Origin of the sequence: Amycolatopsis sp. lyj-108, assembly GCF_046549005.1 — a bacterium.
GTDB lineage: Bacteria > Actinomycetota > Actinomycetes > Mycobacteriales > Pseudonocardiaceae > Amycolatopsis.
In genome coordinates, this window is the sequence record NZ_JAJPWQ010000010.1 from 284,123 (window position 1) to 338,547 (window position 54,425).

The window sequence follows — 54,425 nt, forward strand, 5'->3', positions numbered from 1 at the left end:
GGCGGCGTCAGCCAGCGCGCGGCGTGTGCGCAGCTTCTTGCGTTCGCGCAGCGGGAGCGTGGGGTCGATCGGAGTGGTCATCGCTGGTCAGCGTAGCCGAACGCACCTCAGAATCAAACAACACTGGAGAACAATTGCAACTGAGTGTACTTTTGCGCTGAGTAGCTGGAGGTGTGCGGATGACGACCTCGGCCCCGGTCGAGTACGCGGTGGGGAACCGCCCGGCGTTGGTGGTGTTGCTGTTCGGGTCGACGTTGGGGGTGATGGCCGGATCGACGGTGGTGCCGGTGCTGGAGGTGATCCGCAGCGATCTCGGGGTGAGTGGCACGGCCGCCGGGTTGATCATCACGGCGCACGGGCTGGCGATCGCGGTGTCCAGCCCGCTGGTGGGCTGGCTGATCGACCGGCTCGGTGTCCGTCCGGTGCTGGCCGGCGGGCTGGTTCTCTACGGGCTCGCGGGTGGTGCGGGGTTGTTCATCACCTCGTATCCGGTGCTGATCGCGAGCCGTCTGGTGTTCGGTGTCGGGGCGGCGACGGTGTTCAGCGGCACGACGGTCGCGCTGCTGGCGCTCTATCGCGGGCCGTTGCGGGATCGGGTGATGGGCTGGCGCTCGACCACCACGAGCCTGGGCGGGCTGGTCTGGCCGTTGCTGGCGGGCGCCGTCGGCGGAGTCTCCTGGCACGCCGCGTTCGCGGTCTATCTGGTCGGTGTCCCGTTGGGTGTCGCGACCCTGCTGGCGTTGCCGAACTCCCGCCCGCAGGCGTCGGAGCGCACGGCGACCGGAGGTGTCCTCGCCCTGCTGCGCGCACGCCCGGCATTGCTGGGGCTGTACGGACTCATGATCACGACCGCGTTGTTGATGTATGCGCTGGCGGTGTTCCTGCCGCAGCGGCTGGCCCAGGTCGGTGTCACCGAACCGTTCCTGGTCTCGTTGTTCACCGTGGGTTCGGCGGTGGCGATGAGCGTGGTCGGGTTGCTGTATGCGCGGGTACGGGCGCGGCTGGGTTACGACGTCTTGTTGCGGGTGTCGGCGGCGTTGTGGATAGGCACGTTCGTCGTACTCGGCGTAACGGATGTGCCCGCGGTGATCGCGGTGGCGCCGGTGTTGTTCGGGCTGGGGAACGGGCTGGCGTTTCCCGCGTTGACCGTGCTGGTCGGTGAGGCCGCGCCGCCGGAGTTGCGGGGACAGACGGTGGCGTTGTCGGCCACTGGGTCGTTCGCCGGGCAGTTCTTCTCCCCGTTGTTGCTGGGGCCGCTGATCGGGGCGACCACGATCACCACCGGGTTTCTCGCCGCGGCAGGCCTCGCCGGCATCGTGCTGCTCATCTTGTTGGCCACCAAGGTTTCGGCATCCGTGACTATTCGAAGGAGTGCTGATGACGGTTCGACCGCTCGCCCATGACATCCCCGGTGATGAGGAGGACATCCGCGCGATCACCGCGGTCTTCACCGAGCTGGAGGCCGCGTTCGCTGAACACGACGCGGCGAAGTTCGATGCCCGGTTCGCCGAAGACGTCATCTTCACCGCGGTGAACGGCGTGCGGTTCACCGGCTGGGACGACATCCACGCCTATCACCAGGAGCGGCTGGAACACCACGCCGAAGGCATCCGCACCTGGTACGAGATCGACCGCATCACCTTCCCCGCGCCGGGCGCCGCCCTCGTTTTCGTCCGGCAACCGGTGCGTACCGAGCACGGCACGCGCAGCAACATCGGCACTTGGGTACTGTCCAAAAAGGATGGACAGTGGTGGGTCGCGGCCATCCAGAACACCGCGGTCGCCGCGTAACGAGTTCGGAAGGCGGATGCCGTGCCGGGACGTGCAGTCACGTCCCGGCACGGCATCTGCTTTATCGTTCCGCGGCTTCGGTCAGATCCCAGCCATAAGGGCGGGTGATGACTTCCAGGCCATGGCCGGCGGGATCCAGGAAGTACACGCCACGCCCGCCGTGGTTGTGGTTGATCTGTCCGGGCTGCGTGCCCTGGGGGTCGGCCGAGTAGCCGATCTCGGCTTGCTTGATCCGCTCCAGGATGCCGTCGAAGTCCTCTTCTGGTACCAGAAACGCGTAATGCTGCAGCTTGACGTCCTCGGGCGGGATGGTCGCGAAGTCCAGCCGGACGCCGTTGCTCAGTTCGATGGGGAGGAACGGTCCCCAGGCCGTCCCGATTTCCAAGTCCAGGATATGTGCCAGGAATTCGGCGGATTTCCGGCGATCCAGTGCGGGAACGATAGTGTGATTCAGTTCGACTTGTGCTGACACAGTGCGATGCCTCCAACGGGCATGTCACCGGCACCTCCGCGCCTCACCCAGCCGGTGACCGACGTGCGATGCCGTGCCGACGATCTTAAAGGCGATTCTCTGTTGCTGTCACGCTTGTCGAGTCTGGGGGTATCGGTGGCGGGGTGCGCACGAGTGCTCCGGCGACGGTGACCGCGAGGGGGAGTGCGGTCATGGCGTAGAGGATGGGGCGATAGGTGGTGGCGTGGTCGCGGCCGAGGGCGAGCAGGAGGGGGCCGAAGGCGGAGGCGCCGACGGTGACCGAGTGCACCACGCCGCGGATGGCGCCGAGATGTCGTAAACCGAAGCAGCGGGGGAAAGCGACGGCTTCGAGGGTCCGGATGCCGTTGCCGCAGGCGCCGAGGGCGAGACCGTAGAGCACGGCGGTGAAGCCTGGACTGAGCCAGCCGGCTCCGGCGGTGGCGACGGCGAGGGTGCCCATGGTGGTGATGATCAGGACGCGGTCGGAGCATCGGTCGGCGAGCCAGCCGAGGCCGAAGGTGGCGATCAGGCCGGCGATGGTCTGGGGCAGGAAGGTCGCGGCGGCTTCGGTGGCGGTGAGGCCGCGTTCACCGAGCAGGGATTGCTGGTGGAAGTTCAGCCCGGTGGTGACCAGCGCGCAGACGCCGATTCCGGCGGTGACGACCCAGAACAGGCCGGTCCGCATCGCCTGGCTCAGCGTCCAGTCCACCGGCGGCAGCGCGCTCCCAGGAGAAGCCTCGATCGCCTCGTCGCCGGTCGGAGGTGTGGGAGGGCGGCGCGGCAGCAGGAAGAGGGCGGCGGGGATGACCAGGATCCACACGGCCAGGCCCTCGGCGACCCAGACGTAACGCCAGCCCCAGTCCGAGATCAGCCGTTCGAGCAGCATCGGCGCCAGGGAGATCCCGGCGGTGCCGACCGCGGAGGCGACACCGATCGCGAAGCCTCGGCGGCGGTGCACGTAGATGGCCACGGTGGTGGTGGCGACCAGATTGAGCGCACCTTGGCCGCCGACCCGGATTCCGATGAACGCGGCGGTCAGTCCGGTGATCTCGGAGGCGGCTGCCGCGCCGATGAGAATCGCGCCGAAGCAGACCGCGATCGTGGCCATGATCCGGCGGGGCCCGTATCGGTCGATCAGGCGTCCGAGGAAGGGCATGACGAACGCGCCGGACAGTGACCCGATCAGGTAGGCGGTGGAGACCGCGGATCGGGACACGCCGAGGTCGGTGATGATCGGGTCGACGAACACCGACACCGCCGCGGTCTGCCCGGGTGCGGTCAGAGCGAGCGCGACCGAGGCGGCGGCGATGACCCGGGGCACATGCGCTCGCCCCGGAACGGTGGAAGTCACGGCGGGAGCTGGGCCGGTGGGCACGAGTGGTCCTTTCCTGGTGTCGTGGCGGCCGGGCGCGGGCAGGGTGCGCCGCCCGAGCCCGGGGCCCGGGCACTGACCGCGCCGTGGCGGTGGGTGCTCCGGCCGGGTTCGGTGGCTACTCGGTCGGTTGTGCCGGCTGATCGGCGTGTGCGGTAGGGGGATGCCCTGGTTCGCATCCAGGCCGTCCGGCACGGCGCGTCGATCGCCACGACACCGGGTACAGCGCGGCCTTCAGTCGCCCGCGGTCCCTGGGCGCATGACCGTGCCCAGCACGATGATCACGGTAGCGCGGCGGGCGGTCGACTGGTGCGGGCGCCGTGATGGATGTCTCGCCGACGATTCGAGTGAGGTTCCGCTCGCCGGGAGCGGTGTCTGTCCACTGCCGCAATACTGTTACGTGAGGGTACTGTCGGAGGCGTCATTGCCGGGCTGTCGCGTGCCTTATCGTGGATGACTCGGTCGAAGGAAGGATTCGGTGTGGGCGAGCAGATGCAGATCGGCGAGGTGGCCGAGCGCACCGGGCTGTCGCTGCGCACGATCCGGTACTACGAGGAAGTCGGGCTGGTCGTCCCCAGCGCGCGCAGCCAGGGCGGGTTCCGGCTCTACACCGAGCCGGACATCGACCGGCTGCAGCTGATCAAGCGCATGAAGCCACTGGGGTTCCAGCTGGAGGAGATGCGCGATTTGCTCGCGATCCTCGACCCCACGCCGGACAGCCCGGACATCGACGACCCGGCGGCCCGGCTGGCGGAGTTCAGCGAGACTGCCGAGAAAGCGTGCGAGGACCTGCGGGCGAAACTGGCCATCGCCGAGGAGTTCGCCGCGCTGCTGCGGTCCCACAGCACCGCTGGCCGTCCCCAGCGCAAACGCCCTGCCGCCGCTGCGGGAAAGCCCCAGCGCTGAGCGCGGTCCGCCCTCGCTGCTCAACCGCCTTCGGCCACCAGGGACTCCAGTGCCAGTTCGGGATTTCCTCGCAGCATGACCCGCATGGCGAGTTCGTCGGCGAACAGGGCCAGGTCGGTGCCGTCGAGGCGGGTGAGGACCTCGCTGTTGCGCCCCTTGTCCACGACGAGACGCTGGCTGGGGTCGGCGAGGCGCCGGGCCACCTGGTAGGGCAGGTGTTCCAGCCGGATCGGTGAGGTGAATTCGGCGTCCATGCGGTGGGCGGCGACCTCGAACTGCATCGGTCCGACGGCGGCGAACACCGGTGCCGCGTCACCGCGCAGGTCTGAGCGCAGCACCTGGACCACGCCTTCCGCGCCGAGTTGCTCGACACCCTTGCGGAACTGTTTGGCGCGGCCGATATCGGTGGGGCGGGCGACGGCGAAGTGGGCGGGGGCGAAGCTGGGCAGGCCGGGGAACCGCACGGCGGGTTTGCCGGAGTGCAGCGTGTCGCCGACCCGTAGCGCGGTGGCGTTGACCAGTCCGATGACGTCTCCGGGATAGGCGGTGTCCACTGTGGAGCGTTGCTGGCCGAACACCTGCTGCACGTATTTGGTGGCGAAGGGCTTGCCCGTGGTGGCGTTGGTGACGACCATTCCGCGGTCGAACACCCCGGAGCACACGCGGGCGAAGGCCACCTGGTCGCGGTGCGCGGGGTCCATTCCGGTCTGGACCTTGAACACGAACGCCGAGAACGGTGCGTCCAGGGCGCGGGTCCGGCTGGCGGTGTCCGTGCGCGGGGTGGGCCGGGGCGCGAGTTCGACCAGGAGGTCCAGCAGGTGGCGGACGCCGAAGTTGCGCACGGCCGCACCGAACAGCACCGGGGTCGCGGTGGCGTCGAAGAAGCGCGCCACGTCGAACTCGCCGCCGGCGGCGCGCAGCAGCTCCGCCTCCTCCTGTGCCTGCGTCCACTCGGTCTCGAGATCTGTCGCCGCTTGCGGCGCGCTGAGTCGCTCCTCTGGCGCGAGAGTCGTCCCGCCAGCGGTGGGCTGGTAGCGGACGAACTCCCCGCTCGGAATGTCGAGGACGCCACGGAGGTGCCCGGCGACGCCCACCGGCCAGGTCAGCGGCATGGGTTGCAGCCCGATCCGGTCGGTCAGTTCGTCACACAGCTGCAAGGCTTCGCGGCCGGGCCGGTCCCACTTGTTGATGAAGGTGATCACCGGGATCCCGCGATAGCGGCAGACGTCGAACAGTTTCAGCGTCTGCGGCTCCAGGCCCTTGGCGGCGTCGAGCAGCATGACGGCGGAGTCGACGGCCGAGAGGACCCGGTAGGTGTCTTCGGAGAAGTCCGCGTGCCCTGGGGTGTCCAGCAGGTTGATCACCGTGTCGCCGTAGACGAACTGCAGCGCGGCGGAGGTGATGGAAATCCCGCGCGCGCGTTCCATCTCCATCCAGTCCGACGTCACCCCGCGCCGACCGGCCTTGCCGTGCACCGCGCCTGCCTCCGAGATCACCTGGGCGTGCAGTGCCAGCGCCTCGGTCAGCGTCGACTTGCCGGCGTCGGGGTGGCTGATGACGGCGAACGTCCGGCGACGGCTCGCCTCGCCGATCACCTCGCGCCGCTCGGTCTGGACTGCGTTGCCTGCCGTCACACTCGACTCCTCCGGGTCGCGATCGTGAGCGTCGTCCGACACCCCTTAATCTACCCTCACGTTAGAGTATTGTAGGTTGAGTCTGCTCATGACGGGAGCACCTGCCGGCGGGGTGGTACCTCACCCCGCCGGCTTGTTCCGTCAGAGGGCTGGACCTTGTTCCACGGGTCCGAGAAATTGGTGGACCCGAGCGTCCTGGAACACGCAGGTGTACTCGCCGCCAGGGAATACTTGCTCGTGGCCGTCGATTGTCCCGCTGACCGCCTGCTCCGCGCGGATCGCCAGTGGCTCGATCCCTTCCTGGAGGGTTTCACCGTACGGTGTCGTGACAAGCAATCCCGCAGGGCTCGGGCGTAGAACGACGTCTGTGGCCCGAGTCCACTCGCCGGTGGTGGTTCGGAGGCTGAGGTCGCCCTTGAGTGTCCAGTTTCGGGCGCAGTGGTCGTACCAGTCATAGGAGGTCGAGATGGCCGCGGCCGGGGTTGATCGCAGTGCGAAAGTCTCCGTGATGGCGATCGCCGCTGCTGTGGCCGGTGTGAGCACGCCGCACCGCCAGAAGGCGGCGCACCGCCGAGCGGCGGCGAACAGGGAGGCATGTCCGGCGACCACGAAACGGATGTCTCCGGCGACGGGGATCCGGCCGAAGTCCGGCACTGACGGCAGGTCGAGCAGTGCCCCTTGGGTTTGGGTCACGGCCGCGCGCACGGCGTCGCGAACCTGACGGCTCTCACGATCCGGACCCCGGACGACAGCGACACGTCCGGAACCGATACCGGCTGGCCAAGCCGTACGGTCAGGATCGGTCTTCAGGAGAAGCGATATGGCGCGCGTGATGGCCTGAAGGTGGAGGTGGCGGTTGCGTCCGGCATCGGACCAGGCGCCGTGCAGCCGGATCGTCATCGGGGACCCTCTCCGTTCCGCGTGGACGATTCAGCGGCTCGTGTACTCGCCATCGCTGTTTCTCTCGTGTTCACGGGTCTCCTGTCGGTGACGTGCGGAGACCGGGCCGCTGGGGAATCCGCGTCCGGTCGGGGTGCGGCCACGAGCCATCGCCAGCGTTGAAGCGAACGCTGGTGGACGACCAGCCGGGTCAGCGGCCTCCGGATCGGCAGCATGACCAGAAGTGCCACGCCCACGCCGAGTGCCAGTCCTGCCACCACATCGTGTGGGTAGTGGACGCCGACGATCACCCGCGATGCCGCCGCGAGCAACGCCGTCGGAACGACCCAGAACGATGCCGAGTGACACGCGAGCACGACCGCGGCACCGGCGGCGCCCGCGATCACCGAGTGGTTACTGGGAAACGACCAATCACCCTGCGCAGGACAGGCGACGATCGTCGCCGGTGACACGGAACGGCAGGGGCGTTCCTCCTGCAGTGCGGCTTTGATGGCCTCGCTCACCGCATACGCCATGGCGGTGGCGACCGGGCCCAGCAGAATCAGGGACAGCGTTCTCGCGTCACCCTGCCGCGCGCGCCACCACGACCACACCATTCTCGCGGCGAACGCGATGAGCACGACGTCGGTTCCGATCGCGATGAAGAGCCGGGCCCAGGCGGGCATCGCCATGGCGAACCCGGTGACCTCGCGGTACCACCAGACGCTCATCGACGGTATCTCAACTGTGGGATTCGACGTGCTCAACCGTGTCCTCATGGGTAGCGCCGGTCACGAGCGCGGCCCGGCGTTCACGCAAGGTCGCGAGAAACTCGCACGCGGCATCGAACTTGGCGCGCAGATCGGCGCAGCGATGATCGGTGAGAACACTGAAATCGCGCAGCAACGTGAGCCGCTGCTCCTCCGCCCGTTCGGACCCGGCCGTAGCCGGTGGCAGCAGGGCGATGAGGTCCCGCATCTCGTCGAGGTCGAAGCCGAGCACCCGCATCTGCCGGATGAGCCGCAGCCGATCCACATCGGCCGCCGTGTAGAGCCGGAACCCGCCCTGGCTCCGCGTGTCGGGGGTGACGAGACCGACCTGCTCGTAATGCCGGATCGTCCGCAGGGACAAGCCCGTGCGCTCGGCGACCTCGCCGATCTGCATGTGATCGCTCACGCCGAACCTCCTTCCCTGCCCGCGATCGGCCGCAGCGCGAGACTCGGCGCTGGTGGCGGCCGGTACATCGCGCCAGGGGGATGAACGCGACCGCGGCCACCGTCGGGGCAGTGCCCGCCGAAGTACCGGCCGCCCCACGACTCTACCCTAACGTCAGGGTAGTGTGTGCAGTGTGACCGACCTTCGCGAGAAACACGCAGCTCAAGTGACCAGGATCGAAATCATCGACGCCGTGGACGGCGCCTTCGCCGAGTCGTCGGCGGCGAAACAGGACATCATCGCCGCTGCGGTCACGTCCGGGAGCCGCGACGAGGTGCTGACGCTGCTCGACCGGCTCCCGATGCGCACCTTCGGCCACGTTCGTGACCTGTGGGATCACCTGCCGGATGTGCCGCTTGGTGACTGAGCGGAGCTATGGCGCAGGCAGCACGACCGAACCCTACCGTAACGTGAGAGTATGAATTCTGTGGATCACCCTCCGGTCACCCCGCTTCCCAGCCTGTCCGACGATGCCTTGCGCATCGTCGCGTTCGGCGGCCTCGGCGAGATCGGCCGGAACATGACCGTGTTCGACCACCGGGGAGCGCTGCTCGTCGTCGACTGCGGGGTCCTCTTTCCCGAGGAACATCAGCCCGGGGTGGACGTGATCCTGCCCGACTGGTCCGCGATCAGGGACCGGCTCTCGGACATCGAGGCGATCGTGCTGACGCACGGGCACGAAGACCACATCGGCGCCGTGCCGTACCTGCTGCGGGAGCGACCCGACATTCCCGTGATCGGTTCCCGGCTCACCCTGAGTCTCCTGTCCGCCAAGCTGGCGGAGCATCGCATCACCCCCACGACACTCGAAGTCAGGGAAGGGGATCGGCTCGACCGTGGCCCGTTCGCGCTGGAGTTCCTGGCTGTCAATCACTCCATCCCGGACGGTCTCGCGGTAGCCGTGCGGACGACGGCGGGCTTGGTGCTGCACACCGGCGACTTCAAAATGGATCAGTTTCCCTTGGACAAACGCATCACCGACCTGCGTGGGTTCGCCCGTCTCGGGGAGGAGGGCGTCGATCTGTTCATCGTGGACTCCACCAATGCCGACGTGCCCGGTTTCACCACCTCCGAACAAGAGCTGGCGCCTGCCATCGACGCCGTGTTCCGCACCGCGCCGCGCCGCGTCATCGTGTCCAGTTTCGCCAGCCACGTGCATCGCATCCAGCAAATCCTCGACGCGGCCCATGCGCACGGCCGGAAAGCGGCCTTCGTCGGCAGATCCATGGTCCGCAACATGGGTGTCGCCCGCGAACTGGGTTATCTCACCGCCCCCGACGGCCTGATCATCGACGCCGGCGCGCTGGACCGTCTTCCGGACGTCGAACAGACCCTGATCTGCACCGGATCACAAGGGGAGCCGATGGCCGCACTCGCGCGGATGGCCAGCGGCCGGCACACCATCGACGTCGGCGACGGCGACACCGTGCTGCTGGCGAGTTCGCTGATACCCGGCAACGAGAACGCCGTCTACCGCATCATCAACGGCTTGACGCGGCGAGGCGCGAACGTCGTGCACAAGGGCACCGCCAAAGTGCACGTGTCCGGTCACGCCAGCGCCGGGGAACTGGTCTACTGCTACAACATCGTGCGTCCTGCCAACGTCCTGCCGGTCCACGGCGAAGCACGGCACCTCAAGGCGAACGCGGATCTGGCCCGCAGTACCGGAATCGCCCGTGACCGGGTGCTCGTCGCGAGCAACGGCGACGTCATCGATCTGCGTGATGGCCGCGCCACGGCCGTCGGTGCGGTCGAGGTTCGCGAGGTCTATGTCGACGGCGACACGGTCGGCGTCCTGACCGAAGACTCCCTGGCCGAACGGCGTACTCTCGGCCAGGACGGTGTGCTGACCGTCATCACCCTCATCGACCGCGACACCGGCCTGCTCGCTGAGGAACCGGACTACATCGCCCGCGGCTTCGCGCACGACGAGTCCGCATTCGAGTCTCTCGCGCCGGTCCTCGAAAAGACCCTCGCCGGAGCGGCTGAGCGGAACGTCACCGCCAACGCCGAACTCGAACGACGAATCGTGCGCGCCACCGAAGGCTGGACACGCAAGACGCTGCGCCGTCAGCCGGTCGTCATCCCCGTCATCATCGACGCCTAACCCGCGACCAGTCCTCGAGCGTCGGCTCGGCTCATCAGTACTCGAACCTCTCCGATCCCTTGGAGTTCGGTGTGATCACCGCGACCAACCTCGAACTGCGTGCGGGCCCACGCATCCTGCTCTCCGCTGCCACACTGCGCGTCCAGCCGGGCGATCGCATCGGGCTGGTCGGGCGCAACGGTGCCGGGAAGACCACCACCCTGCGCGTGCTGGCCGGTGAGGCCCTGCCCTACACCGGGCAGGTCCACGCCGCGACCGAGCCGGGGTATCTGCCCCAGGACCCCCGCGAAGGCGACCTGTCGACGACCGCGCGAGACCGGGTGCTCTCGGCGCGCGGGCTCGACGAACTGCTCACCGGAATGACGAAAGCCCAGGCCGCCATGGCGGAACTGACCGACGAGCGCGAACGGGACAGCGCCGTGCGCGCGTACGGGCGGTTGGAAGAGCGCTTCTCCGCGCTCGGCGGCTACGCGGCCGAAAGCGACGCCGCCCGCATTTGCGCCAACCTGGGCCTCGACGACCGTGTTCTGGGTCAGGCGCTGGACACCCTCTCGGGAGGGCAGCGCCGCCGTGTGGAACTGGCTCGTATCCTGTTCGCCGCCTCGGAGTCCGGCGCCGGAGGGTCCTCGGGCACCACACTGCTGCTGGACGAGCCCACCAACCACCTCGACGCCGACTCCCTGTCGTGGCTGCGAGGCTTCCTGCGCAGCCACACCGGCGGCCTGGTCGTGATCAGCCACGATGTGGAGTTGCTGGCCGACGTGGTGAACAAAGTGTGGTTCCTCGACGCCGTGCGCGGCGAGGTCGACGTGTACAACATGGACTGGAAACGCTATCTCTCCGCCCGCGCCGGTGACGAGGCGCGCCGACGCCGGGAACGGGCCAACGCGGAGAAGAAAGCCTCGGCACTGCACCAGCAAGCCGCGAAGCTCGGCGCGAAAGCCACCAAGGCCGTCGCGGCGAAGAACATGGTGCGGCGTGCGGACAGGATGCTCGCCGGGCTCGACGAGACCCGCCGCTCCGACAAGGTCGCCAAGATCGCGTTCCCCGAACCCGCGCCGTGCGGCAGGACTCCGCTCACCGCGAGGGGGTTGTCGAAGTCCTATGGCTCCTTGGAAATCTTCACCGGCGTCGACCTCGCCATCGACCGAGGCTCGCGGGTGGTGGTGCTCGGGCTCAACGGCGCAGGAAAGACCACCCTGCTGCGCCTGCTCAGCGGACGGGAAAATCCCGATAGCGGCGAGGTCGTCGCCGGCCACGGACTACGCATCGGCTACTACGCCCAGGAACACGAAACCCTCGACCCCGACGCCACGGTGTGGCAGAACGTGCGCCACGCGGCCCCGGAAGCCTCAGCACCGGAACTGCGCAGTCTGCTCGGCGCGTTCCTGCTGACCGGCGGACAACTGGACCAGCCCGCCGGAACCCTCTCCGGCGGGGAAAAGACCCGCCTCGCGCTGGCAGGGCTGGTCTGCGGTGCCACGAATGTGCTGCTGCTCGACGAACCCACCAACAACCTCGACCCGGCCAGTCGCCAGCAAGTCCTCGACGCGTTACGCCGCTATCCGGGCGCTGTGGTGCTCGTCACCCACGACCCCGGCGCCGTCGAAGCCCTCACGCCCGAGCGAGTCATCCTGCTCCCCGACGGCACCGAGGACCACTGGTCGGACGACTACCTCGACCTCGTCCAGCTCGCCTGACCGGCCCGGCACCGAAAATCGAGCGCAGACTCTTCCATGACGTGAGGGTAGAGTTATCGCATGCTGAACAGTGACAGCTCACCCCGGCCGGTGGCCGGCGCGGACACCGTGAAAAGGGCATGGCAGGGGAGCCCGGCGAAGTTCCTCTCCGTGCAGGCGTACAACGCGGCTTTCCCGGAGCGGTCGATTCCGACCGATCCGGCTGGGTTCAACGGCCTTCGGTGCTATCACGCCGCGATGGCTGGCGTGCAGGACGACGTGGACCAATCCGGGTACTCGCTGACGGTGGACTTCCTTCCGGGAGGCGCGCCGCTGCCCGGCGGGGCGGATCGTCTCGGCATGGTCGTGGCCACCCGCTGGGGCAGCGGACCTGTGTTCGTGCTGGCCGAGAACGTGTCCCTGCGTGCGGCGTGGCGAGCCATCATCGACGCATGGCCGACACAGCTGTCCGGTGTGCGGTCCGCGCTGGCATCGCTGGGATGAGCCTTGTCGTGCTGGTTACTGGCCGGGCGTGTCGGCACCGGTCGATGCGAGGTAGACGGTGGCGGTCGCTTCGTTGTCCTGCAACGGATTGTCGAAGGTGACGATGTCGGCTCGCACCTGTGTAAAGGCGGATTCCATGGCGGTGAGGAATTCTTCGTCGGGCGGGTCGTTGGACCAGAGCCCGAACACGCCACCGGGGTGCAGCCAGCGGGCGAGACGACGCAGCCCCGCCGGTTCGTAGAACTCCTGGTGGCTCGGGTGCAGGACGTGGCGGGGAGAGTGGTCGATGTCGAGGAGGATGGCGTGGAACCGCCGTCCCGGTGTGCTCGGATCGAGTCCGCCCGGCGACCGCAGCAGCGCGAAGAAGTCGCCGTGCACGAAGGTGCATCGAGGGTCCGAGGTCAGCGCGGGGTCGGTCGGGATAAGGCCGTTGCGGTGCCACTCGACCACTGGGTCGAGCGCCTCCACCACTGAGAGGGATCGCACCCGCGAGTCGGTGAGCGCGGTTTGCGCGGTGTAGCCGAGCCCGAGGCCGCCGACGGCCACGTCGAGGTCCGGGCCGTCCACGTCGGCCAGTGCCCGGTGCGCGAGTTCCTCCTCGGCGACGGTGAACAGGTTCGACATCAGGAACTCGTCGCCGAGTTTGATCTCCAGCACGTCCCGGTCCGTGGTGGGATCCCAGCGCCGCCGCAGGACGAGTTCTCCCATCAGGGTCGGGCGCCAATCAAGTTCCTGGAAACGCCTGCTCATCGTGATCCCTTGTACTCGGCGAAGTTCGCTCAGTGTGGTGGTCGTAGCCGTACTTCGCCGGGTCAACCCACTCGTGCCTCGGCTGGGTCGAAACGATTCTTGGCGAAGGCCAAGAAGTGCGAGAGCGACCCGGCATGGGTCAGGTGCAGCTCGTGCATGGCCCTGGTGCAGGCGATGTAGAGCATGCTCTTGTCCATGTCGCTCGCGAAGTTCTCCTCGTCCACGTGCGGGACGATCACGGTGTCGAACTCCAGGCCCTTGGAGATGTGCGCCGAGGTGATGACGACGCCGGCGGCGAAGGCCGTGCTGTCGTAATCAAGGAAAGTCAGCTCGACACCGGCGTCGGACAAGGCATGGTGGAGCGTCTGTGCCTGCGCGACGGTCTTGCAGATGATGCCAAGGGACCGTTGATCGCTGTGCCGGTGCCGCTCGATGAGGGCAAGGATCCGCGCTGTCTCGTCTCGCGGGCCAGAGCAGGCGATGACCTGGGGCGGCAGTCCGTGACGTTCGATCGGGATGAGCTTGTCGTTGCGGGAAATGTGCTGGGCGAAGTCGGTGATCTCGCTCGTGGAGCGGTAGCTCTTGCACAACTCCAGGCAGTCGGCGTCCGGGAAGATGTCGCGGATCGTCGACAAAGTCGAGGAGCTGAACGGGTTGACCGACTGGTTGGAGTCGCCCAGGATCGTCATCTTGCAGGAGAACAGCTCGCGCAGCACGGCGTACTGGATCGGTGTGTAGTCCTGCATCTCGTCGACCAGCAGGTGGCGGATGTGGCCGTAGCTCTCCTGCCGCGCGGTTCTGATCATGGTGTAGATCAACGGGAACACGTCCGCGTACTCGATCTTCTTCCGGCCGAGCGGCCGGAACAGGCCGCGGCGCGCGGGATCGGTGTAGAACGCCTTGTACATCGCGAACGGGTCTTTGTAGGGGAACATCGCGCGGACCTGCCTGCGGAGTTTGGCGGTGTCGGCGGCCGACCACTTGCCGCCCTTGTCCACGACCTGGTTCTTGAGCAGGTGAATGGCCGTGTTGGCCACGTGATCGAGCCGGGTGAACACCGGAAGCGCCCGGGACTCGTCGAAGGCGTCCGCGACCCAATCCGCGGAGAGCCGGGTGCTCTTGTGCTCGATGTCCGCGGGCACGAAGTCGTTCTCCGCTTGCTCGGCGAGCCAGTTCTCGAGGCAGGTGACGAACTCCGGTGTCGCCTTGTAGCGCATCCGCTCGGCCGCCGCTGCGTCGGTGTGGTCGAGCAAGCTGACCACTTGCTCGCTGAATGTCTCGTAGCCGGTGACCTTGGCGAGTAACTTGCCGGCGATCTTGTCGAAGTCGATCTCCGCGACCTGCTCCTCACCCAGTTCGGGCAGCACGTCCGCGATGTAGTCACCGAAGACCTTGTTCGGCGAGAGGATCATGACGTTGTCTGAGGACAGGGTGTCTTTGAAACGGTAGAGCAGGAACGCCACCCGGTGCAGCGCGATCGACGTCTTCCCCGACCCCGCCACGCCCTGCAGGATGAGGACCTGCGCCGTCTCGTTGCGGATTACCGCGTTCTGTTCACGCTGGATGGTCGCGACGATGTTCTTCATCTTGTCGTCGGCGGACTGGCTCAGCTCCCGCTGCAGGACGTCGTCGCCGATGTTGAGCGCGCTGTCGAACATGTACTCCAGACGCCCGCCCTGGATCTTGTACTGGCGCTTGCCGGTGATGTTCCCGTGCACGATGCCCCTGGGGGCCTCGAAGTGCGCTTCGCCGGACTCGAAGTCGTAGTAGAGACTCGACACCGGCGCCCGCCAGTCGTGGATCACGATCTCCTGGGTCTCGGGATCCGAGAGATTGTGCACGCCGATGTAATAGTCCCTCGCGTGTTTGTCGCCGTCCGTGCGGAAGTCGACGCGCCCGAAATAGGGAGACTCCAGAAGCCGTTCGATGCGTTTCCGGAGCATCACCGCGTGCTCGCCCAGGACGACGGCCATGTTCACGTCGGTGCGGAGCCCGGCCTTCTCGGCGCTGTCCATGTCACGCCAGTTCTCCCACATGTATTCTTTCTGCTCCTGGATGGAGCCGGCGGACTTGTCGATCGAACCGACGAGACGCTCCAGTTCGGCCGTCAGCAGCCGTACCGTCTCGGCCAGGTGTGCACGCTCGTGCTGTTCGTCGCGTGTTTGCACGTCCGTCAAAGCCACCTCCGGTTCGGACTCCTCGCTAGAGTCTACTGTCACGTTAGAGTAGAGTAGCGGGCATGGACGTGGTGATGGCCGGTACGCGGACAGAGGCCGTCACTCAGCAACTGGATGCCTGTCAGGAAGGGCTGCTGCTCGCCTTCCGCTGCCTGTTCCGTTCCGCTGATCCCGCGCCGCCCTGTCCGAGTCCGCTCGCGCTGGGGGCAGGCGACGTGGTCGTCGTGGTGAGCGGTAGCGACCGAGGTAGCCCCCAGACCCGCAACGCGGTACTCGACAGCGCGGCAAACGCCGGCGTCACCGTGATCGACGACTCTCCCGGGAGCCTGCCGGTGAACAGGCGGGCAGGTCGGGTAAGTCTGGTCATCGCCACACACCATTCCGTCGCCTCGGCAGCGCAACATCGTGCGATGTCATGCCACGCGCCGGTCCTGCTACCGGATAGCCGGTGCACCGCTCCGGGTCCCCTGCGGCTGTGGCTGCGACCCGTGCCGACCCTGGTGCTCACCGGCCCGGATCGTCAGCTGCAGATCATCCTGCGCGACCTCCACCTTCGCGGTGTGCTCCCCGCGGTCCCGGACGAGGAGCATCCGGCACTCATCGAGGTGTTCGCCCGCCCCTCGGAAAACGGGCTGCTGCTCGGCGTCACCGGTGGCATCGGCGCGGCGGTCAGCTTCTGTTCCGGACCGCGAACGGTGCGCATACCGGCCCCGGCCACGGCGACCGTTGACGGTGTCACCCAGACCGTGATGCCAGGGACTTACCGCATCGCTCTGGCCCAGCCACCTCTGTACCGGCTCCACGCCGAGCCGGTGCCCCGACCCGAGACCGGACGAATCAGATGACGATCGCCATGAACCCCATCACCCGCGACCGGGCGCGCGGACTGCTCCTCGGTCTCGCGCTCGGAGACGCTCTCGGCGCTCCTTTCGAGGGCAGGGCCCTCGTCAGCGCCGATGACCTGCTGGCCGAAGAACGCGCGCCCAGCCGGCTCGTCCACACCGACGACACCGCGCTCGCCCTCGTGCTGGCCGGCCACCTCGCCGATCACCGTGACACCACCCTGCTCGACGAGGACGTGCTCGCCCGGGAGTTCGCTGAGGCGTGGCGCGCCGAACCATGGCGCGGCTACGGCGAAGGCACCCCGAGGGTGTTCGGCCTGATCACCGCGGGCGTCCCCTGGGCCGACGCCACCCGCGCCTTCTATCAGGGGCAGGGATCGTTCGGTAACGGCGCCGCGATGCGTGTCGCACCGGTCGCCCTGGTCGCGACCAGCCTGCATCACGCCGCCGAACTCGCCCGCCGCACCGCGGCGGTCACCCACGCCCACAAACACGGACAACACGGCGCCGCCTGCCAAGCCGCCGCGACCTACCTGGCGCTGCGCAGCGACCCGGCGCGGCCGCTAGCGGTGCCCGCGTTCCTGCACGACCTGAGCCGGGTGGTGCGCTCGGCCCCGTGGCACGAGAAGTTCGACCGCGTCGCCGAACTCGTCCGTCACCGCCCCGACCCCGAGCACGCCGGACGGGCACTCGGCAACGACGCCTCGGCGCTGGGCTCGGTCCCGACGGCCCTGTTGGCTTTCCTCACCTATCCCGACCGGGCGGATGAGGCCATCCGCTACGGCGTGCGCGCCGGTGGTGACACCGACACCATCGCCGCCATGGCCGGTGCGCTCGCCGGCGCGCGAACCGGAGCCGGTTCGCTGCCCGAGAAATGGCTGCGGCGACTGGACATCTCCGGGCGGCTGTGGTCACTGGCCGACCACCTCACCTGAGCGGTTCACCCCGGGCCGGTGAGGTGCACGTAGCGCTGCGGTTGTGCGACGAACGTGTACCTGCCGGCTGGGAAGGTCTGTGCGTGGCCGTCGATCGCTCCCTCGGTCGGCAGGTCGAGACGCAGCGTCACGGAGGTACTCCCCAAGCGGGCGTGCCTGTGGTCGTCGTCCCGCACCTGGTCCAACACGATCCCGTCGTCGGCGGGCTCGACGGCGAGCGCCGTCACCGGCGTCACGGGTCCGGTCGAGGTGCGATACGTCAGCGAACCCCGGATCTCCCAGCGCGACGCGCAATGGTCCGACAGGCCGTCCGCGGTCGTGACGGCCACCGCCGGACAAGACCGGGCCGCGAGATCGGACGGATGTGTCACGACGGCGGCGGGATCGACGACCCGGCACGCCCAGGCTGCCGCGCACCGATGTGCCGCGCCCCGCATCCTGTGATTCGCCGGAACGACGACGGTGATGTCACCGTCAGCGGGAATGGCGCCGAACGCCGGAACCGCCGGCAGGTCAAGCAGCCCCCAGCCGTGCTCCGCCGCCGCGGACGTGACCGCGGTACGGATCGCGCGGCTGCCGCGGTCGAAACCGCCGATCAACGCGATCCGCGTGGCCGAGGGGCGGCCGTCGGCCACCATATGTGTCAACGCCGTGCGGATCGCCTGGCCGCGATTACGCGCCTGCTGACGCCCGTGGGAGGTGTCCGGCCAGATGGCGTAGCGACGGCTCGTCATTCGGTGCCGCCGTCGAAGGACAGACCCGGCAGTTCGGCTAGCACGTCCATCAAGGACTCGAACCGTCGATTCGGCAGATGGTCCAGGGCGGCGAACACCGCGGGTGACGCCTGGCTGGCCAGTGCCGCCTCGCGCAGGTCCGATATCCCCGGCCGATCGGCGAGGAACGCGTTTTCCACATGGAAGCAGAACTGCGGCAACGTCAGCGATGCCGATGCCTCCACCACACCGTCCGTACTCACTTTCACGGCTCCCGTCGGATATGTCGCGCAAAGCGGCCAGCGGCGACCCACGTTCAGACTCTACACTCACGTTAGGGAAGAGTTAGAGATACCCGTGGACATGGTCGGCGCAGACGTGATCCCGCACTCATTTGGCGGCAGGCGCTCCGCGCTTTGGTGATCTCTCGTCTAACGTTAGGTGAGAGTTGCCGACGACGGCGGCGATGTTGCCGCCGGGCCGCCGGGGTCACCGAAGCCCCCGACTCCCTTATCCGAGCCGAGGAGCTTCCTTTGCCTGTCGAGCAGGTGCTGTGACCGACCCGAGCTAGTCCGCGCTCGTCGAGCAATCCCTCGGGCCGATGCCGGCGCTTACGTGCATCGCCCGCCACTGTCCTTCCAGCACGCCATGGTGGCGTGAGGTTGTTACGCGCCCGCGTGGCGCCCGAGCATGTCAGGTTGTTCGTCTGTGTCGAATCCATTGTCAATGGCGTCCGCGCGCCTGCGCACTCGTCCGTCCTGGTTGACGCCCAAGGTCGCACGTACCGAGATCCTTGCCGGTCTGGTGGTCGCGCTCGCGCTGATCCCGGAGGCGATCTCCTTCTCCATCATCGCCGGGGTGGATCCCAGCGTCGGGCTGTTCGCGTCGTTCACCATGGCGGTGGTGATCTCGGTCGTGGGCGGTCGTTCGGCGATGATCTCCGCCGCGACCGGCGCGATGGCACTCGTGGTCGCCCCCCTGGCGCTTGAGCACGGGCTGAGCTACCTGATCGCCGCGGTGATCCTGGGTGGCTTGATCCAGATCGTGCTCGGTTCGCTGGGCGTGGCGCGGTTGATGCGGTTCGTTCCGCGCAGCGTCATGGTCGGGTTCGTCAACGCGCTGGCGATCCTGATCTTCATGGCGCAGGTGCCCGAGCTGATCGACGTACCGTGGCCGGTGTACCCGCTGTTCGCGGGCGGGCTGGCGCTCATGGTGTTCTTTCCGAAACTCACCAAGGCGATTCCCGCCCCGCTGGTGTCCATTGTGGCGCTGACAGCGTTGACGATCGCCGCGGGGATCGCGATCCCGAAGGTCGGCGACAAGGGGTCGCTGCCGTCCTCGCTGCCGGTGCCGGGCCTCCCGGGTGTGCCGTTCACCTTCGACACCCTCGCTCTGATCGCCCCATACGCGTTCGCGTTCGCCTTGGTGGGGTTGATGGAGTCGTTGATGACCGCGAAGCTGGTCGACGACATCACCGACACCCATTCCAACAAGACCCGTGAGGCGATCGGCCAGGGCGTCGCGAATGTCGTCACCGGCTTCTTCGGCGGTATGGGTGGTTGCGCGATGATCGGCCAGACCATGATCAACGTGAAGACCGCCGGCGCCCGGACCAGGCTGTCGACGTTCCTGGCCGGCGTGTTCTTGATGGTGCTGTGCATCGCTTTCGGGCCGTTGGTCTCGCAGATCCCGATGGCCGCGCTGGTGGCGGTGATGGTGCTGGTGGCCTTCAGTACCTTCGACTGGCACAGCGTCGCGCCCGCCACGCTGAAGCGGATGCCCACGGGTGAGATCGCCGTCATGGTCGTCACCGTGGCCGTTGTCGTGATCACCCACAACCTCGCGATCGGCGTGATCGTCGGATGCATCACCGCGATGGTGATCTTCGCGCGGCGGGTCGCGCACCTGGTCGAGGTCACCGCCGTGGTCGACCCGGACGGCACCCAGGTCGTCTACGCCGTCACCGGCGAACTGTTCTTCGCCTCCAGCAACGACCTGGTCTACCAGTTCGACTACGCCAACGACCCGGACAAGGTCCTCATCGACCTCACCGACGCCCACATCTGGGACGCCTCCACCGTCGCCGCCCTCGACGCGATCACCACCAAATACGAGTCACGCGGCAAGACCGTCGAGATCATCGGGCTGAACAAGCACAGCGCTCGCATGCACGGCAAGCTCACCGGCGAACTCGCCGGCAGCCACTAGGAACCGAATAGCTGGTCGAGGTGGTAGCGCAGCACGGAGCGGGCGGTTTCCGTGCTGCGCTGGCCGATCAGCACGCTGGTGCCCAGACCGTGGCTGAGCGCGAGCAGCCGCGCCGCCTCGGTGGAGACGTTTAGAGCTGAAGGCAACAGCCCGTCTGCCTGGGCCCGCGTCAGCGCGTCCGCGAGTTGCCGATCCAGGTCGTTCACCCCGGCGATGAACGGTTCCTCGGCCAAGTCGGGGTCGGTCATCGCCAGCACCGCGTATGAGGTGCCGACGAGGTGGAACACGCGGCTCTGTTCGTCGCTGGGCATGGCCTCGTCGAGGAACGCCTCGACGAACGCCCGCGGCGGGACTGGGGCCGGCAACGCGGCCAGCCGCGCCGCCCATCGCTGATGACTTTGCCGCTCCAGATGCCGGAGCGCGCCGAGCAAGAGCTGGGCTTTGGTTTCGAAGTAGTACTGCACCAGGCGCAGCGAGACCCCCGATTCGGCGGCCACCGCCCGCATCGTCACCGCGTGCAGGCCATCCCGCCCTGCGACCCGCACCAGGGCTTCGGCGATCTGCGCGCGACGTTCGGCGTGATCCACGGTCCTCGGCACGCCGCACTCCCTTCGAGCCGCACCACCTTGTTGTGGTACGCCTGTATATGATACCGATGTATCATAACCTGAGTGGGACAATCGGGGGTGAGCGGGGACGTGAGCGATAACGAAAGTTCCGCCAGTCGGCAGGCGATCGAGGACAAGCCGGGAACTGCGAGCAGCGTTGTGCTCACGCTGGCCTGCGCGGCGCAGTTCATGGTGGTGCTCGACATCTCGGTGGTCAACGTGGCGCTGCCTTCGATCCAGCGAGCGCTCGGGTTCGACGAGGCCGGCTTGCAGTGGGTGGTCAACGCCTACGCGCTGACCTTCGCCGGATTCCTCCTGCTGGGTGGGCGGCTCGCGGATCTGTTCGGCCGCAAGCGGCTCTTCGCCCTCGGACTTGCCGTGTTCTCCGGGGCGAGCCTGGCAGGCGGACTGGCGGACTCCGCGCCCCTGCTGATCGCCGCTCGCGCTGTGCAGGGCCTCGGTGCCGCCGTGCTCGCCCCTGCCACACTGACCGTCCTCACCACCACCTTTGCCGAAGGCGGCGCGCGCACGCGGGCTTTGGCGATCTGGACCGCGGTGGGGATCGCGGGCGGCACGGCGGGCAACCTCGTAGGCGGTGTGCTCACCGAATTCCTGTCGTGGCGGTCGATCCTGCTGGTCAACGTCCCGATCGGTGCCGTCGCCCTCGTCCTGACCACCCGCTTCCTGGCCGGAGACCGTCGAGCCGCCTCTCGAGGCCGTCTCGACGTCGCCGGGGCGGTGCTGGCCACTGCCGGTCTCACAGCGCTGACCTACGGCATCGCCCAAGCCCGCACCTACGGCTGGGGTGCGCCGGTGACGACGGCAGCCCTGGCAACCGGTGCCGTCGCGATGATGTCGTTCGTCGTGGTCGAGGCCAGGTTCGCCCGTGCGCCGCTCATTCCGCTGCGGTTGTTCCGGTCGCGGGCGATCTCGGTGGGCAACGTGGCGATGGTGCTGGCCGGGGCCTGCCTGAACCCGATGTGGTACTTCCTGACCCTCTACATGCAGAAAGCCCTGCACTACAGCCCGGTGCAGTCCGGCCTGGGTTTCCTGCCGCACACGCTGGTGTCGATCATCGTCGGCGTGCGCGTCACACCGTGGCTCATGCGCCACCTCGACGGCCGGGTGCTGATCGCCGCTGGAGCACTGATCGCCGCGGGAGGGTTCTGGTGGCAGAGCCAGATCACCGCGACTAGCGGCTACCTCACCGGGATCCTCGGGCCGGCGATCGTGTTCTCGGTCGGCAGCGGGCTGCTCAACACACCGATCACCACCACCGTCACCTCCGGCATCAGTCCCGCTGACGCCGGTGCCGCATCCGGGCTGATGAACACCACCAAGCAGTTCGGCGGCGCCCTCGGCCTCGCGGTGCTCGTGACGATCGCCGGAAGCCACCTCGACACCCCGGCGGCGCTGGCCGCGGACTACGGCCGCGCGTTCCTGGCCATCGCGGCCATCCTGGTGGTCGTCGCCGCGGTCGCCCTCGCCCTGCCGGGACAGCGAGACGGCGAGCGCCGCCGCACGATGGCCGGCTGACCGGCCGCCGCCGGGAACTACGTGGTGGCAGGCGCGGTCAGGCTGTGGTGGAGGTGGTAGCGCTTGCCGCGCAGGGAACGCACACCGGGTGTGTTGGCGAAAATGTCGTGTAGGTCGTCGTGCGCGCCACTCGTGGCCGCCTCCCGGTGGGCCTCTTCGGCGGTCCATTCGGTGTAGTTGAGCAGGCGGGTGCCGTCGACGCTGAGGTGGAAATGTGCTGAAATCGCCCCGGGATGGCCCTCGTCCTCGGGCAGAGCGGCCAGCAGCGTGTCGACGAACTCGCGCTGCCGGCGCGGACCGTCGGTGGCGAACAACGCGGTCACCACACAGCCCGGTACCCGTGTTTCGCCCGCGGTGGTGAGGCTGCGGTACAGCTGGTACACGGTCGGCTGCTCGCCGGTGCCGCCCAGGCAGGGCAGTGCGGTGTGCGGATGGTCGGCGGTGCTTTGCGTGTAGCTCAGTACGTTCGCGCCGTCGGTGCTGATGAAGCAGCTCCAGGACAGGACATCAGGCGGCCACGGGCTCTGCTTCCACGCTGAGACAAGGGAATCAGCCACGACTCGTTGACGGCCAGCGGTGTCCACGTCATGGGTGGAGACCAAGACGGCCTCCAGATCGGGGCGGTTTATCACGGGGAACCCGGCGGCCACGGGGCGTCTCCTCGAAGTCTTGTGCCTGCGGAATTCTCATCCCACACCGGTATCCCTGGAAGGGCAACGGAATTACCGGCTCCGCGAATCTCCGAGGTGGTGCCGTATCCGCCCCGGCTAGTGTGGTGAACGTGCTCGATCCACTGGCTCGACCGCGGCTACGGATGCCGGAGTTGCTGAGGTTGTTGCACGATCGCGAGATCGATTGGGTGCTCAGCGGGTCCACGGTGCTGGCCGTATACGGTGCCGACCTCGAACCCAACGACCTCGATATGGTGCCGTCTCCGGAACCGGCGAATCTGCGCCGTATCGCCGCGCTGCTCGTGGAACTCGACGCGGTGCCGGCCCACTTCCCGGGCTGGGCCGGCAGTCCCAGCGTGGAGCAGTGTCGTGCGTGGCAGCCGGAACCGCCGACCCTGCAGCAGCTGGACCACCTGTTCGTTACGCGGTTGGGCATGCTCGACGTGCCACCGGAGATCACTGGAACCCATAGTCGGCTGCGCACCGGAGCGACCAGGTTGGGCCTTTTCGGGGTACCCGTGTGGGTCTGCGATCCGGACGATGTGCTGGGCAGGCTGCCCGCCCGCCCCCGCCCGAAAGACCTGAGCCGAGCCGCGACGTACCAAATGCTGCGGCACCGGCTTGGGACCGACCGCCGACCGCACGGTCTCCATCGGTTTCTCTGAGTCAGGACGCAGCCGCCCGGCCCCTTGCCGCGGATCCGGTTCTTTGCCGCACAGCGCCTGGGGTGAGGGACAGCTCGTCCAGTAGTCGCAGTCGCACTCTCGAGGTCGCGTTACCCGGCGGAACTTGTGTGCGGGCCAGCATCCTCTCACCGTCAGTGCTGACGAAGCAGTTCAACGAGACTAAGGCTTCGTTCCGCCAGCTGGTGGCCAATTGCTTAACGGCCGCGCGCACGTTCTCCGCGCCGGATTCGATACCGGATTGACCGGACAAGGCAACAGGACTTCAGGAGCCTCAGGAGTGAGCGCGGGCGGCGAGCAGCGTGATGAACCCGGTCAGCACCAAGATCGAGAGAGTCACCACCCCGGCGTGGAATCCGCCGAGGCCACCGCCGATCAAGCTCCAGGCCATCGCGGCGGCGGCCGGGCCGATCGTGCTGCCGAGGGTTCGCCCGAGATTGGCGACGCCGCCCGCCGTGCCCGTTTGGTCGGCTGGTGCGGCGGCGAGGATCAGCGTCATGATCGGCGAGTTGGCCAGCGCCGTCCCGACCCCGATCACGACCATCCGCCAGCTCAGCCCGCCCACGCCGGTCTCGCCGTCCACACTGAGCATGGTCAGCATCCCCGCCACCGTGATCGTCACGCCGACCGCCGCGACCGGCCGCGCCCCGCACCGGTCCGCCAGCACACCCGCGAGCGGCGATATGACCGAGGCTGTCGCGACGAAGACCAGTATCGCCACGCCCAGCACCTCCGGTCCGCGCCGCCAGACGTCGGAGATCAGGAACGGCAGCGAGAATCCCACCAAACCACCGGCCGAGGCCATCATCATCAACGACACCACCGGGAACCCGAACGTCCGCCGCCGCAGCAAGCCGAGCACGGAACGGGAGGTGCGTAACCGGCACCACCACACCGCGGCGACGACGGCGACCACGGCGAGACCGGCCCCGAGCCACCACCGATCCTTGCCCTGTTCCACGGCCAGCAGTCCCGCGGTGACCGCCACCCCCACCAGGACGGCATCGCCCAGCAAGGACCGGTCGGGCACCGGCAACGCGCGGCCTTCGCGCTCTGGATCTCGGGGGAGGACCAGGCGGCCGAGGCCGATCAGCACCATCAGGAGGGGAACCTTCGCCACGAACAGCCCGCGCCATCCCCAGGCCTCGGCGACCAGCCCGCCCAGCGGCGCGACCGCCATGCTGCCGATCATCATCACCGTGGCGATCACGCTCAACGCGCGACTCCGCTGATCCTCCCGCACCGTCGCCGCCACCAGCGGCAGGTACACCGCCAGATACGCCGCCGCCGCGACCCCCTGCAGTGCCCTGCTCGCCAGCACGAGCCACCACCACGGCGCCACCGCCGACACTGTCCCGGCCACGCCGACCGCCGCCAGTGACAGCAGGAACACCCGCCGCGGCGCGGCCCGGTCCACCCACCGCCCGGCCGGAATCGCCAACGCCGCCATCGGCAACGAGTACGCCAGCAGTACCCACGCCGTCGCCCCGGCACCGACCCCGAACTCGGTGCCGACCAAGGGAAGCGCGAACCCGGCCAGGCTGACCTCGCTCCCCACGATCAGCGACGCCACCGCCAGCAACCCCACCGCGCCCCAACGGGTGCGCACGCCGCCGCCGGACAGCTTCTTAGTCCCCAGTTCCGACCCCATGCCCACCAAAGTACAATCGCGATGGCAATTTTGTACAACGGTGATTGCACTTTGAGGTGTCATGGCTGATCGCGACCATGTAGTACCGCCGACGCGGGGGCGTGTCGCCAAACGCGACGCGATCCTCAGGGCAGCGCGCACCGTGTTCGGCCGCGACGGCTACCTCCGCGCGACCATCGAGACCATCGCCGGAGAAGCCGAGGTGTCCACCCGGACGATCTACAACCACTTCGACGGCAAAGAACATCTCTTCGCCACCGTGATCCAGGACAGCGCGCACCAGGTGACCGCCGCGCTCGCCGAGATCATGCAACGCCATCTCGACCACGTGACGGACCTTCAGCCCGCTCTCGTCGAGCTCGGCACCGACTGGGTCACGCCGCGACCGGAGTTCGCGGACCACTTCGCCATGGTCCGCCACCTCGCCGCCGAGGCCGCCGACCTCCCCGGCGCCTTGCTCGCCGCCTGGCACGACAACGGCCCACGTCGTACCGAAGACGCACTCGCACGCCACTTCCAGCACCTGGCAGGCCGCGGCCTGCTCCAGCTCGACAACCCCCAGCGTGCCGCGAACCACTACATCTGGCTCGTCCTCGGCGAAGTCAACAGCCGAGCCCAAACTGGACTTCCGGCCCTGGAAGATGTCGAGAAGAAGGAACTCATCACCGCCGGCGTGCACGCCTTCCTCCATGGCTACCTGCCACGCTCCGCTTAAAGGTCTGTCGAGCTTCGGGCGCAGCGCGTTCCGGGGTTGTGGCAACGCTTACGGCTAGTCGCCGTCCTGGCTGGCGCGGCGGGCGTCGGCGCATCGCCAGGCGCCGAACGCGGAGCCGAGCAGGATTGCCAACGCCGCGGCGAGGACGCTGTCACGGTCCCCGGCGCCCGCGTGGCTCAGGGCCGCGAAGGCGAGTGCGCCGCAGATCAGCACGGCGAGTAGTCGTGCGGCGACGATCCAGCGACGGAGACGACGGCGGGGCCGATGCGTCCAGGCAGGGTTCGCCATGTGTTTACTTTTCTGTTGCCGGGGCTGCTCGTTCAGCACATAGCGTCACTGCATCGAGATTTGTGGTTCCAAGTGTGCCATCTCGATCCCGAATTGACTGCCATGGAGGTGCTGTGCCGACTCGTTCCGGGCCCGCTCGGCGTACTGTTCCGCTGCCGTTGCTCGCCGCGCATGACGGTGGCCGGGCGGCGTTGACCTGTCGTTACCGGTGTGGTGACGCGTGTTTCCACCCTGCGCCGAACACGTCGGACAACCCGTATCTCGGTGACGTGATCACGAATGCCCTGTCCCGGCGCGGGGTTCTGCGTGCCGGTGCGGTGGTGTCGCTGGCCGCGGCGGCGGCCGGTGTCCCGGCGATGGCGTCGGCCGCCGAGCCGGACGCCGTCGATACCGCGGGCCACGCGGGCCGTGGGGCCGCGCGGGGGCTGCGGTTCGAGCCGGTGCCGCACAACAAGCTTGATGCGGTCAGTGTCCCGCAGGGATACACCCACGAAGTCGTGGTCCGGTGGGGCGACCCGATTCTGGCCGGTGCGCCCGCCTTCAATCCGACTGGGCAGACCGTGAAGGCGCAGGCCGGGCAGTTCGGCTACAACTGCGACTACCTGGCGCTGCTGGAGCTGCCGTGGGAGCGGCACCGGCAGGTGCTGGTCGCGAACCACGAGTACACCGACGAGAACTTGATGTTCGCCGGGTACTCGGCGGCGAACCCGACCCGGGACCAGGTGGAGATCGCGTGGGCCGCGCACGGGCTTTCGGTGCTGGTGCTGGACGAGGACCGGCGCAGCGACCGGCTCACACCGGTGCGCGGACATCGGCTGAACCGTCGGGTCACCGCGACCACGCCGATCGCGTTAACCGGCCCGGCGGCGGGCAGCGCGTTGTTGAAGACGTCGGCGGATCCGGCTGGGAAGACGGTGCTGGGGACGCTGAACAACTGCGGTGGCGGGATGACGCCGTGGGGGACGGTGCTCTCGGGTGAGGAGAACTTCAACCAGTACTTCGGCAACGCCGATCTGGTGACCGATTCGGTCGCCAAGCAGCGGCTGGCCCGGTATGGCCTGCGGGGGCTGGCGAGTGAGCGGAAGTGGGAGCGGTTCGATCCGCGGTTCGATGTGTCGAAGGAGCCGAACGAGGTCAATCGGCACGGCTGGATCGTGGAGATCGACCCGTTCGATCCGACGTCGACGCCGCGGAAGCGCACGGCGCTGGGCCGGTTCAAGCACGAGGCCGCCGAGCCGCGCCTGACCCGGGATGGCCGGGTTGTGCTGTACATGGGCGATGACGAGCGGTTCGACTACTTCTACAAGTACGTCTCCAAGAACCGGGTCAAACACGGCGCGAGCCAGACCGCCAGGCGGCACAACGCGACGCTGCTGGACGAGGGAACCCTGTACGTCGCCAAGTTCGCCGGCGACAGCCCCGCCGCCGAGATCGACGGCTCCGGGAAACTCCCGGCGGACGGCGAGTTCGACGGCACCGGCTCCTGGGTTCCGCTGGCCAGCGGCACGAAGTCCTTTGTGGACGGCATGACGGCCGACGAGGTGTATGTCTACACGCGACTGGCCGCGGACAAGGTCGGCGCGACCAAGATGGACCGCCCGGAGGACGTCGAGCCCCATCCCCGCACCGGAACCGTCTACATCGCGCTGACCAACAACTCCGACCGCGGCGCGGCGGGCAAGACCGGTCCGGACGAGGCGAACCCGCGCACCGGCAACCGGCACGGGCAGGTGATGGAAGTCCTCGAGTCGGGCAACAACCCTGCCGCGACCAGTTTCCGGTGGCGGCTGTTCCTGGTCTGCGGGGACCCGGCCGACCCGAGCACCTACTTCGCCGGTTTCCCCAAGGATCAGGTGAGCCCGGTCTCGTGCCCGGACAACCTGGCGTTCGACCGGTACGGCAACTTGTGGATCGCCACCGACGGCAACGCGCTCAAGTCGAACGACGGCTTGTTCGGGGTGGCGGTCGAGGGCCGCTACCGCGGGCAGGTCAAGCAGCTGCTCACCGTGCCGGTGGGTGCGGAGACCTGCGGCCCGATCATCGGCGAGCGCCGGATCCTGGTCGCTGTGCAGCACCCAGGTGAGGTCGACGGCGCGACGGTGGAGAAGCCCGCTTCGACCTGGCCTGACGGGCCGGGGAACTTGGTGCGGCCGTCGGTGATCAGCGTGCGCCGCGAGGGACGCGGCCGGATCGGCGACTGACGAGAAAAGCCTCGGCCAGGTGGCCGGTGGAGGGTTCGGTCAGGGAACAGCCAACCCTGCCTGGGGCGGTTCCGAGTCATCGGGACCGCCTCAGGTGTATCCGAGGGCGGGTCAGTCGCACACGCCGCGGCGCGTGGGGGCCAGGTGGTGCGGTCGGAACATGCCGTGGGTGCGGACGAGCGCGGTCAGGGTCTCCAGCGGATCGTCCTGGACCCGGTACCAGCTCCACGTGCCACGGCGTTCCCGCGACAGCAAGCCGGCGTTCACCAGCATCTTGACGTGGTGCGACAGAGTGGATTGCGGCAGGTCGAACTCGTCGGCGAGGTCGCAGAAGCAGGCCTCGCCGTTGGGTGAGTGGGCGACCAGCGCCAGCAGCCGGACCCGGACCGGGTCGCCGAGGGCCTTGAACAGGGCGGCGGCGGACGCGGCGTCTCCGGGGTCGAGGACGTCGGCGCCGATCGCCGACAGCGGCAACGCCGCGATCCCGTTGACATCGATCTCACCCACAGCCATGGGTGACATCATGCTCAAACTTGGTGAACGCCCGGTGAACCGCCGGGGGAACCCTCCTGCACAGGCAGCGCGGCGCCGGGCAGCGGGACGGTGAACTGGTAGCCGAGACCACGCACGGCCCTGATCCACTGTGGATCGTGTTCGTTGTCGCCGAGGCGTTTGCGCAGCCGCATGATGTGGACGGTGAGGGTGTTGCTGCGGGCTCGGCTGTGCTCGCCCCAGACGGCGCTGGTGAGGTCTTTGCGGGTGAGGACCGCGCCGACGCGTTCGGCGAAGTACCGCAGGAGGAGGAATTCCATCGGCGGCAGGGACACCAGTTCGCCGTCGAGCCAGAACTGCGGGATCGTGCCGTCGATCCGCAGCCGGCCGAGGTCGAGCACGATCGGCCGCAGGTCGACGTTCTCGGGCCGGGCCGCGAAGGACCGCAGCAGCCTCAGCAGTTCCTGCGGCCGGTAGGGCCTGGGAACGATCGCGGTGACGCCCATCTCGGCGGCCCTGGCCGCGAAGATCCCGTGGCCGGCGCCCGCTCCGGCGACGACCGGAAGGTCGGGTTCGTGCCGCCGGACGATGTCGAGGAAGTCGATCGCGTCCAGTCTCCCGGTCGCCGGGCCGAGCAGGACGACGTCCGGGCAGGTGCGGCCGACTTCCAGCAGCGCGGTGGCCGGGTCGGCGCAGCTGCGGATCTCGACCGGCTGTCCGACCAGGATCTCCGAGAGTTGCTGGACGACCTCGGGGTCCTGCTCGACCAGCAGCACCGCGAGCCGGTCGGGCAGGTCACGGCACGCCGCCGTGCAGGCACGGCGGCGGAGGTGGAACTGGGAGTTGTCCGACTCCCACCCGTGAACGACGTCTGCTCGCATGACTCAGCCGAACCGGCCGGTGATGTAGGCCTCGGTCCGCGGGGCGGACGGGTTGCTGAAGATGTGCTCGGTTGTGTCGAACTCGACAAGTTTCCCGATCCGGTCGCCGTTGTCGGTGACTTCGGCGGTGAAGAACGCGGTGCGCTGGGACACTCGCGCGGCTTGCTGCATGTTGTGGGTGACGATGATGATCGTGTAGGTCTTAGCCAGCTCGTTCATCAGGTCTTCGATCTTCGCCGTGGCGATCGGATCCAGCGCCGAGCAGGGCTCGTCCATGAGGATCACCTCGGGTGAGGTCGCGATCGCGCGGGCGATGCACAGCCGCTGCTGCTGACCGCCGGACAGGCCGGACGCGTTCTGCTTGAGCTTGTCCTTCACTTCGTCCCACAATGCCGCGCCGCGCAGTGCCTGCTCCACGACCTCGTCCATGCTGTCCGGTTTCATCCCGGTGACCCGGGGACCGTAAGCGATGTTCTCGTAGATCGATTTGGGGAAGGGGTTCGGTTTCTGGAACACCATGCCGACCCGGCGGCGCAATTCGATGACGTCGACGGACGGCTCGTAGATGTCGACGTTGTGGTAGGCGACCCGGCCGTGCACCTTCGCGCCGGGGATGAGGTCGTTCATCCGGTTCAGGCACCGCAGCACGGTCGATTTCCCGCATCCCGACGGTCCGATGAGGGCGGTGATCTCCTTGCTGCCGAAGGCGAGGTCGACGTGGCTGACGGCGAGGAAGTCGCCGTAGCTGACGCCGAGGTCGCGTGTGGTGATCACGCCGTCGGGGTCGTTCTGGGGTGCTTCCGGCGCCTGGTGGTGTGCCAGTTCGACGAGCAGGCGTTCGCCCTGCTCGTCGAGTTGTGCCCCTGGCTGGTCATGTTTGGTCACGCCTGTCTGCTCCGCTCGTGTCATAAGGTTCGTCGGCCCCTTTTCGGTCCGTCACCAGTTCCGCTGGAAGCGGTTGCGCAGCCAGATCGCGATCCCGTTCATGGCCAGCAGGATAAGGATCAGCAGCAGGATGGTGGACCAGGCCAGGTGCTGGAATTCGATTTCCGGCAGCTTGATCAGGTTGAAGATCTGCACGGGCAGCACGGTGTACCGGTCGAGCATGCCGTCGGGGTTGACGGTGACGAACACGGTCGCGCCGACCAGGATCAGTGGCGCCGCCTCGCCGATCGCCCGCGACAACGCGAGGATCGCACCGGTCGCGATACCGGAGATCGCCGCCGGGAGGACCTGGCGCCAGGTTGTCTGCCACTGTGTCGCACCGAGCGCGAGGGACGCGTCGCGGATCTCGCCCGGGACGGCTCGCAGCGCCTCGCGGGTGGTGATGATGATGACCGGCAGGATCAGCAGCGCCAGGGCCACGGATCCGGCGAGCACGACCGGGCCGACCGAGATCGGGCCGCGCACGATGAACGCCAGGGTCAGGATGCCGTAGATGATCGTCGGCACCGCGACGAGGTTCTGGATGTTCAGCTCGATCAGCCGGTTCCACCACTTGTTGCTGTCGGCGTACTCCTCGAGGTAGATCGCGGCCGCGATGCCCAGCGGCAACGCCAGCAAGATCGTGCCCAGCATGACCCACAGCGTGCCGTAGATCGCCGACTCGACCCCGGAGGTCGCCGGGCGCAGCTTCGAGGGCTGATTGGCCACCAAGTTCCAGTCGAACCGGGCGAGCCCCTCGGAAATGATCACCATCAGGACCGCGAGGAGGAACGCGCACACGATCGCCAGGCACGCCCACAGCAGGAACGCGAATGCCGCGGACCGGGTGTCGGTGCGCCGGCCGTTGGTGAGCCGTTCGGTCGGCGGGGTCAAGGTCAGGGTCATCAGTAGGCCTGCCTGTACTTGCGGACCAGCGAGATGCTGATCATGTTGATCACCAGCGTCAGGACGAACAGCAACGCGCCCACGGCGAACAGCGAGTAGTAGACGGGGCTGCCTTGCGGGGCGTCACCACTGGCGACCTGGGCGATGAACCCGGTCATCGTCTGCGCGCCGACGAGCGGGTCGAACGTGAACTGCGGCTGGTTGCCCGCCGCGATCGCCACGATCATCGTTTCCCCGACCGCGCGGGAGATCCCGAGCACGATCGCCGCCACGATCCCGGACAGCGCGGCGGGGAACACCACCCGCAGCGTGGTCTTCATCCGGTTCGCGCCCAGCGCGTAAGACCCCTCCCGCAACGAGCGCGGGACCGCTGACATCGCGTCCTCCGACAGCGACGCGACGGTCGGGACGATCATGAAGCCCATCACGATGCCGGGGGAGAGGTTGTTGAAGATCTGCGCGCCGAACACGTCCGACAGGATCGGGGTGACGATCGTCAGCGCGAACACGCCGTACACGACCGTCGGCACGCCGGCGAGGATCTCCAGGATCGGCTTGATGATCCGCCGGACGCGGGTGTTTGCGTACTCCGACAGGTAGATCGCCGCACCGAGCCCGAGTGGCACCGCCACCAGCAGGGCGATCACCGTGGTGCTCAGCGTGCCGAGCACCAGCGGCAGGACGCCCCATTCCTTGTCGGTCCATGAGTCCTTGGCACCGAAGCCGGCGGTCCAGGTCGTGCCGGTGAGGAATTCGCCGAGGCTGACGTTGCCGAAGAACTCGACCAGCGGGGCGAACAACGCCACCGCGATGCCGATCGTGATCACGATGGACAGCAGCGCGGACCCGGCCAGGAAACCCTTGATGATCCGCTCGCCGACCCGGCTGCGCTGCGCCCGCAGATCGATCGGGCGGTCGGCCGGAGGCGGGCTCCCCGTGCCGGGGGAGCCCGCCGTGACAGGGCCGGTCGTCACTGCCCGCCGGCCTTCTTCTTCAGCTCTTCCAGCGCGGTCTGAGCCTTCTTGACCTGCTCAGCCGTGAGCGGGATGAACTTCGCCGCCTTGACGATCTCCTCGTTCTTCTGCAGATAGAACTCGGTGAACTTCACGACCTGCGGCTTCTTCAGGCCGGCGTCGGAGGCATAGATGAACAGCGGCCGGGCCAGCGGCTTGTAGGACCCGTCCTGCGCGGCCTGCGCCGACGGGGCGACACAGCCGTTGCCGCCATTGATCTGCACGGCCTTGACCTTGTCCGCGTTGGCCTCGAGGTAGGAGAACCCGAAGTAGCCCAGCGCGCCCTTGGTCGCCGACACACCCTGCACGGTGACGTTGTCGTCCTCGGTCGGGTTGTAGTCGGTGCGGCTCGCGCCGTCCTTACCGTTGATCACCTCGGTGAAATAGCTGAACGTGCCCGAATCCGAACCGGCGCCGAACAGTTGCAGCGGCTCGTTCGGGAACGACGGGTCGACCTCGTTCCAGTTCTTCACCGTCGACCCGGGTGCCCAGATCTTCTTCAGCTGCTCGACGGTCAGGCACGAAGCCCAGCTGTTGTCCTTGTTGACCACCACGCTCAGCGCGTCGTTGGCCACCAGCAGGTCGCTGTAGGAGATGTTCTTTTCCGCGCACAGCTTCTTCTCGGACTCGCTGATCGGGCGCGACGCGTTGGAGATGTCGGTCTCGCCGGCGCAGAACTTCTTGAACCCGCCACCGGTGCCGGAGGTGCCGACGGTGACGTTGGCGTCGGGGTTCTCGCCCATGAACAACTCGCCCGCGGCCGAGGACAGCGGCTCGACGGTGCTGGACCCGTCGATCACCACCGGGCCCGACGCCTTCTGCTCGGTCCCGGTAGCGGTGGGCTGCTCGTCGCTTCCCCCGCAAGCGGCCAAGGTCAATCCGGCTGCCATGACAACGGCCGCCATACGCGCCCGCTTGAACTGGCGGATGGTCACTGAAGTGCCTCCTGCGTTGGTCCCCGGCACCCGCCGGGCGAACGTCTCGCCCCGCGTTTGCGAGGCCCCTGCATCCAACAATCTCGATCTAAACGAATGGTGAACGAGAAGTGAAACCACAGATTCGAGTCCGCACCGTGACCTCGGCTGCCGAAAAGCGTGAAAACGATTACGTGAGCTGACTGGTAAGAGGTGAGTAACCAACTGGGCGGCAGTTGTTCACGGCCGTCCATAGTGGATCAAGAAGCGTGGATGGCGGGAGTCGTATCACGCCGCGCAGGCGCGGGATAGCACGCGAATTTCGCGGCAGTCAACCGGATCATCGTGAACTAGTTGGCAAGGAACGCGCCTTGTTTCGCTGGTTGACGACCTCGGTTTTCCATTGGTAACTTGCTCCCGCTGGGGAGGCCTCCGCATGCGCGCACACTCAAATCATCATTCATGATGGGAGTCTGGGGCATTATGCGAGCAATTCAGAAAACTGCGGTCATGCTGTTCAGCACGGCCGCGCTGTATTCGGGCGTCGCCGTCGTCACAGCGCCGACGGCCGCGGCGTACCCGCAGGACTGCAGCGCGGGAACGAGCTCAAACTCGGGATGGTCCTACTGTCGCTACGGCAGTGGAAGTCACCGGGTCCGGGTGACCTGCAACAACAACCTGGGATCCATCTACTACCGCTGGGGCGGCTGGGTCGGCACGGGCAGCTACTCGACCCGGGCGTGCGACTCGGTCTACCACAAGGCGACGGGCGCCCTTGTCGAGAAGCAAGGCGACTGACAGCCGGTCTCTGAGATAACCGCGCCCGTTCCGATTCGGGCACCTGCCGTCGAATGTGTCATCTGGCGGCAGGTGTCCCTATCTCGCCGGGCTATTTCAGCAGCGGGCCTCGCGCTCCTGGGATGAGAGCGGAGCAGCCCGGTCGGCCAGTGGTCCGCCAGTGCGCAGCAAGTTTTCCAAGGTCTGCAGCGGTTCGGGAAGGATGCTGTACCAGCTCCACGTTCCCCGGCGCTCTCGCTCGAGGATGCCCGCCGTGACCAGAACGCGAAGGTGATGACTGAGCGACGGCTGCGGCATGTCGAACTCCTCGGCGAGATCGCAGAAACATGCCTCGCCGCCCGGTGAATACCGGACCATGGACAGCAGCCGGATCCGCACGGGGTCCGACAGCGCCTTGAACAACTTCGCCGCCTGCTCCGCCTCGTCCTGGGCCACGACCGCCGCGGGCTCGGCCATCAGCAGGGTGATGGCCACCGGCTTCCGGGTGCGGCCGTTCTCGGTCGCCATATGCCCTCCTCGGATCGTGTGACCTCTGACGACGAGCCTACCCACTGGATTGACAAACGTCGATACAGGCCGTTGAATTGGATTCACAGACTTCGATCCAATCCTCGCCCCTTGCCCTGAGGAGACGCCATGACCCACGCCACGGACGGCTTGCCCGCCCGCGAGGTGCTGGACCAGCTCGACCGGATCGCCGACGAACTGGCGGACAAGTTCCATGGCACGTTCGGCCGGGAAACGGTCGAACACTTCGTCAACGAGACCTACTACCTGCTCGAACGGTCCGCGACGGTCAAGGTCCACCTCACGACGCTGACCGCCCGCTTCGCCCGTGACCGCCTGCTCGACCTGGCCAAGGTCGACGGGCTGACGCACGTCACGGCGCCGCAGGTGCTGTTCATCTGCGTGCACAACGTGGGCCGCTCGCAGATGGCCGCCGCGCTGCTCACCCACCACGCCTTCGGGCATGTGATGGTCCGCTCCGCCGGGTCGCAGCCGACCGGTGAGATCCCGGAGGTCATCACCGAGGCGCTGGGTGAGCTGGACATCGAACTGGCGGGGGCGTTCCCGAAGCCGTTGACCGACGAGGTCGTCCGGGCCGCCGACGTGGTGGTCACCATGGGCTGCGGGGACGCATGCCCGATCTACCCCGGCAAGCGCTACCTCGATTGGGACGTGCCCGACCCGATGGACCAGCCGCTGAGTGCGGTCCGGTCGATCCGCGACGACATCGACCGCCGGGTTCGCCGCCTGCTGGAGGAACTCGTGGACTGACACACGCTGTTCACCTAGATCGGTGATTATGGATACAGAGATTGTCGTAGTCGAAGAGGAGCAGTTCATGACCCGCACGCCTGAGGTGTTGTTCGTCTGCGTGCACAACGCCGGCCGCTCCCAGATGGCCGCCGCGCTGTTGCAGCACTACTCGCTCGGGCGGATCGCGGTGCGGTCCGCGGGCTCCGAGCCCGCGGAGAAGGTGAATCCCGCCGCCGCCGCGGCGCTCGCGGAGTGGGGCTTGGACATCACCGCCGAGGTCCCGAGCAAACTGTCCACCGAGGACGTCGAAGCCTCCGATGTGGTGATCACCATGGGATGTGGTGACACCTGCCCGATCTTCCCTGGAAAGCGGTACCTCGACTGGCCGCTGGAGGATCCCGCCGGCCAGGGCGTGGCCGCCGTGCGCCCGATCCGCGACGAGATCGACCGCCGCGTCCGCGGCCTGGTCGCCGAAATTCTCGACGCCTGACCCCCCGCCTCCCCCGCACTTCTGGAGACCAGCCCGTGACTCAAACCGCCGACAAAGCCGGTGCCCCGGCCGACACCGACGTCATGCACAAACTGTCCTTTCTGGACCGGTTCCTTCCGGTCTGGATCATCGTCGCGATGGGTGCCGGGCTACTGCTGGGCAGCGTCATCCCCGGTCTGCAAGGTGTGCTGGACGCGGTGAAGATCGGGCAGGTGTCGCTGCCGATCGCGCTGGGGCTGCTGTTGATGATGTACCCGGTGCTGGCGAAGGTCCGCTACGACAAGCTCGACACCGTGACCAAGGACAAGCGCACCCTGGTGCTTTCCCTGGTGCTGAACTGGATTCTCGGTCCGGCGCTGATGTTCGCGCTCGCCTGGCTGATGCTGCCCGATCTGCCGGAGTACCGGACCGGGCTGATCATCGTCGGTCTCGCCCGGTGCATCGCGATGGTGATCATCTGGAACGACCTCGCCTGCGGTGACCGGGAGGCCGCCGCGGTGCTGGTCGCGCTGAACTCGGTCTTCCAGGTGATCATGTTCGGCGTGCTCGGCTGGTTCTACCTCGACCTGCTTCCCGGCTGGCTGGGCTTGGACACGACGACGCTGGACTTCTCGCCGTGGGAGATCGCGCTCAGCGTCGTCATCTTCCTCGGTATCCCGCTCGCCGCCGGATACCTCTCGCGCCGCATCGGGGAGCGGAGCAAGGGCCGCGACTGGTACGAAGGCAAGTTCCTGCCCAAGATCGGCCCGATCGCCCTCTACGGCCTCCTGTTCACTATCGTTATCCTGTTCGCCCTGCAAGGCGACAACATCACCTCCCGCCCGCTCGACGTCGCCCGGATCGCGCTGCCGCTGCTGGTGTACTTCGCGATCATGTGGATCGGCGGCTACCTGCTGGGCAAGGCCTCCGGCCTGTCGTACGAGCGCACCACGACGCTGGCGTTCACCGCCGCGGGCAACAACTTCGAACTCGCGATCGCCGTCGCCATCGGCGTCTTCGGCGTCACCTCCGGACAAGCACTCGCCGGAGTCGTCGGGCCGCTGATCGAAGTGCCCGTGCTGGTCGGCCTGGTTTACGTCAGCCTTTGGCTGCGTAAACGCTGGACCGCGAAAGCGCCTGCGGAGTGACCGGAGCCGCGCGGGTAGTGGTCATCGGCGGCGGCCAGGCCGGTCTCGCTGCGGGCTACTACCTGCGCCGCGCCGGACTCGACTTCGTCATCCTCGACGCCCAACCCGAACCGGGCGGCGCCTGGCTCCACGGCTGGGACTCGCTACGGCTGTTCTCCCCGGCACAGCACAGCTCGCTGCCGGGCTGGCCGATGCCGCCCTACCCAGGACCCGGGTACCCGACCGCCGAGCATGTCGTCGACTACCTCTCCATGTACGAGAAACGCTACGAACTCCCGATCCGCCGAGGGGAGACGGTGACCGCCGTGTCCCGGGGCGGTGACGGATTTCGGGTGAGCACCGACACCGGGGACTGGAGCGCAGGGGCGGTCATCAGTGCGACGGGAACCTGGTGGCGTCCCTTTCTTCCGCTGATGCCCGGCGGGTTCACCGGTCGTCAACTGCACACGGTGGATTACCGGGGTCCGGAGGAGTTCGCGGGTCAGGATGTCGTGGTGGTCGGTGGTGGGAACTCCGGTGCGCAGATTGCCGCCGACCTCGCGGGCACGGCGAATCTGACCTGGGTCACCCGCCGCCCACCGCGCTACCTGCCCGATCACGTCGACGGCAAGGCCCTCTTTGACGTCGCCACGCGACGCCGTCAGGCGCTGGAGACCGGACAGGCCGACACCGCCGGAGTCGCCGGGCTCGGCGACATCGTCGCCGTCCCACCGGTCCGCGAAGCACGCGATGCCGGACTGCTACAGCCGCGTGCGATGTTCGCGCGACTCGACAGTGATGGTCCGGTGTGGACAGACGAAACCCGGCAGCATGCCGACTCGATCATTTGGTGCACCGGCTTCCGGCCGGCCTTGAGTCATCTCGCGCCGCTGCGGTTACGCACGACCCGCGGACGGATTCCCACCGAGGGGACCCGCGCCGTGGCCGAGCCCCGGCTGCACCTGCTCGGCTACGGCGACTGGACCGGCCCCGCCTCGGCCACGCTCATCGGTGTCGGCATGACCGCTCGCGCTGCGGTCGCCGATATCAAGGCCGCGCTGGACACCGACGGCGGGTGACCCGTCAACCGGCGCTCGCGGCGATCGTCTTCAGCTGCTCGGCCAGCACCGGCGAGCCATAGGTCTTAAGCACCTCCGCACGGGAGGGACAGACGGCCAGATCGGGACACACCAACGGAATCATCACTTTCAGCGTCGTAGCCAGGTGGCCATAGGGAAGAGCGCCGAGGATCTGCTTGACCCCGAACACCGCCGTTGAGCTCAGCACGTCGGCGAGGAATCTCGGAAACCGCAGCCGGAGAAGCCCGTCACGGATCGGGGTCTGGGTGAGTTTGGCGTAGGTGCCCGGGTCGAGTCCTGCCGCGAGCTCGGTGAGTCGGAGGCACAGGAAGTGGCCTTTGCGGCGGGTCTTGTACAGCCACGGGAGGTTGTCGAGCGTGCGGTCGGCGAGCCGGACGTAGAAGCCATCCTGATCGAACACGTAGGCCACGGCGTCATCGGCGACCTGCCTACGGAAACGACCCAGCTCCGCCTTGGCCCGTTGGCGACGCTCGACTTTCCCGGCGGGCTTCGGCGCGACGACTCGCGGCGGCTGCGGAACGCGTGCGGGACTCGGCGGCGTGTGCCGGACCGCCGACGGTGGCGATGTCCAGCTTGGCCGATGGACCGGAGCTCGCGTCTGAGTGGATCGGGACGAGGAGCTGCGAGCAGACCGTCCGCAGTCCTCGCCGCGCTGGGAGCCGTAGCGATGGGCCCGCCCGCATGACGAGCACGCGTACTGATTGCGGGGAAGTCTTCGGTGGCCTGCCACCTCTTCCACGCTAGGAAGACGATCGCCGCTGGTCACTCGGCTGTTCCGGTCCGGCGGGCGGCGGGAATCTCACCCCCCCCGCGTTGTAATTCGTCCTTGTGAGGCAACGCGGTTAACCCTCGTGAGTGGACCGCCAGCTGAAGCACCGTCGCCACGACGAGCCGGGTCGCCGCGACGAGTGTTTCGGTCTCGACACGGTCGGCGGTTTCGGCCGGGGTCTGGTAGCCGGGCATTCCCATGCCGATCCCGATCGCGGGCAGCCCGGTGGCGGCGTAGCGGCGGTTGTCCGACGGCATGGCCCCGGCCCGCAACGGCACCCCGGTCTCCCGGCCGGCCTGATCGAGCGCCGCCAGCAGGTCGTGCGCGGGTCCACCTGCTTCGACTGCGGCGCCGTCGCCGAGCTGGGCGGCGCCGTCGACGTTGATCACGTAGGTGCCTGGCCGCACGCTGGGCGCATGGTGCGCGGACCCGCGCGCGCCGGCTTCCTCGCCGTCGAGGAGGCTCACTGCCAGCCCGAGGTGGTCCGGAAGGAGCGGCGCGAGCAGGCGTGCGGCTTCGAGGACGACGGCGACCCCGGAGGCGTTGTCCGCGGCGGCGGGCAGCCGCTGCTGCGGGTCGTCGCCAACGCCATCGAAGTGCGCGGTCAACAGCACACGCGGCGATCCGGCAGTGGGCTCGCGGAGAACACCGTGCACGTTCGATCCGGCGACCTCGACGGCTCGTAGTGGCATCGAGGCGGTCACCGTGCCCGATCCAGTCCGGACCATCTCTTGGTGGAGATCGGCGCGGACGGCGATCACCGGCAGAGCCCCCACCGGCGGCCCGACGATCATCTTCGGCATCCAGCCGTCGGGGTCGGTCCCGCGTGGCACCAGCAATCCCGCCGCGCCCCCGGCCCGTGCCCGCGCCGCAACTCCCAGGTCCGGCGCGAGCACCCACTTTCCCTGCCACTCATCGGAATCGGCGAGCGCGAGCTCGCCCGTACGGGGCGCGGGCAGGTCAGCCGATACGAGGTGCTCGGCGAAGTCACGCCGATGCACCCACTGTCGAGGTGCCGAGTCCGCGCTCCACGAGAACTCGGGCGTGCGATGCAGCTCCCGCACGCCCGTCACGGGGAACTCGTCGGCGGTGACCGAGGCGCCGATCGCCCGCAGCTGCCCGGCGAGCCAGCGGGCAGCCGCGCGGCCGCAGGGCGTCCCCACCCGACGGCCCGCGAACCGGCCTTCGGCCAACACGGCGACCGTGGACTTCAACCGCGAGCCGGACACCGGCGCGGTCATGAACAGCAACCGGCGCCACTGGCCACCGCGTCGGCCTTCGCAGCCGGGTCGCAGCACGATCCGGCCGCGGTCGCCGCCTCGGCGGTTCCGCAGCAGGTACTCGTGGCCGTCGTCGCGCCGGCGGAGGCGGTGCCGCAACAGCCGCTCGAAGCCGGCGGGGTGAAGGCCTCGGCCGGGTTACCGGCGAAACCGCCGGTAGTGGTGTCGCTCATTGCAGAACTCCTTGTGGTGTCGAGGGATTCAGAATCGTGAGGGCAGCTGCAGTGCTCGGTCGCGGGCGGTGTCGAGCAGGGTGTCGGCGCGGCACTGGCCGGTGCACACCTGCACGCACGTGTCGCAGAACTCGACGGTCGGCGTGCTGGTGAACAGGCGACGGAGGAGCTTGATCATCAGGATCCCTATCTAGACAGTTATCGAAACAGTCGTGCCAGTTTGCTCCCGGCTTAGATGGATGTCAATATAGATGGGTGTCGAAGTCAGAATCGGGTCTGAAGCTGCTGCCGGTGGTCGAACAGGGCTGCTGCGCGCCGCTCGCGGCCGAGCCGTTGACCTCGGAGCAGTCGGTGGACCTGGCGAAGGCGTTCAAGGCATTGGGTGATCCGGTGCGGCTGAGGTTGCTGTCGCTGATCACGTCCGCGCAGGGGGAGAGCTGCGTGTGTGATCTGACCGCGGCGTTCGACCTGACCGGGCCGACGATCTCCCATCATCTGAAGGTCCTGCGCGAGGCGGGGCTGGTCGGCAGTGAGCGCCGGGGCACCTGGGTGTATTACTGGCCGCGCCAGGAGACGTTGGGGCAGCTGTCCGGCTTGCTTGCCACGCCGGGGTTCGCGCCGGTGTCCTGAAGTCGCGTGAAGATCGAATCCGACGGATGACGTTCACGTCCTGTTCGCCGGATTCCGAACCTGGCCCAGGTAGATACGAAGGGGACGACGACGCGAGGAGCCGGACGCTATGACGCGTATGCTGATCATCGGTGGCAGCGATGCCGGAATCAGCGCCGGCTTGCGCGCCCACGAACTCGCGCCCGATGTGCGGCCTCTGCTGGTGGTGGCCGACGCCTACCCGAACTTCTCGATCTGCGGCATCCCGTATTACGTCTCCGGGGAGGTCGCGGACTGGCGGAACCTCGCGCACCGTACCCGCGCAGACCTCGAGGCGGCCGGGCTCGACCTGCGGCTCGACACCCGGGCCACCGCGATCGATCCGCACGCTCGCACGGTCACCGTCGTCGACGAGCGCGGTGAAGAGCGGCTCGGCTATGACCAGCTCATCATCGGCACCGGCGCTGTCCCGATCAGGCCACCGATCGAGGGCCTGGACGTCCTGGGCGCCGCCGACGGCGTGCATCTGCTGCACACCATGGACGACACCTTCGCCGTCACCGCCAGCCTCGAACGCGGTCCGGCCTCGGCGGTGGTGGTCGGCGCGGGCTACATCGGCCTGGAGATGGTCGAAGCTCTCCGCACCCGCGGCGTTGACGTCACCCTCGTCGAACAGCTGCCGCAAGTCCTGTCCACAGTGGATCCCGAACTCGGCGCGCTGGTCGCCGAGGAACTGAAGGCGCACGACGTCGACATCCACACCGGCACGACCGTTCGCCGGGTGGAACGCACTGGCACCGGCCTGAGGGTGCACGGCAGTGACGGGTTCGAACGCGACACCGACCTCGTCCTCGTGGTCGTCGGTGTCCGCCCCGACACCGCGCTGGCCGAAACCGCGGGCGTTGAACTCGGAGTCCGCGGCGCGATCGCCGTGGACCGCGGGATGCGCACGAACGTCGACGGCATCTTCGCCGCGGGCGACTGCGTGCATACCTACCACCGGCTCCTCGGCGCCGAGGCCTACCTCCCGCTGGGGACCACCGCGCACAAGCAGGGCCGGGTCGCCGGCGAGAACGCGGTCGGCGGAGACCGCGAATTCGCCGGATCCCTGGGTACGCAGGTGCTGAAGGTGTTCGACCTCGCGATCGCCCGCACTGGCCTGCGCGACCACGAAGCGACCTCGTTCCGGCCGGTTACCGTCGGAGCGGTCGCCGACGACCACAAGGCCTACTATCCCGGCGCCCGGCCGATCCACCTGCGGATCACTGGCGACGTCGCCACCGGACACCTCCTTGGCGCCCAGCTGGTCGGCCACCGCGACAGCGCCGTCCACAAGCGCGTGGACACCTACGCCACCGCGCTGCACCACGGCATGACCGTCGCCGATATCGAAGACCTCGACCTGTCCTACACCCCGCCCTTGGGCAGTCCGTTCGACGCCGTCCAGATCGCCACCCAGGCCTGGACCCGGCGGGACGGCTGACAGCGATCGTGCTGTCGGGCTAGCGTGCCTCGTGGCGTATTCACGGCAGCAGAAACCCGGTGACGACGCCGTCGAGCATCCGGGTGTCAACCGCCGGCTACGGTCGTGGCCTGCGGTGTTCTGTTCGGGCGCCGCGATCGGCGTGCTCGGCGGGATGATCGGTCTCGGGGGCGCGGAGTTCCGGCTGCCCGTGCTGATCGGTGTCTTCGGGTTCGTCGCCTTGCAGGCGGTGATCTTGAACAAGGCGATGAGCCTGATCGTGGTGATCACCGCGCTACCGGCCCGCCTGGTGGCTGTGCCCTTCGGTGACGTGGCTCCGCACTGGCCGGTCGTGGTGAACCTGTTGTGCGGCAGTCTGCTGGGCGCGTGGCTCGGCGCGACCTGGGCCACCCGGATGCGTTCGGCGACGCTGTACCGGCTCCTTGCCGTGTTGCTCCTTCTCATCGCCGCGGCGTTGGCGTGGAATCACCTCGGCGACGTGGGTACGGTGTCGCTCCCGCCGGTCGCCAGGACTGTGGCGGGTCTCGGCGCCGGTGTCGCGATCGGGGTTGTCGCCGCGCTCATGGGTGTCGCCGGAGGAGAGTTGCTCATCCCGACGATCGTTCTGCTGTACGGAGTGGACATCAAACTCGCCGGGTCGCTCTCGCTCGCGGTGTCGCTGCCGACGATGCTGGTCGCGTTCGCCCGGTACAGCCGCGATCAGTGCTTCCAGGTTCTGCGCGCCAAAACCCCCTTCGTCGCCGTCATGGCACTGGGCTCCGTCGTCGGAACAGTGCTCGGGGGTCTGCTGCTCGACGTCGTGTCGGGTGCCGTGCTGATCCCCGTTCTGATCGCTTTGCTTCTGTTGTCGGCGGTCAAGGTGTGGCGTCACGACTGACGCCACACCTTGACCCGCGGCGGGTCAGCCGGCCGGCTGGCAGCAGCGCTTGCTTGTGCTGACACGGTTTCCGGTCAGTTTCCGCATGACGTAGTGGGCGTCGCGGCCGACGCCGCGCAGGGTGGCGGAGGCGAAGCTGCGCTGCCATTCCAGCCCGACGTAACCCAGACCCGGGTGGCTGGTGGACAGGCCGCGATCCTGCAATGGACGTCCATCGGACGCCAAGGCGCCCAGTCCATCCAGATAGGACAGCCCAGGGCGGAAGCCGGTGGCGAGAATGATGGTGTCGACGCGTTCGCGGGTCCCGTCCGGCCACTGCACGGTGTCGCCGTCGACGGTGGTGAACATGCGGCGCTGGTCCGGCTGTCCTTTCTCGACGGCGGCGCGGTAGATGCCTGCATCGTTCACCGCGGTGGTCGGCGGGCTCTTCAGCAGATGCCCGATCGGAAGGTGGTCGAACCCGACGGCGGCGGACCAGAAGTGCACGTCCTTCCCGAATGGCCGCTGTGGCGCGAATTTCACCGGTGCCCGGTTAGCGAGGGTGACGTGGGCGTGGCCGGCGAGTTCGGCGGCGATCTGGACGGCCGAGTTGCCCGCGCCGACGACGATGACTCGCTGTCCGGCGAACGGTTCCGGGTTTCGATATTCGCCACTGTGGAGGACATTGCCGGTGAAGGTGTCCAGGCCGGGCAGGGCTGGGCGGTAGGGGCGGGTGAAGCCGCCGGACGCGGCGATGACCATCGGTGCGGTCAGCGAGGCTTCCCCGGCGGCGTGCACGGTGAAGGCGCCCTCAGTGCGGGTGACGGTGTCGACCCGGTGTCCGGCGCGGATCTCGGTGCCGAGGCAGTCGGCGTAGCGGCGCAGGTAGTCGACGACTTCGTCTCGGTGCGGGTAGTGCTCGGGGTCGCCGGGGAAGGGCCGGCCGGGGAGGCTGCTGTAGCGGGCGGGGGAGAAGAGGGTCAGCGAGTCGTAGTACCGGGGCCAGGACCCGACCGGTTCGGCACCTGCTTCGAGGATCACCGGTGTCAGGCCGTGTGCGCGGGCGGCGTGGGCGGCGGCGAGACCGGCCTGGCCGCCGCCGACGATGATCGCGTCGTGGTCGTTCATGAGTTCCTTCCGGAATGAGGTGTTGCCGCGAGGGCGAGGACAGCGGCGGCCACCGTGACGGCGGCGAGCACGAGGAAGGTCGGCGAGTAGCCGCCGATGCCGCTCGCGATGGCCGCGCCCGCCCAGGGGGCGAGTGCGACGGTGATGGTCAGGGGTGCTTGCAGGAGGGCGTTGAGGCGCCCGTAGTGGGTGGTGCCCCAGCGGTCTGCCACGGCGGTGGCTTGCAGGAGCGTGAACACGCCGCGTGCCATCCCGGCCACGACGGCGGCGACGATCAACCCGGCCGTGGTGGTGAGCAGGCCCAGCACGGCCGTGGTCGCGGCGGCGGCGAGGAATACGATCGCGGTCCGGACTCGTACCGTGGTCAGCCGGGTGAGTGTGGTGTAGCCGAGCCGTCCCAGCACCTGTCCGGCGCCGCCGAGGCCGAGGGCGATCGCCGCTGTCGTGCTGCTGACGCCGCGTTCGGTGAGCAGTGGCACGAGGTTGATCACTCCGGCGTAGACGGCGAACGCCGCCAGGCTGAACGCGATCACCAAGCCCCGGAACGGAATTCCGCGCGCGATCCGCGCGGGGTCGCTGTGGGTGCTGGGCGGCGGCTCAGCTGGTGGCCAGGGTCCGCGTAGGCCCCACAGGTGCGCCGGGATGGTGACGACGGCCAGTACGGCGGCGAGGACCAGGTAGGTCTCCCGCCAATCCAAGTGTGCGGTGAGCAGTGCGGTCAACGGCGCGAATACCGTGCTCGCCAAGCCTGCGGTCAGGGTGAGCACGGTCAGCGCGAATACCCGCCGTTGCCCGTACCACCGAGTGAGCGCGGCGAACGCGGGCGGGTACAGCACAGCGCCCATCGCGACCCCGGCCAGCAGCCACGCCGCCGTGAACCACGCCAGGTTCTGCGCCGTCGCGACGGCCGCGACCGCGGGCACCGCCAAGACCGACCCGGCCCGTCATCACCGAGCGGGGACCTCTGCTGTCGAGCCACCGTCCGACCGGGATCCCGGTCAGCGCGGCGGCGACCTGCCCGGCCGAGAACGCCGCGACCACCCAGGCCGTCGACCAGCCCGTGGTCTGGCTGATTTCCGGTGCCAGCACGGGAAAGGCGTAGAAGAGGGTGCCCCAGCTGGTGATCTCGGTGACGCAGAGGACGGCCAGCACGCGGCGCAGCCCGGACGCGGTCAGCCCGGGCGACGCCGCGGTGGTCGCGACCGGCATAGCGGTCAGTGCACCGCGGCCGACGGCGCGGACAGCGTGAGGACTTCCGGTTCCGGTGTCGCGCAGCAGCCACCGGCGGCCGGTGCCTCGTCCGGCTCGTCGAACAGACCGGCACCACCGCAGACGCCGGTCTCGGCCATCCGCAGCTCGACCCGTGCGGCCGCCTCGTGGTCCCCGGCGAGCTGGGCGGCGATGCTGCGGACCTGTTCGTAACCGGTCATCGCCAGGAAGGTCGGCGCCCTGCCGTAGCTCTTCATCCCGGCCAGGTAGAAGTCCTTCTCCGGATGCGCGAGTTCCTTCGCGCCGTGCGGGTACACGGTTCCGCACGAGTGGACGTTCGGATCGATCAGCGGCGCGAGCGCGACCGGTGCCTGCAACGTCGGGTCCAGCTCCAGCCGGATCTCCGAAAGCCAGGTCAGGTCGGGCCGGAAACCGGACAGGGTCACGACCTCGTCGACCTGCTCGATCCGTTGTCCGCTGGAGGAGAGCAGGGCCAGCAGTCCGTTGTCGTCGCGTTCGACCGCCTCGGTGCGGAACCCGGTCACCACCGTGATCAGTCCGGATTCCACCGCTTCCTGGGCGCGCAGGCCGAGCGCTCCCCGCGCGGGGAGCTGGTCGGCCTCGCCGCCGCCGAAGGTATTGCCGACCGCGCCGCGGCGCAGCGCCCAGCTGATCCGCGTCTCCGGCGAGTCCTTCGCGAGGCCGGACAAGGCGACCAGCGCGGTCAGCGCCGAGTGCCCGCTGCCCGCGACCACCACGTGCTTGCCCGCGTACCGGGCCCGCACCGCGTCGTCGCCCAGATTCGGGACCCGGTACGTGATCCGGTCCGCCGCCGCACGTTCTCCTGCGGCGGGAAGTCCTTCGCCGCCGAGCGGGTTGGGCGTCGACCACGTGCCGGACGCGTCGATCACGGCCCGCGCCGCGATCCGCTGCTCCGTCCCGTCGGCGGCGCGGACGTGCACGGTGAACGGCTCGTCCTCGCGGCCGCTGTCCACGACCCGGTCCCGTCCCCGGCGAGCGACGCCGACCACCTCGGCGCCGAAGCGCGCCCGGTCGCCGAGCGCCGCCGCCAGCGGTCGCAGATACCGCCCGGCCCAGTCCGAGCCAGTCGGGTACGCCTCACCGTCGGGCTTGGTCCAGCCGGTGGTCTCCAGCAGCCGCCCGGCCGCGGGGGCGACGAGTTCGGACCACGGCGAGAACAGCCGCACGTGATTCCACGCCGCCACGTCGGCGCCCGCGTGCGCGCCGCGCTCCAGCACCAGCGGCTCAAAGCCCCGCTCCACCAGCTCGGCGGCCGCCGCCAGCCCCACCGGCCCCGCTCCGATCACCACGATAGGAAGCTCGTTCATCCCCACGCACCTTTCATCGATCCAACTCGATTGAGTCGATGCGGGGACTGTATCGACAGGAGTCGATTGACGCAACCATCGATTCGGGTCGATACTGGCTGGCATGACGACGGTTGTGCCTGTTCCCCTCGCCGGTCTCCTGCCCGAGCGCGAAGCCGCGACCTATGCCGGCTGGTTCGGCTGCCTGGCCGAGCCGATGCGGGTGAAGCTGCTTCATGCTGTCGCGACCTCGCCTCGCGGCCTGACTGTCGGTGCGCTCACTGAAATCCTCGGGACCAGCCAGTCCACCTGCTCCCACCACGTGCGGAAGCTGGCAGATGCGGGTTTCGTTCACCTGCGGAAAGAGGGCACGGCAACGGTCGTGACGATCAATCAAGCCTGCTGCAGCGGGCTCCCGCACGCGGCCGACGCGGTGATGGGCTTGCTCGCGCCGCGCCCGTGCTGCCCGGACAACGTGCCCGACGACGTCACCATCCGCGCCCTGCGCGACAACGACTGGGACGCGGTCCGCCGGATCTGCGGCGAAGGCATCGCGACCGGACTCGCCACCTTCGACACCGAAGTCCCGACTCGCAAAGCTCTCGACGCGAAGTGGCTGACCGGACACCGCTGGGTCGCCGAAATCGACGGCGAGGTGGTCGGCTGGACGGCCGCCACGCCGGTCTCAGACCGCGAGTGCTACCAGGGTGTCGCCGAGACATCGGTCTACGTCGGCGAAAGCCACCGCGGCCGCGGGGTCGGGAAAGCCCTGCTCTTCAAGCAGGTCACCGAAGCCGACGCCGCCGGGGTCTGGACCTTGCAGACCTCGATCTTCACCGACAACCGCGCCAGTATCGCCCTGCACCACAGCGCCGGCTACCGCACCGTCGGCATCCGCGAACGCATCGCCCAACGCGACGGCGTCTGGCACGACACCGTCTCCCTCGAACGCCGCAGCCCCGTCAACTAGCTGTAGCAGGCCCGACGTTGACAAGCGGAGCGCTCGCCGCGTCGGTGAACGATGGCAAGGCCGGGATAGTCCAGCGTCTCCGCGCTGCCGTCGGCGACGGCGTCAAGTGCCACTGTTCGGGGGCATCCACCGCACTTGGTCAATGTGCTCAGACCGCATGCTGCCGAACTTGTCTCGTCGTTCGCCCTGTCCAGGTCGCGTCGCGACCTGGATCCGCGACAAGTCGTATTGGCGTGTGGATAACGAACCCGCAGACGGCTTGACGCTCAGGTTGGCGGAAATACGACTATCGTGCCATCTGGATACGAGTTCTTTTTCTTTTGGTTGGGGCTGGTTATCTGTCCTGCGGTCTGCATCTTGGCCAATGTGGATCGTTTGACATGGCTGCTTGCATACGGTGTAGCGGCGATTACGTGGTCGACGATGGCCTCGATGGTGACCGCTTGCCCGGCGAAATGCTGCAGCAGGTGAATCTGGAGTGGATTCGTGTCTATGGACTGCGAGAAGATGACCTCTTGGTTAGCGAACCTGTCGCGAAAGCTGAAATCGCCGGATGGGGCGATCTTCCACATCGCTCCCTTCATGCGATCCAGGCCGATCAGCTCGCGAGTGCAGTAGAAGAGGTCGTAGAGCCGTTTTCCGCGGTGATCGTACATTGCGAAGCTCTGAATATATGGAAATTTGCAAGTCTCGTGTAGCTGTCGCTTGTACAAGTCGTGAACGTACTGGCTTCGCTGCATGCCGTTCAGGAGTGAGGCGTCTTTGTACTCGTCGGTGCCGAAGAGGTCGGTGAGAGCTTCGTCGATGTTGCCCGCTCCGCAGAATCGAGTGACTGCTTCATGGGCGAAGTAGACGAGTAGCTCGCCCTTCGGGTAGTCGGTGAGGCGTGCAAGTATGGACATGGGGGTGGCTTTGACGCCTACCGGATCAACGAAGGCGAAAGTGGGGGCGAGGCGAGCCTTGCGCTCGTCTAGGCCATCCAGCATGCTGCTGGTCACCTCGATAAAGGTCTTGCTCTCGACACTGACCTTGACATTGGTAGGCCAAGATCTACCTGGTTCCTTCATTGCCTTGATGATCTTACTTAGGTTTTCGCTGCACGCTGGGTCTTTCTCGTTGAACAGGAAGATAAACTCGGTGTCGCTCATCTTCGCGAAGTAGTTGTGGTTGATCAGTGTATCCAGCGCGATCAGCGGGGACCCGGGTTCGCCGCTCGCGTATTGGCCAGGGCCGGCGAACGCGTCGTAGTAGATGACCCGGCGGTTGAACTTGGCGATGATAGGGAACCACGCCCCCAGGTACGTGCGGAGCAGGCTGTGCTTCGCTGCGGTGTGAGGCGGTCGGTCCCACAGTTTGAGGGCGCTGGTAGAGATCGGCATGCATCGATGTCGCCGAGCTAGCTCGTTCCGTTACGGCTGCCCAATGCCGAGACGGATGCCGTCTGACGTGCGCAGGCCTGTGTTAACTAGATGGTCGAAGTGGCGCTGAGGGCGCTGTGATCGCGCAATTCGCGGGCCCATTGCCATGCGGCGCTGGGATTGCGGATATAGAACTTTCGTCGCGAGTCTCCTCGCGGAAGCGCGGTGAGCAGTCCAGTGCTGACCAGGGCTCGTAGGGGGCTCTGAAGGTTGCTGATCGCGACGTCGAGTTCCTTCGCGAGGTCGGTGAGGCACACGATGCCGTCGTCGGTGTTGGCGATGGCGAGCATGAGCTCCAGCCGGTACCGCTGACCGAATGCCTGTTGAGACGTCTCACGGAGCTGGTCTGCGTACGCGTCGGTCACGATCTGCATCTTACGCGAATCTCGTTACGGGTATCGCGTAAGCTGCGCAGAGAGGGACAGGCTTGACCAGCAGCACGGTGGGAGTGGGCAATGGGTAGTCAGTCGGCGATCGAGTGGACTGAGGTCACCTGGAACCCGACCACCGGCTGCGACCGGATCTCGGTTGGGTGCGATAACTGCTACGCCTTGGCGCTGTCGAAGCGTCTGAAGGCCATGGGCACGCCGAAATACCAGAACGACGGCGACCCTCGCACCTCTGGCCCTGGGTTCGGGGTCACTGTGCACCGCGACGCACTGGAGCTGCCGCTGCGGTGGCGCACTCCGCGGGTGGTGTTCGTCAACTCGATGAGTGATCTATTCCATGCCAAGGTTCCAGTCGCGTTCGTGCGTGAGGTGTTCGACGTCATCGCGGCCACCCCGCAACACACCTACCAGGTGCTAACGAAGCGCTCGGCGCGGTTGAGCAAGCTGGCGGCTGGCCTTGAGTGGCCTTCTAACCTGTGGATCGGCGTCAGTGTGGAGAACGCCGCCCAGCTGGGGCGAGTCGATGATCTACGGCAGGTACCTGCGGCCGTCCGCTTTCTGTCTTGCGAGCCTCTGCTGGGGCCGCTGGATGACCTCGAACTCGATGGGATCGATTGGGTCATCACCGGCGGGGAGTCCGGGCCTCGGGCGCGTCCAGCCGACCCCGAGTGGGTACGCGGAATCCGGGACCGCTGTCAGGATGCTGAGGTTGCCTTCTTTCACAAACAATGGGGTGGGCGAACGCCCAAGGCAGGCGGGCGTGAGCTCGATGGCCGGATCTGGGATGAGATGCCCGAGCTTGCAAGGGGCTGACCTGTCGCGATGGTGGGCTAGCCGACGCGCCAGTCTCGGACCCGTTTCGGCGTGCAGTCGATCTGGATTGTGCCTGCCTTGTGAAGTTCCCGTCCTGCTCTACGCACCAGTCCGTCCCCAGCAAGACCGTAGGCCTCGCCGAGTACAGCCTGCGGGTACTGCACCAACTTGAAACTGCCGTCCCGTCCGGCGAGCTTTACCAAGTTGCGCTTAATCGCCTCGACAGCGCGCTGATCTTCCTGATCTTGCTGCAGTTCGGCCAGGTTGAACAGCGTCCCCTCGGGCGGTTCGTTGCCGGGGCCGACGACGTCTAACCACGCTCGCCGGGCAGTAGCGGCACTGTCGCCGAGGACCCAGATCCCGTACTCGCTACGTGTGAGAAACACCAGGTGATAGACGGGTTGATGATGAAGCTGGCGTCGCACCGGGACCACGACGTGCTTCATCCCCGTCGCTGCCCCTAGCCGGCGCGCGTACTCGGTGACTACGGCCTCGGCGGCGGACTCCCAATCCCCGCGCTGAGATGTCTTATGAGCGTCCAGCGCTACTTGACGCCACCACGGCCCGCCACACACTGCGTCCATCATGGGCACAGCGGCGTGATCGCGTAGATCCTTGTTGATCACTCCGGCCGCGCGGCGGGTGAAATCCGCGCTGAAGTTCAGCAGCACCTCCGTCGGTGGCCATCGGGCGCCACGTGCTCGTCGAAGCAGCTTGTGGAGCTCGGCGAAGGGGAGAATCGCACCGCACGGGTCGAGGAACAGAAACAGCGGGGCGCTCTCGGCTCGAGCGAGAATCTCCGTCAAGTGGTCCTGTACCTTGCCGTGGAACGTAGCCACGGACAAACCAGTCTGCCGGTACTCGACGGCTACCTCCGAGAGTCGCCGGTAGTCACTACGCCGCCGCTCCACCAGAACGACGTCCACCTGGGTCGAGCTGCGAGCATGTGCCGCCGCCTGCAGCAGCAACTCGGCCGACGCCGCAGTGTCATCGTCATAACGACCGCGGCCCGCGTAGCCGTCAACCAACACGGCTCGTTTATCTGGAATCTTCGAGGCAGTCATGACCGAGAACGGCAGCGCGTAACCGCGCAGCAGCGCGTGCTTGAACACCGACTGGGCCTGCTGGTCGTTCAACAGACCAGCAGCCGTGCCTTTCGCCATCGAGGCCTCCCACCCCACCAACAACCGATCGTCGCATGACCAGGCGTGACATCGAAGTCACTTTGCGAGATATCGCTCGCCCGGCCGCATGACTCACCGAACACTTGCGCGATCGCGCGCCGACCGGCGGTCAGCTGCTTCTCGGCGCCCACGACCGCAAACCGGGACGTGGTGTTCGAGAGTGAGCGCGGTGATGCGCTCCCAGCACGGCGCCTCTTGAGCTGACCGTCGTAGGGAGCACGCCGTCTCCGATTGGGCTCCGTTGCCGACGTAGAGCCTGATACGGCCCGGCACGGCGCGATACTCGACCATGACTTAATGCCCCGCTGACCTGCATAAATCGGCAGAATCTGGCGTCGCGCGGCACATGCCGACATAGCTGAGTTGTGGACTTTTAATCCGTAGGTCGAGCAGCAAGTCGTCCGCCGGCGAAGGTCCTATGCCGGATGGGTAACTCCGTGCCAGGCAGACTCGATCTTGTCGCCCGACTCTGGAAAGGGCGGTGCGCCTTCCGTTCGCCATTTTCGGAGGATGCGGCGACCGTAGTTGTGGGTACCGGCGGCACGGTCGAGGTCGGCGCCAGACGGTGTTCGCCCGTGCTGCTGTTCAGCAATGTAGAAGTTCCACATCCGTTGCTCGGCGGTTGGTTCGGGTGCGGAAGAAGGTTCGGGTGGAGCCTCCGGAAGATGAGCTGCGAGCGAGGGAACGGGCCCCTGCTCGGGTGAGGTATTGGTGGATGTCTCGGACTTGTTGGTGCGGTGGCGTTTGAGGGCGCGGTTGAGGAGTTCGACTGCCAGCAGCAGGGCAAGGGGCGGGCAAGCGGCGACTGCGACGCCGAAGGCGCTGGTCACGGGCGCAGAGGCGATGTTCGCGCAAAGCGACAGCGAGATGCCGAAGATGAAGGCGGACCAGGCTGGCCACCGGCTGGAGCCGTCGCGGCTCGGCTTCCAGAGCTCGACGGTCGCAGTCGTGAGGAGGCCGTCGACGATGAGGGGCCAGATGGAGGCGGTCATGGTGTCGGAGCCGAACCGGAGGGCGAATTGGCGTCCGTGGATGTAGGAGGCGTAGGCGGCGCCGAGGGCGACTAGGGCCGTACATCCGCACTGAATCCAGAGGGAGAGGTCTCGTCGGGAGGTGTTCACGCGGTGCCTCCAGAACGGCGGCGACCGAGCCGTGGAACCTCGACCGTGGCGGAAAGCCGCAGCTCAGGGGCTATGTCAGCCTGGGTGGAAGCTGCTCGTACCTCGTCGGGGGTACAAGCAGCTACCACGCAAAGAGCGTCGATCATTCTGATCGGCGCTTTTTGCTATTTCGGAAGCTGACATAGCTTCGGTAATCCTTTCTCCTGCTTCCGCGATCGCGGTCACTTGATCTGCTGGCAGTTTAACCCCGATCGTCACGACGTCGCCGAGGCCGTTCAATTGCACGGTGAGCTGTGTCACCTCGAAGAGCGCCTGAGCAGGGGCTGCGGCGCCCTGGCCAAGTTGACCCGTAAGTAGGGAACAGCGTCCAGAAGGCTCAGGTCCGATGGCATGGGTGGTGCTGGAGTCTCACTGTCTTGCGCGTCTAGTTGGGCCACCTCGGCTTGAACGGTGTTCTTGTTCGCCGCCAGTTCGTTGAAGCTCTGCCTCAGGGCCTTCGCGAACGGGTCGTCGGGGGCGCCGTCTTGGGCTTGCCGGAGGAGGGCTTCCTGTTTGCGTTCGATGTCGGCGAGCTGCCGTTGGAGGCGCTGTCGATCCTCTGCGCGTGCTTGCGCGGTGCTGTCGTCCACAGTGGCCAGATCGGCTTCCAGAATGGACGTACGGTCAGGACCGAAGATGCGGTCGGTGAAGAAGCGTCCGACGGCATCCAGGAGTTCGTCTTCGCGGATGCGGACCGCGGTGGGCAGATCGGCATGAGGGTCGGCGACGCCGCGGTTGTTCTTCCTGGGCCGGCACAGGTAGTACGTCGGCCGCCCCTTCCTGGAGTCGCCGATCATGCGGCGTCCGCAGCGTCGGTCGTGTCGCCGCGGCCGGACGCGTGGTCGGTGATGGTGGCGGCCAACATCTTGGTTCAGCAACCCGAGGGCCGGCACCGAGCGAGGCTGGCCTGCGCCGAGGTCAGCCTCGTCGGAGGTGCCGAAGGCTATGTCGCAGCGTCGCTTCCGGCGCCGGTGGCGTGTCCGCGCACGCTCGCCGCGGTCGACCTCGATTACCCGGAGACCGCGGAGCTGAACGGACCGATCGGTCAATCCGTGCACGGCTTTCTCGCCGCGTACCTCGTCGGCCGAGGGGAGCTGAACCGCTACATCGCGCCAGGGGCGAGCATCGACGCGATCGTTCCACCGCTGTATGCCGAGGTGCAGCTGCTGGAGCTGCGTACACACGAGCCGTTCGAGCCCGGTCAGGCAGCTCGGCCGCTGGATGGAACCGAGGTT

The 54,425-nt window shown here is 67.6% G+C and carries 58 protein-coding genes and 1 pseudogene (2 of these 59 running past the window's edge); 25 read left to right on the forward strand and 34 right to left on the reverse strand.

Features of this window, described 5'->3' with window-relative positions:
• On the reverse strand, positions 1 to 81 hold the beginning of the coding sequence (locus ACLJO0_RS32040) for a TetR/AcrR family transcriptional regulator (protein WP_410582603.1). Its footprint begins 573 nt before the window's first position; only the first 81 of its 654 coding nucleotides appear in the window; the start codon lies at positions 79 to 81; its stop codon lies off the left edge, out of view.
• Between the two features lie 98 nt (positions 82 to 179).
• On the opposite strand from ACLJO0_RS32040, the gene ACLJO0_RS32045 reads away from it, so the two are divergent.
• Both ACLJO0_RS32045 and ACLJO0_RS32050 read left to right on the forward strand, forming a co-directional pair.
• Entirely contained in the window at positions 180 to 1,403 is a 1,224-nt protein-coding gene (locus tag ACLJO0_RS32045) for an MFS transporter (RefSeq protein ID WP_410582605.1), read from the forward strand.
• Complete coding sequence (locus ACLJO0_RS32050) at positions 1,378 to 1,791, forward strand: SgcJ/EcaC family oxidoreductase (RefSeq protein WP_410582607.1); 414 nt, start codon at positions 1,378 to 1,380, stop codon at positions 1,789 to 1,791. Before ACLJO0_RS32045 ends, ACLJO0_RS32050 begins: the two co-directional genes overlap by 26 nt.
• 61 nt (positions 1,792 to 1,852) lie before the next feature.
• On the opposite strand, the gene ACLJO0_RS32055 is transcribed toward ACLJO0_RS32050, so the two are convergent.
• Positions 1,853 to 2,263 carry a VOC family protein gene (locus ACLJO0_RS32055; RefSeq protein WP_410582609.1) on the reverse strand — a complete coding sequence of 137 codons (411 nt, stop codon included), beginning with the start codon at positions 2,261 to 2,263 and terminating at the stop codon, positions 1,853 to 1,855.
• Positions 2,264 to 2,348: 85 nt separating this feature from the next.
• Entirely contained in the window at positions 2,349 to 3,584 is a 1,236-nt protein-coding gene (locus ACLJO0_RS32060; protein WP_410582611.1) for an MFS transporter, read from the reverse strand.
• A gap of 531 nt (positions 3,585 to 4,115) precedes the next feature.
• Here ACLJO0_RS32060 and ACLJO0_RS32065 point away from each other — a divergent pair.
• Entirely contained in the window at positions 4,116 to 4,541 is a 426-nt protein-coding gene (locus ACLJO0_RS32065; RefSeq protein ID WP_410582613.1) for a MerR family transcriptional regulator, read from the forward strand.
• A 20-nt stretch (positions 4,542 to 4,561) separates the two neighbouring features.
• Here ACLJO0_RS32065 and ACLJO0_RS32070 read toward each other — a convergent pair whose 3' ends face one another.
• From ACLJO0_RS32070 to ACLJO0_RS32085, 4 genes are all read right to left on the reverse strand, one after another.
• A complete protein-coding gene (locus ACLJO0_RS32070) occupies positions 4,562 to 6,175 on the reverse strand; it encodes a peptide chain release factor 3 (RefSeq protein WP_410582615.1) in 1,614 nt (537 codons plus the stop codon).
• A gap of 141 nt (positions 6,176 to 6,316) precedes the next feature.
• On the reverse strand, positions 6,317 to 7,075 hold the full coding sequence (locus tag ACLJO0_RS32075) for a hypothetical protein (RefSeq protein WP_410582617.1): 759 nt from the start codon (positions 7,073 to 7,075) through the stop codon (positions 6,317 to 6,319).
• On the reverse strand, positions 7,072 to 7,785 hold the full coding sequence (locus ACLJO0_RS32080) for a phosphatase PAP2 family protein (RefSeq protein WP_410582618.1): 714 nt from the start codon (positions 7,783 to 7,785) through the stop codon (positions 7,072 to 7,074). The genes ACLJO0_RS32075 and ACLJO0_RS32080 overlap by 4 nt, the downstream gene beginning before the upstream one ends.
• A gap of 10 nt (positions 7,786 to 7,795) precedes the next feature.
• Positions 7,796 to 8,230 carry a MerR family transcriptional regulator gene (locus tag ACLJO0_RS32085; RefSeq protein ID WP_410582620.1) on the reverse strand — a complete coding sequence of 145 codons (435 nt, stop codon included), beginning with the start codon at positions 8,228 to 8,230 and terminating at the stop codon, positions 7,796 to 7,798.
• 205 nt (positions 8,231 to 8,435) lie between these two features.
• On the opposite strand from ACLJO0_RS32085, the gene ACLJO0_RS32090 reads away from it, so the two are divergent.
• The 4 genes from ACLJO0_RS32090 to ACLJO0_RS32105 all read left to right on the forward strand — a co-directional run bounded on the left by ACLJO0_RS32090 (position 8,436) and on the right by ACLJO0_RS32105 (position 12,559).
• On the forward strand, positions 8,436 to 8,636 hold the full coding sequence (locus tag ACLJO0_RS32090; RefSeq protein ID WP_410582621.1) for a DUF2795 domain-containing protein: 201 nt from the start codon (positions 8,436 to 8,438) through the stop codon (positions 8,634 to 8,636).
• A gap of 51 nt (positions 8,637 to 8,687) precedes the next feature.
• Entirely contained in the window at positions 8,688 to 10,376 is a 1,689-nt protein-coding gene (locus tag ACLJO0_RS32095) for a ribonuclease J (protein WP_410582623.1), read from the forward strand.
• 71 nt (positions 10,377 to 10,447) lie between these two features.
• Positions 10,448 to 12,076, forward strand: a complete 1,629-nt coding sequence (locus ACLJO0_RS32100) for an ABC-F family ATP-binding cassette domain-containing protein (RefSeq protein ID WP_410582624.1) — start codon at positions 10,448 to 10,450, stop codon at positions 12,074 to 12,076.
• 60 nt (positions 12,077 to 12,136) lie between these two features.
• Positions 12,137 to 12,559, forward strand: coding sequence for a hypothetical protein (locus tag ACLJO0_RS32105; RefSeq protein WP_410582625.1), 423 nt, complete (start codon positions 12,137 to 12,139; stop codon positions 12,557 to 12,559).
• 15 nt (positions 12,560 to 12,574) lie between these two features.
• Here ACLJO0_RS32105 and ACLJO0_RS32110 read toward each other — a convergent pair whose 3' ends face one another.
• On the reverse strand, positions 12,575 to 13,309 hold the full coding sequence (locus ACLJO0_RS32110; protein ID WP_410582626.1) for a spermidine synthase: 735 nt from the start codon (positions 13,307 to 13,309) through the stop codon (positions 12,575 to 12,577).
• A gap of 62 nt (positions 13,310 to 13,371) precedes the next feature.
• Positions 13,372 to 15,528 (reverse strand): HelD family protein, encoded by a 2,157-nt coding sequence (locus tag ACLJO0_RS32115; protein WP_410582628.1) that lies wholly within the window; start codon positions 15,526 to 15,528, stop codon positions 13,372 to 13,374.
• 20 nt (positions 15,529 to 15,548) lie between these two features.
• Between ACLJO0_RS32115 and ACLJO0_RS32120 the strand changes: the two genes are divergently transcribed.
• A complete protein-coding gene (locus ACLJO0_RS32120; RefSeq protein WP_410582629.1) occupies positions 15,549 to 16,331 on the forward strand; it encodes a hypothetical protein in 783 nt (260 codons plus the stop codon).
• Positions 16,328 to 17,263, forward strand: coding sequence for an ADP-ribosylglycohydrolase family protein (locus ACLJO0_RS32125; RefSeq protein ID WP_410582631.1), 936 nt, complete (start codon positions 16,328 to 16,330; stop codon positions 17,261 to 17,263). The genes ACLJO0_RS32120 and ACLJO0_RS32125 overlap by 4 nt, the downstream gene beginning before the upstream one ends.
• A gap of 5 nt (positions 17,264 to 17,268) precedes the next feature.
• Here ACLJO0_RS32125 and ACLJO0_RS32130 read toward each other — a convergent pair whose 3' ends face one another.
• Both ACLJO0_RS32130 and ACLJO0_RS32135 read right to left on the reverse strand, forming a co-directional pair.
• Positions 17,269 to 17,997 carry a hypothetical protein gene (locus ACLJO0_RS32130; RefSeq protein ID WP_410582633.1) on the reverse strand — a complete coding sequence of 243 codons (729 nt, stop codon included), beginning with the start codon at positions 17,995 to 17,997 and terminating at the stop codon, positions 17,269 to 17,271.
• Complete coding sequence (locus ACLJO0_RS32135) at positions 17,994 to 18,239, reverse strand: hypothetical protein (RefSeq protein ID WP_410582634.1); 246 nt, start codon at positions 18,237 to 18,239, stop codon at positions 17,994 to 17,996. Before ACLJO0_RS32135 ends, ACLJO0_RS32130 begins: the two co-directional genes overlap by 4 nt.
• 463 nt (positions 18,240 to 18,702) lie before the next feature.
• On the opposite strand from ACLJO0_RS32135, the gene ACLJO0_RS32140 reads away from it, so the two are divergent.
• Positions 18,703 to 20,184 carry a SulP family inorganic anion transporter gene (locus ACLJO0_RS32140; protein WP_410582636.1) on the forward strand — a complete coding sequence of 494 codons (1,482 nt, stop codon included), beginning with the start codon at positions 18,703 to 18,705 and terminating at the stop codon, positions 20,182 to 20,184.
• Here the strand turns inward: ACLJO0_RS32140 and ACLJO0_RS32145 are convergent.
• A complete protein-coding gene (locus ACLJO0_RS32145) occupies positions 20,181 to 20,783 on the reverse strand; it encodes a TetR/AcrR family transcriptional regulator (RefSeq protein WP_410582637.1) in 603 nt (200 codons plus the stop codon). The genes ACLJO0_RS32140 and ACLJO0_RS32145 overlap by 4 nt on opposite strands.
• Positions 20,784 to 20,981: 198 nt before the next feature.
• Between ACLJO0_RS32145 and ACLJO0_RS32150 the strand changes: the two genes are divergently transcribed.
• Positions 20,982 to 22,328: an MFS transporter gene (locus ACLJO0_RS32150; protein WP_410582767.1), complete on the forward strand. Its 1,347-nt coding sequence runs from the start codon at positions 20,982 to 20,984 to the stop codon at positions 22,326 to 22,328.
• Positions 22,329 to 22,345: 17 nt separating this feature from the next.
• Here the strand turns inward: ACLJO0_RS32150 and ACLJO0_RS32155 are convergent, their stop codons facing one another.
• Entirely contained in the window at positions 22,346 to 22,885 is a 540-nt protein-coding gene (locus ACLJO0_RS32155; protein WP_410582639.1) for an antibiotic biosynthesis monooxygenase family protein, read from the reverse strand.
• Between the two features lie 224 nt (positions 22,886 to 23,109).
• Between ACLJO0_RS32155 and ACLJO0_RS32160 the strand changes: the two genes are divergently transcribed.
• Complete coding sequence (locus ACLJO0_RS32160) at positions 23,110 to 23,664, forward strand: hypothetical protein (protein WP_410582641.1); 555 nt, start codon at positions 23,110 to 23,112, stop codon at positions 23,662 to 23,664.
• Between the two features lie 292 nt (positions 23,665 to 23,956).
• Here ACLJO0_RS32160 and ACLJO0_RS32165 read toward each other — a convergent pair whose 3' ends face one another.
• Complete coding sequence (locus ACLJO0_RS32165; protein ID WP_410582643.1) at positions 23,957 to 25,333, reverse strand: MFS transporter; 1,377 nt, start codon at positions 25,331 to 25,333, stop codon at positions 23,957 to 23,959.
• Positions 25,334 to 25,394: 61 nt separating this feature from the next.
• Between ACLJO0_RS32165 and ACLJO0_RS32170 the strand changes: the two genes are divergently transcribed.
• The gene (locus tag ACLJO0_RS32170) at positions 25,395 to 26,048 is read left to right on the forward strand and encodes a TetR/AcrR family transcriptional regulator (protein ID WP_410582644.1); all 654 of its coding nucleotides are present in this window, start codon (positions 25,395 to 25,397) and stop codon (positions 26,046 to 26,048) included.
• 54 nt (positions 26,049 to 26,102) lie between these two features.
• On the opposite strand, the gene ACLJO0_RS32175 is transcribed toward ACLJO0_RS32170, so the two are convergent.
• A complete protein-coding gene (locus ACLJO0_RS32175) occupies positions 26,103 to 26,336 on the reverse strand; it encodes a hypothetical protein (protein ID WP_410582646.1) in 234 nt (77 codons plus the stop codon).
• 113 nt (positions 26,337 to 26,449) lie between these two features.
• Here ACLJO0_RS32175 and ACLJO0_RS32180 point away from each other — a divergent pair, with 113 nt between their 5' ends.
• Entirely contained in the window at positions 26,450 to 28,537 is a 2,088-nt protein-coding gene (locus ACLJO0_RS32180; RefSeq protein WP_410582648.1) for a PhoX family protein, read from the forward strand.
• A gap of 111 nt (positions 28,538 to 28,648) precedes the next feature.
• Here ACLJO0_RS32180 and ACLJO0_RS32185 read toward each other — a convergent pair whose 3' ends face one another.
• The 6 genes from ACLJO0_RS32185 to ACLJO0_RS32210 all read right to left on the reverse strand — a co-directional run bounded on the left by ACLJO0_RS32185 (position 28,649) and on the right by ACLJO0_RS32210 (position 33,688).
• Complete coding sequence (locus ACLJO0_RS32185) at positions 28,649 to 29,050, reverse strand: ArsR/SmtB family transcription factor (RefSeq protein WP_410582650.1); 402 nt, start codon at positions 29,048 to 29,050, stop codon at positions 28,649 to 28,651.
• 14 nt (positions 29,051 to 29,064) lie between these two features.
• Positions 29,065 to 29,910 carry a response regulator transcription factor gene (locus ACLJO0_RS32190; protein ID WP_410582651.1) on the reverse strand — a complete coding sequence of 282 codons (846 nt, stop codon included), beginning with the start codon at positions 29,908 to 29,910 and terminating at the stop codon, positions 29,065 to 29,067.
• A gap of 3 nt (positions 29,911 to 29,913) precedes the next feature.
• Positions 29,914 to 30,732 carry a phosphate ABC transporter ATP-binding protein PstB gene (gene pstB / locus ACLJO0_RS32195; RefSeq protein WP_410582768.1) on the reverse strand — a complete coding sequence of 273 codons (819 nt, stop codon included), beginning with the start codon at positions 30,730 to 30,732 and terminating at the stop codon, positions 29,914 to 29,916.
• A 114-nt stretch (positions 30,733 to 30,846) separates the two neighbouring features.
• On the reverse strand, positions 30,847 to 31,740 hold the full coding sequence (gene pstA / locus ACLJO0_RS32200) for a phosphate ABC transporter permease PstA (protein WP_410582653.1): 894 nt from the start codon (positions 31,738 to 31,740) through the stop codon (positions 30,847 to 30,849).
• On the reverse strand, positions 31,740 to 32,714 hold the full coding sequence (pstC, locus tag ACLJO0_RS32205) for a phosphate ABC transporter permease subunit PstC (protein ID WP_410582655.1): 975 nt from the start codon (positions 32,712 to 32,714) through the stop codon (positions 31,740 to 31,742). Before pstC ends, pstA begins: the two co-directional genes overlap by 1 nt.
• Positions 32,711 to 33,688, reverse strand: coding sequence for a PstS family phosphate ABC transporter substrate-binding protein (locus tag ACLJO0_RS32210; RefSeq protein ID WP_410582657.1), 978 nt, complete (start codon positions 33,686 to 33,688; stop codon positions 32,711 to 32,713). Before ACLJO0_RS32210 ends, pstC begins: the two co-directional genes overlap by 4 nt.
• Positions 33,689 to 34,177: 489 nt before the next feature.
• Between ACLJO0_RS32210 and ACLJO0_RS32215 the strand changes: the two genes are divergently transcribed.
• Positions 34,178 to 34,465, forward strand: coding sequence for a hypothetical protein (locus tag ACLJO0_RS32215; RefSeq protein ID WP_410582659.1), 288 nt, complete (start codon positions 34,178 to 34,180; stop codon positions 34,463 to 34,465).
• A 96-nt stretch (positions 34,466 to 34,561) separates the two neighbouring features.
• Here the strand turns inward: ACLJO0_RS32215 and ACLJO0_RS32220 are convergent, their stop codons facing one another.
• Positions 34,562 to 34,972 (reverse strand): ArsR/SmtB family transcription factor, encoded by a 411-nt coding sequence (locus ACLJO0_RS32220; protein WP_410582661.1) that lies wholly within the window; start codon positions 34,970 to 34,972, stop codon positions 34,562 to 34,564.
• Between the two features lie 129 nt (positions 34,973 to 35,101).
• Between ACLJO0_RS32220 and ACLJO0_RS32225 the strand changes: the two genes are divergently transcribed.
• The 4 genes from ACLJO0_RS32225 to ACLJO0_RS32240 all read left to right on the forward strand — a co-directional run bounded on the left by ACLJO0_RS32225 (position 35,102) and on the right by ACLJO0_RS32240 (position 38,400).
• Positions 35,102 to 35,743: a three-helix bundle dimerization domain-containing protein gene (locus ACLJO0_RS32225; protein ID WP_410582663.1), complete on the forward strand. Its 642-nt coding sequence runs from the start codon at positions 35,102 to 35,104 to the stop codon at positions 35,741 to 35,743.
• Between the two features lie 67 nt (positions 35,744 to 35,810).
• On the forward strand, positions 35,811 to 36,215 hold the full coding sequence (locus ACLJO0_RS32230; RefSeq protein ID WP_410582665.1) for an arsenate reductase ArsC: 405 nt from the start codon (positions 35,811 to 35,813) through the stop codon (positions 36,213 to 36,215).
• 83 nt (positions 36,216 to 36,298) lie between these two features.
• Complete coding sequence (gene arsB / locus ACLJO0_RS32235) at positions 36,299 to 37,342, forward strand: ACR3 family arsenite efflux transporter (RefSeq protein ID WP_410582770.1); 1,044 nt, start codon at positions 36,299 to 36,301, stop codon at positions 37,340 to 37,342.
• Positions 37,339 to 38,400: an ArsO family NAD(P)H-dependent flavin-containing monooxygenase gene (locus ACLJO0_RS32240; protein ID WP_410582666.1), complete on the forward strand. Its 1,062-nt coding sequence runs from the start codon at positions 37,339 to 37,341 to the stop codon at positions 38,398 to 38,400. The genes arsB and ACLJO0_RS32240 overlap by 4 nt, the downstream gene beginning before the upstream one ends.
• A gap of 4 nt (positions 38,401 to 38,404) precedes the next feature.
• Here the strand turns inward: ACLJO0_RS32240 and ACLJO0_RS32245 are convergent, their stop codons facing one another.
• From ACLJO0_RS32245 to ACLJO0_RS32260, 4 genes are all read right to left on the reverse strand, one after another.
• Positions 38,405 to 38,830 carry a hypothetical protein gene (locus ACLJO0_RS32245; RefSeq protein WP_410582667.1) on the reverse strand — a complete coding sequence of 142 codons (426 nt, stop codon included), beginning with the start codon at positions 38,828 to 38,830 and terminating at the stop codon, positions 38,405 to 38,407.
• A 353-nt stretch (positions 38,831 to 39,183) separates the two neighbouring features.
• A complete protein-coding gene (locus ACLJO0_RS32250) occupies positions 39,184 to 40,431 on the reverse strand; it encodes a M28 family metallopeptidase (protein WP_410582668.1) in 1,248 nt (415 codons plus the stop codon).
• Positions 40,428 to 40,643, reverse strand: coding sequence for a hypothetical protein (locus tag ACLJO0_RS32255; RefSeq protein ID WP_410582669.1), 216 nt, complete (start codon positions 40,641 to 40,643; stop codon positions 40,428 to 40,430). Before ACLJO0_RS32255 ends, ACLJO0_RS32250 begins: the two co-directional genes overlap by 4 nt.
• Before the next feature lie 28 nt (positions 40,644 to 40,671).
• The gene (locus ACLJO0_RS32260) at positions 40,672 to 40,821 is read right to left on the reverse strand and encodes a hypothetical protein (RefSeq protein WP_410582670.1); all 150 of its coding nucleotides are present in this window, start codon (positions 40,819 to 40,821) and stop codon (positions 40,672 to 40,674) included.
• A gap of 77 nt (positions 40,822 to 40,898) precedes the next feature.
• On the opposite strand from ACLJO0_RS32260, the gene ACLJO0_RS32265 reads away from it, so the two are divergent.
• From ACLJO0_RS32265 to ACLJO0_RS32275, 3 genes are all read left to right on the forward strand, one after another.
• Positions 40,899 to 41,273, forward strand: a complete 375-nt coding sequence (locus tag ACLJO0_RS32265; RefSeq protein ID WP_410582672.1) for an ArsR/SmtB family transcription factor — start codon at positions 40,899 to 40,901, stop codon at positions 41,271 to 41,273.
• A gap of 109 nt (positions 41,274 to 41,382) precedes the next feature.
• Positions 41,383 to 42,735, forward strand: coding sequence for an FAD-dependent oxidoreductase (locus ACLJO0_RS32270; RefSeq protein WP_410582673.1), 1,353 nt, complete (start codon positions 41,383 to 41,385; stop codon positions 42,733 to 42,735).
• Positions 42,736 to 42,766: 31 nt separating this feature from the next.
• Positions 42,767 to 43,612 carry a sulfite exporter TauE/SafE family protein gene (locus tag ACLJO0_RS32275; RefSeq protein WP_410582675.1) on the forward strand — a complete coding sequence of 282 codons (846 nt, stop codon included), beginning with the start codon at positions 42,767 to 42,769 and terminating at the stop codon, positions 43,610 to 43,612.
• 24 nt (positions 43,613 to 43,636) lie between these two features.
• On the opposite strand, the gene ACLJO0_RS32280 is transcribed toward ACLJO0_RS32275, so the two are convergent.
• The 3 genes and pseudogenes from ACLJO0_RS32280 to ACLJO0_RS32290 all read right to left on the reverse strand — a co-directional run bounded on the left by ACLJO0_RS32280 (position 43,637) and on the right by ACLJO0_RS32290 (position 47,277).
• Positions 43,637 to 44,719 carry a flavin-containing monooxygenase gene (locus ACLJO0_RS32280; RefSeq protein WP_410582676.1) on the reverse strand — a complete coding sequence of 361 codons (1,083 nt, stop codon included), beginning with the start codon at positions 44,717 to 44,719 and terminating at the stop codon, positions 43,637 to 43,639.
• Positions 44,716 to 45,928: pseudogene (locus tag ACLJO0_RS32285) on the reverse strand (MFS transporter). Before ACLJO0_RS32285 ends, ACLJO0_RS32280 begins: the two are co-directional and overlap by 4 nt.
• A gap of 5 nt (positions 45,929 to 45,933) precedes the next feature.
• Complete coding sequence (locus ACLJO0_RS32290) at positions 45,934 to 47,277, reverse strand: FAD-dependent oxidoreductase (RefSeq protein WP_410582677.1); 1,344 nt, start codon at positions 47,275 to 47,277, stop codon at positions 45,934 to 45,936.
• 103 nt (positions 47,278 to 47,380) lie between these two features.
• On the opposite strand from ACLJO0_RS32290, the gene ACLJO0_RS32295 reads away from it, so the two are divergent.
• Complete coding sequence (locus ACLJO0_RS32295) at positions 47,381 to 48,226, forward strand: helix-turn-helix domain-containing GNAT family N-acetyltransferase (protein ID WP_410582679.1); 846 nt, start codon at positions 47,381 to 47,383, stop codon at positions 48,224 to 48,226.
• A gap of 266 nt (positions 48,227 to 48,492) precedes the next feature.
• Here the strand turns inward: ACLJO0_RS32295 and tcmP (ACLJO0_RS32300) are convergent, their stop codons facing one another.
• Positions 48,493 to 49,605 carry a three-Cys-motif partner protein TcmP gene (gene tcmP / locus ACLJO0_RS32300; protein WP_410582681.1) on the reverse strand — a complete coding sequence of 371 codons (1,113 nt, stop codon included), beginning with the start codon at positions 49,603 to 49,605 and terminating at the stop codon, positions 48,493 to 48,495.
• An 86-nt stretch (positions 49,606 to 49,691) separates the two neighbouring features.
• A complete protein-coding gene (locus ACLJO0_RS32305; protein WP_410582683.1) occupies positions 49,692 to 50,009 on the reverse strand; it encodes a hypothetical protein in 318 nt (105 codons plus the stop codon).
• 90 nt (positions 50,010 to 50,099) lie between these two features.
• Here ACLJO0_RS32305 and ACLJO0_RS32310 point away from each other — a divergent pair, with 90 nt between their 5' ends.
• Positions 50,100 to 50,846, forward strand: coding sequence for a DUF5131 family protein (locus ACLJO0_RS32310; RefSeq protein WP_410582684.1), 747 nt, complete (start codon positions 50,100 to 50,102; stop codon positions 50,844 to 50,846).
• 17 nt (positions 50,847 to 50,863) lie between these two features.
• On the opposite strand, the gene tcmP (ACLJO0_RS32315) is transcribed toward ACLJO0_RS32310, so the two are convergent.
• The 3 genes from tcmP (ACLJO0_RS32315) to ACLJO0_RS32325 all read right to left on the reverse strand — a co-directional run bounded on the left by tcmP (ACLJO0_RS32315) (position 50,864) and on the right by ACLJO0_RS32325 (position 53,987).
• The gene (gene tcmP / locus ACLJO0_RS32315; protein ID WP_410582686.1) at positions 50,864 to 52,009 is read right to left on the reverse strand and encodes a three-Cys-motif partner protein TcmP; all 1,146 of its coding nucleotides are present in this window, start codon (positions 52,007 to 52,009) and stop codon (positions 50,864 to 50,866) included.
• Between the two features lie 437 nt (positions 52,010 to 52,446).
• Entirely contained in the window at positions 52,447 to 53,151 is a 705-nt protein-coding gene (locus ACLJO0_RS32320; protein WP_410582687.1) for a DUF2637 domain-containing protein, read from the reverse strand.
• Between the two features lie 296 nt (positions 53,152 to 53,447).
• On the reverse strand, positions 53,448 to 53,987 hold the full coding sequence (locus ACLJO0_RS32325) for a hypothetical protein (RefSeq protein WP_410582688.1): 540 nt from the start codon (positions 53,985 to 53,987) through the stop codon (positions 53,448 to 53,450).
• Positions 53,988 to 54,008: 21 nt separating this feature from the next.
• Between ACLJO0_RS32325 and ACLJO0_RS32330 the strand changes: the two genes are divergently transcribed.
• Positions 54,009 to 54,425 carry the 5' portion of a hypothetical protein gene (locus ACLJO0_RS32330; protein ID WP_410582690.1) on the forward strand. It continues 153 nt past the right edge of the window, so the window shows 417 of its 570 coding nt (coding positions 1-417); it begins with the start codon at positions 54,009 to 54,011; its stop codon lies off the right edge, out of view.

Coding starts and splice junctions, on each gene's coding strand:
- ACLJO0_RS32290 (WP_410582677.1), bottom strand. CDS start 47,277: ATGAACGAGCTTCCTATCGTGGTGATCGGAGCGGGGCCGGTGGGGCTG.
- ACLJO0_RS32220 (WP_410582661.1), bottom strand. CDS start 34,972: ATGGCGACCGAGAACGGCCGCACCCGGAAGCCGGTGGCCATCACCCTG.
- tcmP (WP_410582681.1), bottom strand. CDS start 49,605: ATGCCGATCTCTACCAGCGCCCTCAAACTGTGGGACCGACCGCCTCAC.
- ACLJO0_RS32075 (WP_410582617.1), bottom strand. CDS start 7,075: ATGACGATCCGGCTGCACGGCGCCTGGTCCGATGCCGGACGCAACCGC.
- ACLJO0_RS32175 (WP_410582646.1), bottom strand. CDS start 26,336: ATGGCGAACCCTGCCTGGACGCATCGGCCCCGCCGTCGTCTCCGTCGC.
- ACLJO0_RS32230 (WP_410582665.1), top strand. CDS start 35,811: ATGACCCGCACGCCTGAGGTGTTGTTCGTCTGCGTGCACAACGCCGGC.
- ACLJO0_RS32125 (WP_410582631.1), top strand. CDS start 16,328: ATGACGATCGCCATGAACCCCATCACCCGCGACCGGGCGCGCGGACTG.
- ACLJO0_RS32185 (WP_410582650.1), bottom strand. CDS start 29,050: ATGGCTGTGGGTGAGATCGATGTCAACGGGATCGCGGCGTTGCCGCTG.
- ACLJO0_RS32310 (WP_410582684.1), top strand. CDS start 50,100: ATGGGTAGTCAGTCGGCGATCGAGTGGACTGAGGTCACCTGGAACCCG.
- ACLJO0_RS32110 (WP_410582626.1), bottom strand. CDS start 13,309: ATGAGCAGGCGTTTCCAGGAACTTGATTGGCGCCCGACCCTGATGGGA.
- ACLJO0_RS32080 (WP_410582618.1), bottom strand. CDS start 7,785: ATGAGCGTCTGGTGGTACCGCGAGGTCACCGGGTTCGCCATGGCGATG.
- ACLJO0_RS32215 (WP_410582659.1), top strand. CDS start 34,178: ATGCTGTTCAGCACGGCCGCGCTGTATTCGGGCGTCGCCGTCGTCACA.
- ACLJO0_RS32250 (WP_410582668.1), bottom strand. CDS start 40,431: ATGACCGCGCCGGTGTCCGGCTCGCGGTTGAAGTCCACGGTCGCCGTG.
- arsB (WP_410582770.1), top strand. CDS start 36,299: ATGCACAAACTGTCCTTTCTGGACCGGTTCCTTCCGGTCTGGATCATC.
- ACLJO0_RS32105 (WP_410582625.1), top strand. CDS start 12,137: ATGCTGAACAGTGACAGCTCACCCCGGCCGGTGGCCGGCGCGGACACC.
- ACLJO0_RS32260 (WP_410582670.1), bottom strand. CDS start 40,821: ATGATCAAGCTCCTCCGTCGCCTGTTCACCAGCACGCCGACCGTCGAG.
- ACLJO0_RS32255 (WP_410582669.1), bottom strand. CDS start 40,643: ATGAGCGACACCACTACCGGCGGTTTCGCCGGTAACCCGGCCGAGGCC.
- ACLJO0_RS32140 (WP_410582636.1), top strand. CDS start 18,703: ATGGCGTCCGCGCGCCTGCGCACTCGTCCGTCCTGGTTGACGCCCAAG.
- ACLJO0_RS32165 (WP_410582643.1), bottom strand. CDS start 25,333: ATGGGGTCGGAACTGGGGACTAAGAAGCTGTCCGGCGGCGGCGTGCGC.
- ACLJO0_RS32325 (WP_410582688.1), bottom strand. CDS start 53,987: ATGATCGGCGACTCCAGGAAGGGGCGGCCGACGTACTACCTGTGCCGG.
- ACLJO0_RS32295 (WP_410582679.1), top strand. CDS start 47,381: ATGACGACGGTTGTGCCTGTTCCCCTCGCCGGTCTCCTGCCCGAGCGC.
- tcmP (WP_410582686.1), bottom strand. CDS start 52,009: ATGGCGAAAGGCACGGCTGCTGGTCTGTTGAACGACCAGCAGGCCCAG.
- ACLJO0_RS32045 (WP_410582605.1), top strand. CDS start 180: ATGACGACCTCGGCCCCGGTCGAGTACGCGGTGGGGAACCGCCCGGCG.
- ACLJO0_RS32280 (WP_410582676.1), bottom strand. CDS start 44,719: ATGAACGACCACGACGCGATCATCGTCGGCGGCGGCCAGGCCGGTCTC.
- ACLJO0_RS32095 (WP_410582623.1), top strand. CDS start 8,688: ATGAATTCTGTGGATCACCCTCCGGTCACCCCGCTTCCCAGCCTGTCC.
- pstA (WP_410582653.1), bottom strand. CDS start 31,740: ATGACCCTGACCTTGACCCCGCCGACCGAACGGCTCACCAACGGCCGG.
- ACLJO0_RS32150 (WP_410582767.1), top strand. CDS start 20,982: ATGGTGGTGCTCGACATCTCGGTGGTCAACGTGGCGCTGCCTTCGATC.
- ACLJO0_RS32225 (WP_410582663.1), top strand. CDS start 35,102: ATGACCCACGCCACGGACGGCTTGCCCGCCCGCGAGGTGCTGGACCAG.
- ACLJO0_RS32190 (WP_410582651.1), bottom strand. CDS start 29,910: ATGCGAGCAGACGTCGTTCACGGGTGGGAGTCGGACAACTCCCAGTTC.
- ACLJO0_RS32050 (WP_410582607.1), top strand. CDS start 1,378: ATGACGGTTCGACCGCTCGCCCATGACATCCCCGGTGATGAGGAGGAC.
- ACLJO0_RS32270 (WP_410582673.1), top strand. CDS start 41,383: ATGACGCGTATGCTGATCATCGGTGGCAGCGATGCCGGAATCAGCGCC.
- ACLJO0_RS32120 (WP_410582629.1), top strand. CDS start 15,549: ATGGACGTGGTGATGGCCGGTACGCGGACAGAGGCCGTCACTCAGCAA.
- ACLJO0_RS32170 (WP_410582644.1), top strand. CDS start 25,395: ATGGCTGATCGCGACCATGTAGTACCGCCGACGCGGGGGCGTGTCGCC.
- ACLJO0_RS32130 (WP_410582633.1), bottom strand. CDS start 17,997: ATGACGAGCCGTCGCTACGCCATCTGGCCGGACACCTCCCACGGGCGT.